Origin of the sequence: Psychrobacter sp. JCM 18903, assembly GCF_000586475.1 — a bacterium.
Lineage (GTDB): Bacteria > Pseudomonadota > Gammaproteobacteria > Pseudomonadales > Moraxellaceae > Psychrobacter.
On the sequence record NZ_BAWJ01000004.1, the window covers coordinates 115,344 to 173,014 of the forward strand.

Annotated in this window: 40 protein-coding genes and 19 pseudogenes (2 of these 59 cut by a window edge); 34 read left to right on the forward strand and 25 right to left on the reverse strand. The window is 43.1% G+C overall.

Features of this window, described 5'->3' with window-relative positions:
- The 6 genes and pseudogenes from gluQRS to TT12_RS04170 all read right to left on the reverse strand — a co-directional run.
- Positions 1-272, reverse strand: a pseudogene (gene gluQRS, locus TT12_RS04145) (tRNA glutamyl-Q(34) synthetase GluQRS) (it extends 668 nt beyond the left edge of the window).
- 247 nt (positions 273-519) lie between these two features.
- Positions 520-956: pseudogene (dksA, locus tag TT12_RS04150) on the reverse strand (RNA polymerase-binding protein DksA).
- A gap of 493 nt (positions 957-1,449) precedes the next feature.
- On the reverse strand, positions 1,450-2,295 hold the full coding sequence (locus TT12_RS04155) for a metallophosphoesterase (protein WP_045452417.1): 846 nt from the start codon (positions 2,293-2,295) through the stop codon (positions 1,450-1,452).
- A 249-nt stretch (positions 2,296-2,544) separates the two neighbouring features.
- Positions 2,545-3,362: pseudogene (locus tag TT12_RS04160) on the reverse strand (metal ABC transporter permease).
- A 106-nt stretch (positions 3,363-3,468) separates the two neighbouring features.
- A pseudogene (locus tag TT12_RS04165) lies at positions 3,469-4,205 on the reverse strand (metal ABC transporter ATP-binding protein).
- A 140-nt stretch (positions 4,206-4,345) separates the two neighbouring features.
- Positions 4,346-4,939, reverse strand: coding sequence for a Fur family transcriptional regulator (locus TT12_RS04170; RefSeq protein ID WP_045452418.1), 594 nt, complete (start codon positions 4,937-4,939; stop codon positions 4,346-4,348).
- A 196-nt stretch (positions 4,940-5,135) separates the two neighbouring features.
- On the opposite strand from TT12_RS04170, the gene TT12_RS16555 reads away from it, so the two are divergent.
- From TT12_RS16555 to TT12_RS04235, 14 genes and pseudogenes are all read left to right on the forward strand, one after another.
- Positions 5,136-5,372: a hypothetical protein gene (locus tag TT12_RS16555; protein WP_243443358.1), complete on the forward strand. Its 237-nt coding sequence runs from the start codon at positions 5,136-5,138 to the stop codon at positions 5,370-5,372.
- A complete protein-coding gene (locus tag TT12_RS04175; RefSeq protein ID WP_243443359.1) occupies positions 5,347-6,024 on the forward strand; it encodes a metal ABC transporter solute-binding protein, Zn/Mn family in 678 nt (225 codons plus the stop codon). The genes TT12_RS16555 and TT12_RS04175 overlap by 26 nt, the downstream gene beginning before the upstream one ends.
- Before the next feature lie 291 nt (positions 6,025-6,315).
- The gene (locus TT12_RS04180; protein WP_045452420.1) at positions 6,316-6,714 is read left to right on the forward strand and encodes an ATP synthase subunit I; all 399 of its coding nucleotides are present in this window, start codon (positions 6,316-6,318) and stop codon (positions 6,712-6,714) included.
- Between the two features lie 684 nt (positions 6,715-7,398).
- A complete protein-coding gene (gene atpB / locus TT12_RS04185) occupies positions 7,399-8,268 on the forward strand; it encodes a F0F1 ATP synthase subunit A (RefSeq protein ID WP_045452422.1) in 870 nt (289 codons plus the stop codon).
- 29 nt (positions 8,269-8,297) lie between these two features.
- Positions 8,298-8,546: a F0F1 ATP synthase subunit C gene (gene atpE, locus TT12_RS04190; protein ID WP_010197960.1), complete on the forward strand. Its 249-nt coding sequence runs from the start codon at positions 8,298-8,300 to the stop codon at positions 8,544-8,546.
- A gap of 117 nt (positions 8,547-8,663) precedes the next feature.
- A complete protein-coding gene (locus TT12_RS04195; RefSeq protein ID WP_045452424.1) occupies positions 8,664-9,134 on the forward strand; it encodes a F0F1 ATP synthase subunit B in 471 nt (156 codons plus the stop codon).
- Positions 9,135-9,147: 13 nt separating this feature from the next.
- Positions 9,148-9,770 (forward strand): annotated as a pseudogene (locus TT12_RS04200) (F0F1 ATP synthase subunit delta).
- A gap of 93 nt (positions 9,771-9,863) precedes the next feature.
- A complete protein-coding gene (gene atpA / locus TT12_RS04205) occupies positions 9,864-11,408 on the forward strand; it encodes a F0F1 ATP synthase subunit alpha (protein WP_045452425.1) in 1,545 nt (514 codons plus the stop codon).
- A 226-nt stretch (positions 11,409-11,634) separates the two neighbouring features.
- A complete protein-coding gene (gene atpG, locus TT12_RS04210; protein ID WP_045445883.1) occupies positions 11,635-12,516 on the forward strand; it encodes a F0F1 ATP synthase subunit gamma in 882 nt (293 codons plus the stop codon).
- 50 nt (positions 12,517-12,566) lie between these two features.
- A complete protein-coding gene (gene atpD, locus TT12_RS04215; protein ID WP_045452427.1) occupies positions 12,567-14,000 on the forward strand; it encodes a F0F1 ATP synthase subunit beta in 1,434 nt (477 codons plus the stop codon).
- Positions 14,001-14,104: 104 nt separating this feature from the next.
- Positions 14,105-14,521, forward strand: coding sequence for a F0F1 ATP synthase subunit epsilon (locus TT12_RS04220; protein WP_021812807.1), 417 nt, complete (start codon positions 14,105-14,107; stop codon positions 14,519-14,521).
- Between the two features lie 668 nt (positions 14,522-15,189).
- On the forward strand, positions 15,190-15,906 hold the full coding sequence (locus tag TT12_RS04225; protein WP_045445894.1) for a response regulator: 717 nt from the start codon (positions 15,190-15,192) through the stop codon (positions 15,904-15,906).
- Positions 15,907-16,220: 314 nt separating this feature from the next.
- Positions 16,221-17,908, forward strand: a pseudogene (locus TT12_RS04230) (ATP-binding protein).
- Between the two features lie 202 nt (positions 17,909-18,110).
- Complete coding sequence (locus tag TT12_RS04235; RefSeq protein WP_045452429.1) at positions 18,111-18,290, forward strand: hypothetical protein; 180 nt, start codon at positions 18,111-18,113, stop codon at positions 18,288-18,290.
- Positions 18,291-18,366: 76 nt separating this feature from the next.
- Here TT12_RS04235 and TT12_RS04240 read toward each other — a convergent pair.
- Positions 18,367-19,844: pseudogene (locus tag TT12_RS04240) on the reverse strand (ATP-binding protein).
- 493 nt (positions 19,845-20,337) lie between these two features.
- On the opposite strand from TT12_RS04240, the gene rpsP reads away from it, so the two are divergent.
- The 4 genes and pseudogenes from rpsP (at position 20,338) to rplS (ending at position 22,758) form a co-directional block, all read left to right on the forward strand.
- Entirely contained in the window at positions 20,338-20,607 is a 270-nt protein-coding gene (gene rpsP / locus TT12_RS04245) for a 30S ribosomal protein S16 (protein ID WP_045452431.1), read from the forward strand.
- Positions 20,608-20,792: 185 nt separating this feature from the next.
- Complete coding sequence (gene rimM, locus TT12_RS04250; protein ID WP_045445903.1) at positions 20,793-21,326, forward strand: ribosome maturation factor RimM; 534 nt, start codon at positions 20,793-20,795, stop codon at positions 21,324-21,326.
- A gap of 87 nt (positions 21,327-21,413) precedes the next feature.
- Positions 21,414-22,183 (forward strand): annotated as a pseudogene (trmD, locus tag TT12_RS04255) (tRNA (guanosine(37)-N1)-methyltransferase TrmD).
- Between the two features lie 182 nt (positions 22,184-22,365).
- Entirely contained in the window at positions 22,366-22,758 is a 393-nt protein-coding gene (gene rplS / locus TT12_RS04260) for a 50S ribosomal protein L19 (protein ID WP_045445905.1), read from the forward strand.
- A 275-nt stretch (positions 22,759-23,033) separates the two neighbouring features.
- On the opposite strand, the gene TT12_RS04265 is transcribed toward rplS, so the two are convergent.
- Positions 23,034-23,591: a DUF4442 domain-containing protein gene (locus tag TT12_RS04265; RefSeq protein ID WP_198330012.1), complete on the reverse strand. Its 558-nt coding sequence runs from the start codon at positions 23,589-23,591 to the stop codon at positions 23,034-23,036.
- Between the two features lie 515 nt (positions 23,592-24,106).
- On the opposite strand from TT12_RS04265, the gene TT12_RS04270 reads away from it, so the two are divergent.
- Together TT12_RS04270 and uvrC are read left to right on the forward strand one after the other, a co-directional pair.
- Complete coding sequence (locus TT12_RS04270; RefSeq protein ID WP_045452432.1) at positions 24,107-25,633, forward strand: DUF3360 family protein; 1,527 nt, start codon at positions 24,107-24,109, stop codon at positions 25,631-25,633.
- 150 nt (positions 25,634-25,783) lie between these two features.
- Positions 25,784-27,626 (forward strand): annotated as a pseudogene (uvrC, locus tag TT12_RS04275) (excinuclease ABC subunit UvrC).
- A gap of 61 nt (positions 27,627-27,687) precedes the next feature.
- On the opposite strand, the gene TT12_RS04280 reads toward uvrC, so the two are convergent.
- The 4 genes and pseudogenes from TT12_RS04280 to lgt form a co-directional block, all read right to left on the reverse strand.
- Positions 27,688-28,041: an energy transducer TonB gene (locus TT12_RS04280; RefSeq protein WP_045452434.1), complete on the reverse strand. Its 354-nt coding sequence runs from the start codon at positions 28,039-28,041 to the stop codon at positions 27,688-27,690.
- 11 nt (positions 28,042-28,052) lie between these two features.
- Positions 28,053-28,620: pseudogene (locus tag TT12_RS04285) on the reverse strand (dihydrofolate reductase).
- A gap of 76 nt (positions 28,621-28,696) precedes the next feature.
- The gene (locus tag TT12_RS04290) at positions 28,697-29,587 is read right to left on the reverse strand and encodes a thymidylate synthase (protein WP_045452435.1); all 891 of its coding nucleotides are present in this window, start codon (positions 29,585-29,587) and stop codon (positions 28,697-28,699) included.
- Positions 29,588-29,661: 74 nt separating this feature from the next.
- Positions 29,662-30,545 (reverse strand): annotated as a pseudogene (gene lgt, locus TT12_RS04295) (prolipoprotein diacylglyceryl transferase).
- A 277-nt stretch (positions 30,546-30,822) separates the two neighbouring features.
- Between lgt and TT12_RS04300 the strand changes: the two are divergent.
- From TT12_RS04300 to TT12_RS16575, 4 genes and pseudogenes are all read left to right on the forward strand, one after another.
- Positions 30,823-32,454 carry a DUF4139 domain-containing protein gene (locus tag TT12_RS04300; protein ID WP_045452437.1) on the forward strand — a complete coding sequence of 544 codons (1,632 nt, stop codon included), beginning with the start codon at positions 30,823-30,825 and terminating at the stop codon, positions 32,452-32,454.
- Positions 32,455-32,531: 77 nt separating this feature from the next.
- A pseudogene (locus tag TT12_RS19275) lies at positions 32,532-33,415 on the forward strand (NRDE family protein).
- A 232-nt stretch (positions 33,416-33,647) separates the two neighbouring features.
- Positions 33,648-34,274 (forward strand): alcohol dehydrogenase catalytic domain-containing protein, encoded by a 627-nt coding sequence (locus tag TT12_RS16570; RefSeq protein ID WP_243443362.1) that lies wholly within the window; start codon positions 33,648-33,650, stop codon positions 34,272-34,274.
- A gap of 35 nt (positions 34,275-34,309) precedes the next feature.
- Positions 34,310-34,741: a zinc-binding dehydrogenase gene (locus TT12_RS16575; RefSeq protein ID WP_243443363.1), complete on the forward strand. Its 432-nt coding sequence runs from the start codon at positions 34,310-34,312 to the stop codon at positions 34,739-34,741.
- A 96-nt stretch (positions 34,742-34,837) separates the two neighbouring features.
- On the opposite strand, the gene TT12_RS04315 is transcribed toward TT12_RS16575, so the two are convergent.
- Positions 34,838-35,359, reverse strand: a complete 522-nt coding sequence (locus TT12_RS04315; RefSeq protein ID WP_045452438.1) for an RNA pyrophosphohydrolase — start codon at positions 35,357-35,359, stop codon at positions 34,838-34,840.
- A 519-nt stretch (positions 35,360-35,878) separates the two neighbouring features.
- Between TT12_RS04315 and TT12_RS04320 the strand changes: the two are divergent.
- Positions 35,879-36,291: pseudogene (locus tag TT12_RS04320) on the forward strand (OsmC family protein).
- Positions 36,292-36,305: 14 nt separating this feature from the next.
- Positions 36,306-36,730, forward strand: a pseudogene (locus TT12_RS04325) (MAPEG family protein).
- A 42-nt stretch (positions 36,731-36,772) separates the two neighbouring features.
- On the opposite strand, the gene TT12_RS04330 reads toward TT12_RS04325, so the two are convergent.
- The 7 genes and pseudogenes from TT12_RS04330 to TT12_RS04360 all read right to left on the reverse strand — a co-directional run bounded on the left by TT12_RS04330 (position 36,773) and on the right by TT12_RS04360 (position 43,084).
- Positions 36,773-37,798: a tRNA dihydrouridine synthase gene (locus tag TT12_RS04330; protein WP_045452440.1), complete on the reverse strand. Its 1,026-nt coding sequence runs from the start codon at positions 37,796-37,798 to the stop codon at positions 36,773-36,775.
- 104 nt (positions 37,799-37,902) lie between these two features.
- Positions 37,903-39,400 (reverse strand): annotated as a pseudogene (locus tag TT12_RS04335) (UvrD-helicase domain-containing protein).
- Between the two features lie 218 nt (positions 39,401-39,618).
- Positions 39,619-40,502 (reverse strand): annotated as a pseudogene (gene tatC, locus TT12_RS04340) (twin-arginine translocase subunit TatC).
- Positions 40,503-40,750: 248 nt separating this feature from the next.
- Entirely contained in the window at positions 40,751-41,194 is a 444-nt protein-coding gene (gene tatB / locus TT12_RS19280) for a Sec-independent protein translocase protein TatB (RefSeq protein ID WP_502685163.1), read from the reverse strand.
- Positions 41,195-41,235: 41 nt separating this feature from the next.
- Positions 41,236-41,478, reverse strand: a complete 243-nt coding sequence (gene tatA / locus TT12_RS04350) for a Sec-independent protein translocase subunit TatA (protein ID WP_045445916.1) — start codon at positions 41,476-41,478, stop codon at positions 41,236-41,238.
- Between the two features lie 188 nt (positions 41,479-41,666).
- Entirely contained in the window at positions 41,667-42,527 is an 861-nt protein-coding gene (hisIE, locus tag TT12_RS04355) for a bifunctional phosphoribosyl-AMP cyclohydrolase/phosphoribosyl-ATP diphosphatase HisIE (protein WP_045452441.1), read from the reverse strand.
- 113 nt (positions 42,528-42,640) lie between these two features.
- Positions 42,641-43,084 (reverse strand): acyl-CoA thioesterase, encoded by a 444-nt coding sequence (locus TT12_RS04360; RefSeq protein WP_045445921.1) that lies wholly within the window; start codon positions 43,082-43,084, stop codon positions 42,641-42,643.
- Between the two features lie 598 nt (positions 43,085-43,682).
- Here TT12_RS04360 and rpmI point away from each other — a divergent pair.
- The 5 genes from rpmI to TT12_RS04385 all read left to right on the forward strand — a co-directional run bounded on the left by rpmI (position 43,683) and on the right by TT12_RS04385 (position 48,820).
- Positions 43,683-43,880, forward strand: coding sequence for a 50S ribosomal protein L35 (gene rpmI / locus TT12_RS04365; protein ID WP_010197866.1), 198 nt, complete (start codon positions 43,683-43,685; stop codon positions 43,878-43,880).
- Between the two features lie 150 nt (positions 43,881-44,030).
- Positions 44,031-44,387, forward strand: a complete 357-nt coding sequence (gene rplT / locus TT12_RS04370) for a 50S ribosomal protein L20 (protein WP_025651520.1) — start codon at positions 44,031-44,033, stop codon at positions 44,385-44,387.
- 344 nt (positions 44,388-44,731) lie between these two features.
- The gene (gene pheS, locus TT12_RS04375; RefSeq protein WP_045452443.1) at positions 44,732-45,787 is read left to right on the forward strand and encodes a phenylalanine--tRNA ligase subunit alpha; all 1,056 of its coding nucleotides are present in this window, start codon (positions 44,732-44,734) and stop codon (positions 45,785-45,787) included.
- 71 nt (positions 45,788-45,858) lie between these two features.
- Positions 45,859-48,273 (forward strand): phenylalanine--tRNA ligase subunit beta, encoded by a 2,415-nt coding sequence (gene pheT, locus TT12_RS04380; protein WP_045452445.1) that lies wholly within the window; start codon positions 45,859-45,861, stop codon positions 48,271-48,273.
- Positions 48,274-48,520: 247 nt separating this feature from the next.
- Positions 48,521-48,820, forward strand: coding sequence for an integration host factor subunit alpha (locus tag TT12_RS04385; protein WP_045445928.1), 300 nt, complete (start codon positions 48,521-48,523; stop codon positions 48,818-48,820).
- Between the two features lie 231 nt (positions 48,821-49,051).
- Here the strand turns inward: TT12_RS04385 and TT12_RS04390 are convergent, their stop codons facing one another.
- Positions 49,052-49,408 carry a hypothetical protein gene (locus TT12_RS04390; protein WP_045452446.1) on the reverse strand — a complete coding sequence of 119 codons (357 nt, stop codon included), beginning with the start codon at positions 49,406-49,408 and terminating at the stop codon, positions 49,052-49,054.
- A 520-nt stretch (positions 49,409-49,928) separates the two neighbouring features.
- Between TT12_RS04390 and ypfJ the strand changes: the two genes are divergently transcribed.
- Positions 49,929-50,819 carry a KPN_02809 family neutral zinc metallopeptidase gene (gene ypfJ / locus TT12_RS04395; RefSeq protein WP_045452448.1) on the forward strand — a complete coding sequence of 297 codons (891 nt, stop codon included), beginning with the start codon at positions 49,929-49,931 and terminating at the stop codon, positions 50,817-50,819.
- A gap of 187 nt (positions 50,820-51,006) precedes the next feature.
- Here ypfJ and TT12_RS16580 read toward each other — a convergent pair whose 3' ends face one another.
- From TT12_RS16580 to trxA, 3 genes and pseudogenes are all read right to left on the reverse strand, one after another.
- Positions 51,007-51,156, reverse strand: coding sequence for a hypothetical protein (locus TT12_RS16580; RefSeq protein WP_243443364.1), 150 nt, complete (start codon positions 51,154-51,156; stop codon positions 51,007-51,009).
- 669 nt (positions 51,157-51,825) lie between these two features.
- Positions 51,826-53,090: pseudogene (rho, locus tag TT12_RS04405) on the reverse strand (transcription termination factor Rho).
- A gap of 526 nt (positions 53,091-53,616) precedes the next feature.
- Positions 53,617-53,943: a thioredoxin gene (gene trxA / locus TT12_RS04410; protein WP_045452450.1), complete on the reverse strand. Its 327-nt coding sequence runs from the start codon at positions 53,941-53,943 to the stop codon at positions 53,617-53,619.
- Positions 53,944-54,312: 369 nt separating this feature from the next.
- On the opposite strand from trxA, the gene TT12_RS04415 reads away from it, so the two are divergent.
- On the forward strand, positions 54,313-55,026 hold the full coding sequence (locus tag TT12_RS04415; RefSeq protein ID WP_045452451.1) for an RluA family pseudouridine synthase: 714 nt from the start codon (positions 54,313-54,315) through the stop codon (positions 55,024-55,026).
- Between the two features lie 62 nt (positions 55,027-55,088).
- Positions 55,089-56,704: pseudogene (locus TT12_RS04420) on the forward strand (flavin-containing monooxygenase).
- A 34-nt stretch (positions 56,705-56,738) separates the two neighbouring features.
- On the opposite strand, the pseudogene TT12_RS04425 reads toward TT12_RS04420, so the two are convergent.
- Positions 56,739-57,671 (reverse strand): annotated as a pseudogene (locus TT12_RS04425) (D-2-hydroxyacid dehydrogenase); it runs 8 nt beyond the window's last position.

Below are 57,671 nucleotides of genomic sequence, written 5' to 3' on the forward strand. Positions count from 1 at the left end.
TCATTATAAATATCAATACGCTCAGATTGATAAATGATATCACCGTCCCAGTACAATCCAAGCGCTTCCAAATCAATCAAGATTTGCTCAGTAAATTGCTGATCACAGCGTTCGGTATCAGTGTCTTCAATACGCAGTAGCCATTTACCACCAATGGATTTTATATGGCAAAAGCTGGCAAGCGCAGTCGTCAATGAGCCAAGATGCAGTTCACCAGTCGGTGAGGGAGCAAAACGACCAATCGGCTGTACTGGTATGATTGGAGTGGGCATAGGAATAAGGTTAGTTTTCAAAGTAGGAAATTATCGGTAAAAAAGGTAGAAGATAGAATAATAAATATATCCGTAAAAAGATATTTGTGAAATGAGTCTGTTTTGTTAGCAAATCAATATAAGCAAGCTTAAAGCTCTGTATCAGCCATGATTTATTGACTAAAAACCAGCCAGCTAAAACGCAATAAGCGACCATGTTATGGTCGCTTATGCTTACATTCTACTATTGAGATGAATCGTAATTCGCTTAAGCGCCTTGATTTTGGCGTTCTTTAATCTCAGACAGGGTTTTACAATCGATACACTGGGTAGCCGTTGGGCGCGCTTCGAGACGACGCAGACCAATCTCTACGCCGCAAGTTTCACAAAATCCATAATCATCATTTCAATTTCTGACATAGATTTATCAATTTTGCGAATGAGCTTACGTTCACGGTCACGCGTACGCAATGCGAGGGCAAACTCTTCTTCTTGGGTGGCGCGATCATTGATATCTGGCATAGCACTGGACTCGTCTTGGATATAAGTCTTGGTGCGATCCGCTTCGCCAATCAGTTGGCTCTTCCAATCCAATAATATAGCCTTAAAGTGCTCTAACTGCGCATCAGACATGTACTCTTCGTCTTTGGCAGGCACATAAGGAGTAAACTTAGCTTCACTTGGATTCGTGGTCAGGGTGCTCATATGGGTATCCTACTTTTTTCAAATTAATTCAATAAAACGACGTATCAAAAGACAAGACGCTATCAATGTCATAAACGCTATAATTTGTCCCTTTATAAAACGTTTTACCACTTGGTAACACAAGTAACACAGCGGATCTAATAGTACAGTTATCTTGATATGCTTAAAGCAATCTATCAATGGTCAGGTATATGGTTATGCATATTTTTATTTAAATAGCGTTGTCTTAATAATGCGACAAATCACTGACTGTGAAGACTTAGCTGTGATCGATTTAGCCATCCTAGCTATTATAATTCTACCTAATACCAGATACTAGGCAGTCCTCATTTCGTTTTATACGTTGTATCATTGTTTCTGACAATAATGAAGTCATTTTTCATCATCATGTCGTTTTTACCGTGCCAGTCATTGTATTCTGAACTCAGAAATATCAGTCAATAGCTTGGGATGTAAGGGCTTACATCAGTATGGCTGCCAATAAATCTGGGCGTCAAGTATCCAGTCTTTCTACCCAGCTTGCAACCTTTCCATTGTTGGCTAATTGCAACCAACGGTAACCGGGCGCGACGCTTTTATCATAGGAGAAATCATTTTCATAAGGCTTGAACTGGTAGCAAGTAGAAGGCGTACTATAGACCGTGACTCCTTGACGATGGCGAACCTGCTCTTGGTGCGTATGACCACTGATAATGACCTTGAGATGGTCAAATCCTAACAGATGCTGCCAAAAGGCTTCACTATTCTCCGCCATATGCGTGTCAATCCAGTCAGAGTCTACGGGAATGACATGATGATGTAGAGCAATCAGCGCAGGCTTATCACAGGCATCAAGTCTCTCGCATAACCAGTCAATATCGGTAGGCGTTATCTCGCCCGCGACTTTGCCCGTGATGGATGAGTCTAATAATAGCAGCTGCCAACGATCAGTCTCAATGACATGCCGGCTTAGCAAGCGCGGGTCGGCAGGTTGAGCAATCAGTTCGCGCTCAAAGAACGGCAAGTCACTGCCTATCTCATCCGTCACATCATGATTGCCTGCGATGCAAGCAAAAGGAATATTGGTCGCTTGCAATACCTCAAAAATATGATCGTAAATAGCGGGTTTGACTTCATTGACTAAGTCGCCAGTCACGATAATCAAATCGCAGCGAATGTCGCTACTCAATGCTTGCTGTAGTACTGTTTCAAAGCACTGCTGACAGACAGAGGCTTCGCTATTATTAGTATCGCCATCAACACTAGAAGAAACGGGCGTTGATAAATGCAAATCTGTGATTTGTAGTATGTTTACCTGTTCATCTGGTGTGCTAATGTTATTAACAGGATAGCTTAGCATTGGGTCAGTCCCTCATCGAATCGAAACAAGTGATGCTGTTAAAACGAATGATAGATAAATAGATGTCATGCATCGAGTAGACTAATGAATTTTGGTCTGACCAATATGTTTTTTGGCTTGACGCCGCTAGTATGTCGATGGTATTAGGGCAAGTTATAACATAAAGTCAATGAAAGCTCTATCATATTGATGAAATAAAGTTGGATAAGAGGATAAAAAACCAGCGGCTTTATGTGAACCATAATGTGTCTAACGGCGCGCTGACCAAATTTTTGCAGTGCTGAGCTTTGAGAAAATCAGCGCGATAAAAAATAAAATGGCTAATATTAATACGATAGCAAGTCCTGTCTGAATATCTAGCCAGATGCTTCCCCAAACGCCTAGTGTCACGCCAAGCTGTGCGATCAGTAGCGATATAACGACCATTTGTTTTGGCGATGATGACCACAAACGTGCCGTTAATGCTGGTAATACCAATAAACCGCTGATTAGTAAACTACCAACCGCTTGCAGGGCAATCGCACAAAATCCCGCCAATACGCCCATGAAGAACAGCCGCTGGCGTGTCGGATTAACACCTTGAATACGCGCCAGTGCTTCATGAGTGGCAAGCTTAATTTGTGCAGGCCATATATACATGAGTAGACCGAGTCCTACCAGCACGCTACCAGCAAGTAAGGGCAAGTCTGCCCAATCAAGCTCTAGCAAATTACCAAACAAAAACCCCAGTACGTTTGCTTGTTGGTCAGTCAACTGGGTCAAAGCCAATAAACCTAAGCATAACAATGACACCGCCACAACCGCCAAAACCGCATCGACAGGCAGGCGCTCATCATCGATTAATACCAGCCTAGCACTACCATGACGCTGACCAAGGCAATGCCAATGCCCATAGGTAATTGCCACCATACTGCTAAAGCCACGCCAAGCAAGGTACCATGTGCTAAAGCATCAGCAAAAAAGGCCATGCGTCGCCACAAGACTAAGCAACCTAAAGGCGCTGATAATAGCGCTAAAATACTGCCAGCGATCCAAGCGGGGGCAATGATGGCTAACCAAGCAGTCATAATAAATATCCGTAAAAGTTTTTATAAAGCTCAACGCTCGATATGTGTTTGATGTATTAAGCTTCGATATATTTTATATTTGTGAATGTTCAACGCGCCTTAATGATTATAGTTCGCTTGGGGCGTGATGCTCACAGGCATGTGTTGATGCACATAAGGCTGCTCATAATGATGCCCAAATAGCTTTTGAAACTCACTACTAACGGCAAGCTCGCTTGGTTGTCCCTCACAGCAAATATGCTTGTTAAGACAAATCACGCGTCGACTGCCTTTCATGACCCAATGCAGATCATGCGATACCACCAGCATGGCACAACGCAAAAACTCCGGCAGCTCATCAATAAACTGATAGAGCCAAACCTCAGTATCAGGGTCCAGTCCTTGCATCGGCTCATCTAAAATCAATAAGTTGGGTTTGTCTAACAATGCGCGCGCGAGCAAGACCCTTTGTGTCTCACCACCCGACAGGTGCAGCATTTGTCGCGATAGTAAGTGCGTCAATGACAAGTTATCAAAAATAAATTGACGCTGCTCAGACGTTAAGCGCCTTTTATCCGCTTGTGCCAATAAATCGCAGACTCGTAATGGCAATATCGGCGGTACAGCAAAGCGCTGCGGCACATAGCCAAGCTGTAACTTTTGATGAGAGTTAATATGCCCTTTGGTTGGCTCAATCAATCCCAAAATAAGTTTAACCAACGTTGACTTACCAGCGCCATTGGGTCCAATAAGACTGACTGTTTCATTAACCGCAATGTCAATATCAATATGTGAGAGTAAGCGTTGATGCCCAATGTCGTAGCTGACATCGCTTAGGCTCAGCAGTTTACTCGCAGTGTTAATGGTATTACCATCAACAGTGGAAAAGTTCGGTTGATTAGACGGTGAGGTAGACAGGCTCATAGTATGGCAACCAATAAGTGAATGAGTAATACAAATAAAAAACGGAGGACAATGACTTAGGCTTCAGTGGTTAGGGTGTGTTACTGGCACGCTTGGCAACGACCACTCAGCTCAATCACACTGCGTTCCACGATAAAGCCAACGTCTTGCTCAGCAAAACTCATCATTTCCTGTACGGGCACACTGCTACATTCTTGTACACGCTGACATTGACCACAGATTAAAAATGCTGCGGTATGCTGGGCGCGTGGGTGACAGCAGGGCACATAAGCATTGATAGAGGTCAATTGATGTATCAAGCCTTCACTCAATAAAAACTCAAGACTACGATAAACAGTGGGTGGCGCGACATTTTTTGGCGCTTGTTTTTTAGAGCTAATTTCTTTAGATGCCGCTTTCATTGGGTGCTGTTGCGAGTTAAACGCTTCGCTGCTGTCATCATTGTTATTAGGCTCTGATAAGCGCATTTGCTGCAATTGCGTGATCAAATCATATGCACCGATAGGCTTATTGGCTGCCAATACCAATTGATATATTTGCTGGCGCAATGGGGTAAAGCGTGAACCGTTCAGGCGACATTGTTCTTTTGCTGCCATTAGGCGCTCGATCACGTCATGCGGTGTAAAGTCCTGCACATCATGTAAATGTTCGCAGACTGATAAACTGGTGGACATGGTGCAAGCTCCTACGAAATAAAATGGCACTGTTATTATAGTAATTTATAATGTTATAGTATAACATACTAAAAATAAGAGCAGATAAGTGATCTTGGCTTATTTATTGATACCTTAATGATCACTCAGATACAACGGCGATAACGTCTAAATGTTTCCACTTATATTTTATCTTTCATACATTAAAGAATCTATTATGAACTCAGTTCTCAAATATTTTTTAAGCTCAACCATTATACTACAGCGATGGTTCATTACGGGCATAGTTGCATCAGGCGTCTTTACTGTGAGTGCACAAGCGGCAACAGTCAGCGTGAGTAATTATCCATTGTTTTTATTGAGTCAAGCAGTGACTGAAGGTTCACCGCCCGCCAAGCAGTTATTGCAGGCAGGGGAGGTAGGTCATCATGCAGTATCAGCCAGGCGATATTAAAGCCATTCAGGACAGTAAATTTGTCGTGTGGTTTGGTGAGCCATTAGAAAATAACTTGGCGGCAAGCCTTAATACCGCCCCCAATGCGATTGCCTTATTTGAATTTGATGCCTTTAATCGTCATCCGCTACGTGACGTCCAAGGCAAGCCTATTGCTGGCACCTTGGATCCACATATATGGTTAGATCCTGAAAATGCCAAAGCCATGACTCGTGCCCTTGCCGTGATTCATAGCCATGCTAATCCGCAATATAAAGCACTTTATCACGCCAATGCACAAAAATTTGCTCAGCGAATGGATAGGGGAGTGGCATCTTTCGTAAAACAAGCTAAAGGCAAGCAGCAAACCCAGCCTTATTGGGCCTATCATGATGCTTATCAATACATTGAATCCAGTACAAACCTAAAGCTTGTTGGCAGTTTAAGCACTGATCACCATCTAGCACCACGAGCAAGCCAAATACGCTGGCTAAATGAGAAGCGTCCAGCCAAGCAAATGTGTCTGGTTAGCCCAAGTCAACCAGCCAAAGGTCTACTCGCTAAGTTACAGTCCGTAAAAACCACTGTGCAACCTGAAGATATGAGCAATAGTAAAGACTTTGTGAGTGGTTGGCAGACGATGGCACAGCAAATCTATCAATGTATATCGTAGGATAACTGATTAACCATAGTGGCTTGCAACGCTTGAGAAGCCATTATGTAGTAATACTTTGGGTGTTATCCATTGGTCAGTAACTATGACGTCTATGAGTGATTCAGCTAGGTCACTGATAAAAGGTATATTTTTCTTGCTTAACGGTGGTATGCCCCTTATAATAAGTGGCGTTTTATTTTGGTTAAAAGGTAACACCTGTAGAGTGAGCCGTTCACGGATAAAAGTGTCGCGACGATGTTATATTGCCACCTTATCCCAATGCTGTAAGGCTATAGGATTACATTACCGATGACCAAGCCTGCCAAACGCACACAAAAAGATAAAATTGGCATCTATATCAAACGCCAAGCGTGGATATTATTTATCCTTATTATTATTGCTTGGGCTTTAGATACCAGTTGGCTACATAGTGAGCTTACTGTCGCAAAAAGCGCCGCTATTGGTGCGCTACTCAGCTTTGCTACCCAAGCTGTATTTGCTTTTTTTATCTTTTGGTACACTGGATATCGCGCGCGCCAACATATTGTTAGCCAGCTATATCGAGGTCAAATGGCCAAATGGCTATTGACTGTGTTTGGTTTCGCACTAATTTTTATTACCGTACAACCCCTATCTGCGCCTGCGCTGTTTATCGGTTTTATGGTAATGCAAATTAGTCACAGTTGGATGTTGTGGCATATACGCTAGCATTAATAGACGATGACTATATCAATAGTTGAGTGCTTAATAGTGCTAGGCAAGTCACCCTGCCGTCCAGCTTCTCTATGACTGATTTCATAAGAAAGTCAAAACATACAAAACTGTCTAAAGACAGCGCCAATGATCATAAAGACTGTGATATGAGCGTTTAAATGAGTATAGCGTGTGATAATGGAGTCGATAGCCAATTATTAGCTATCAGTATTGCCTCTAATTAAATTCTTACAATTTAATTAATCACGCAAAGCTATGTTAGTAAACGTTAATAGTAGCTAACTTATTCATACAGTGCATAAAAAAGTCATAATTGACTTTACACGAATACAACGCTGCATTAATATAGGCAGCTAAATATTTTGCTTATGAACGCTGTATTAAGCGTCGATCGTGGAAACGCGTCAGTAAGTAAACACAGATATAATAATTTCGCGTACATATACAAGGGCTATTACTGAATCATCATAAGCCCTTTTTTGATAGCTAAAATTTATCTTAAGTTATCAAATTGCGCACTAGTAATAGAACTATGGGTTGGATGTTATTGATTACATGAGCGCTTTAGCATGGTTCATCGGCTTGCTAGCAGGTCAAATAGGATCGTTAAAACCTCATCAGATGACAACCATATTTTTGGTAGTTGATTAAATCGTTGATTAATAAGAAGCTGACATTATGGCAGGCGAGCAAACAACAACAGACTATATCTCTCACCACTTAACGAACTGGACGTACGGCTATCTGCCGGGCGAAGGCTGGAAAGTTGCCTATACTGCTGAAGAAGCTAGTGCAATGGGCTTTAAAGCCATCCACCTTGATTCTATGCTTTGGTCAATTGGTCTAGGCATTGTTTTCTGCGCCATCTTCTGGATGGTCGCTAGAAAAGTCACTTCAGGCGTGCCGGGTAAAACTCAGGCTGCGGTTGAGATGATCGTTGAGTTCGTTGATAACAACGTTCGTGATTCGTATAGTGGTACCTCAAAGCTGATTGCGCCTTTGGCGTTGACTATCTTTGTATGGATATTCTTAATGAACTTGATGGATTTACTACCCGTCGATTTTATTCCTATGATTGCTGGCCAAATCGGCGCAATGATGGGACATGATCCACATCATGTGTTCTTTAAGATCGTTCCAACGACGGATCCTAATATTACGCTTGGCATGTCTTTTTCTGTCTTTATACTGATTCTGTTCTATAGTATCAAAGAAAAAGGTTTGGGCGGCTTTGTTGGCGAGCTAACACTGCATCCGTTTAGTGCCAAAAACCCTATCGTACAAATTATTTTAATACCCATCAACTTTATCTTAGAGTTTGTTACTTTGATAGCGAAACCTATCTCTTTAGGTCTGCGTCTATTCGGTAACATGTATGCTGGTGAGTTGATTTTCATACTGATTGCTCTAATGCCGTTTTGGATTCAATGGGCGTTATCAGTACCGTGGGCTATTTTCCACATCTTAATTATTACACTTCAAGCGTTCGTATTTATGATGCTGACGATAGTTATATGTCACTTGCATCATCAACTGAACATTAATTAGACATTCAATAGGTAAATGAGGATACATCCATGGATCCAGTATTAGGTGGTTACACAGTTATCGCAGTAGCACTACTTATCGGTTTAGGTGCACTAGGTACAGGTATTGGTTTTGCTATTCTAGGTGGTAAATTCCTAGAAGGCGTTGCGCGTCAGCCAGAACTTGGTTCACAGCTGCAAACTCGTATGTTCATCGTAGCAGGTCTTCTTGATGCTATTCCGATGATCGGTGTTGGTATTGCTATGCTATTGTTGTTCGCTAACCCTCTAGCAGGTTAATCAGAAAGCTCAGTTGTAAATGTTTGGTAGTCAAAGTTTGTATCTTAACCATAGCCAAAGTTTGGCTATCAAATATGATCAATGAAACTGATTTTTCATTAACAAAGAGGTGATCACGTGAATATCAATTCTACCCTCATCGGTCAAGCCATTGCTTTTGCAATCTTTGTGATGTTCTGCATGAAATTCGTGTGGCCACCACTTATTGGTGCCATCAATGAGCGTCAGCGTAAAATTGCTGAAGGCCTGAATGCCGCAGAAAAAGCAAAAGCAGATCTGGCGACCGCTGAGCAAGACGTCCAGCAGGAGCTTGATCTTGCAAAGACCAAAGCTGCTGCTTTAATCGAGCAAGCGAACAAGAGTGCCAACCAGCTTGTCGAAGATGCAAAAATGCAGGCCCAAGTGGAAGGCGAGCGCATTCGTCAACAAGCGCAAGCGTCTATCGACCAAGAAATCAATCAAGCGCGTGAATCATTACGTGCCCAAGTTGCTGAACTGGCTGTACTTGGTGCAGAAAAGATTTTGCAAGACAAAGTCGATGTGCAAAAACATGCCAGTATGTTAGACCAACTGGCGGCAAAGCTGTAACTGTGAGGATATAATGGCTGACTTATCAACCTTAGCACGACCCTACGCTAAAGCCGCGTTTGACTATGCCAACGAAAACGGGGCCGTAAACGAGTGGGAAAATTTCTTGTTTGTCGCCAGTGCAATTGTCAATGACAAAGCGTTCCGTACATGGCTAGAAAATCCAGCCGTTACGGCTGAGCATAAGTCAGCTGCTTTGGTTGATCTTTATGACTCACAAGTGGCTGGTGATAGCGACTCTGCTTTTAAACAGCTACTAGGCGAGAGCAAAGGCTCTCGTTATGGTAATAGTATTAGCTATCCTAAAGTGTCACCAGCGCTCAATAATTTTATTAAGCAGTTGGCGCAGCAAGAGCGTCTGGCGCTGCTTCCTGAAGTTTATGAGCATTATCGCCGCCACAAGGCAATAAGCTTAAAGCAGCTTGATGCTTACGTGACCTCTGCCTATCCATTGACTGACGCTCAGCGTGAAATGCTTCAAACGCGCCTTGCTGCATCGTTAAATGCTAGTGTGGTGATTCATGAGTCGGTCGATCCAAGTCTATTGCAGGCGCTACCATCAAAGTCGGTGACAAAATCATTGATGATTCGATGCGCGGCAAGTTACAACAGTTAAAAACACAGCTAACTGCCTAATGCCATTTACCAGCGCAGTCATCTATGATTTGCGTGAAAGTAAGAGCATTTAAGTCAGTGGGCGGGTTATCATAAATTAAAGGAAACAAGGCAATGCAACAATTGAATCCAGCGGAAATCAGTAACCTGATTAAGCAGCGTATTCAAGACCTTGATGCGGGTGCAACTGCAAAGAATGAAGGCACGATTGTCAAAGTATCTGACGGTATCGTGCAGATTCATGGTCTTGAAGATGCCATGTACGGCGAAATGATTGAGTTTGAAGGCGAAATCTATGGAATGGCGCTTAACTTAGAGCGTGATTCTGTCGGCGCGGTAGTACTTGGTGATTACCTAAAGCTGCAAGAAGGTCAAAAAGCCTATTGTACTGGTCGTATTCTTGAAGTACCAGTAGGTCCTGAGCTGCTAGGCCGTGTTGTTGACGCCTTGGGAAATCCTATTGATGGCAAAGGTCCTATCGATGCCAAAATGACTGATAAAGTCGAAAAAATCGCCCCAGGCGTTATTGATCGTCAATCAGTAGATCAACCAGTAATGACGGGTTATAAAGCCGTTGATACTATGATTCCAATTGGTCGTGGTCAGCGTGAGCTTATCATTGGTGACCGTCAGACGGGTAAAACCGCGATGGCTATCGATGCGATCATCGCGCAGAAATCATCTGGTATCAAGTGTGTATACGTCGCAATCGGTCAGAAACGTTCTACCATTGCAAACGTCGTACGCAAGCTTGAGCAAACTGGTGCATTAGCATATACCACGGTTGTGGTTGCATCAGCATCAGAGCCTGCCGCACTACAGTATATCGCACCGTATTCAGGTTGTACGATGGGCGAATACTTCCGTGACCGCGGTGAAGATGCACTGATTGTATTTGATGACTTATCAAAACAAGCCGTTGCTTATCGTCAAATTTCACTATTGCTACGTCGTCCGCCAGGTCGTGAAGCGTATCCTGGTGATGTATTCTATTTACATTCACGTTTACTTGAGCGTGCATCACGCGTAAACGCGGCGTACGTAGAAAAGTTCACTAATGGTGAAGTAGTTGGTAAAACCGGTTCTTTAACCGCACTGCCAATTATTGAAACCCAAGCTGGTGACGTATCTGCATTCGTACCGACTAACGTGATTTCAATCACCGATGGTCAGATTTTCTTAGAATCAAGCCTATTCAACTCAGGTATCCGTCCAGCAGTTAACGCTGGTATCTCGGTATCTCGTGTGGGCGGGGCAGCTCAGACTAAGATCATCAAGAAGCTATCTGGTGGTATCCGTACTGCACTAGCTCAGTATCGTGAATTGGCCGCCTTTGCTCAGTTTGCCTCAGATCTTGATGACGCGACTCGCGAACAGCTTGATCATGGTGAGCGTGTGACTGAATTGATGAAGCAGAAGCAGTATCAGCCAATGTCAATCTCTGAGCAAGCTGCAGTTATCTATGCATCGAATGAAGGCTTTTTAGCGGACGTTCCTGTCGAAAAAATCGGTTCTTTTGAAGAAGCTTACTTACGCTATATGCATGATGAGCAAACTGAATTGATGCGTGAGATTGATGATACTGCGAATTATAATGATGATATCGCAGGTCGTTTGAAGTCATCTTTAGAGACCTTTAAACAAAATCACAGTTATTAATTTAACGGGTTAAGCCGAATTGGTTATGGCTGTCTTTGATGGCTAATAAAGTGGCGCATTGTCTTGTATTTTTTTATTAAGACAGTAGCGCCACTGTTCTAACCATTGACGGTATTAGATCGCGTCATGCACAAAATATATAACATTAATCTGTTAGATTGATGTTATATACTAAATAATTGTCGCATGCGCCAATGCTTTTTAACCCTCTTATATTGGAATCATTATGGCAAGCTTAAAAGAGATACGTGCCAAAGTCACCAGTATTAAAAGCACCCAAAAAATTACTCGTGCTATGCAAATGGTTGCGGCAAGTAAAATGCGCCGTGCCCAAGAGCGCATGGAAGTGGGTCGCCCGTATGCTGATAGTATGCGCCGGGTTATTTCACATTTGGTGCATGCCTCATCAGACTATAAACATCCGTATATGGTCTCGCGCCCAGTCAATAAGGTTGGCTATATTGTCATTACCTCTGATCGCGGTCTGGCGGGTGGTTTGAATATTAACTTATTCAAAGCTTTATCTAAGAGTATCCAGCAGTATCAAGATCAATCTGTACAAACTGAGTTTGCAGTCATTGGCGCTAAAGGTGTGAGTTTTTTCAAAAACTTTGGTGGTAAAGTGACCTCGGCAGTAACCGATTATGGTGATAAGCCAACGTTTGAGCAGATAAACGCACCAGTTCAAGCCATGCTTGACGATTATACTAACGGTAAAATAGACCGCATCTATGTGGTTTATAATAAGTTTGTTAATGCAATGACCCAAAAGCCGACTGTCAATCAGTTGGTACCTTTACCAGACAGTGCGTTTGGTGAAGAAGAGAGCGGCATTCAAACAGAACTGAGCTGGGATTATATCTACGAGCCTGATATCAAAACATTGATTGATGAGTTGCTTGGCCGCTATATTGAGTCGATTGTGTATCAAGCGGTAATGGAAAACATTGCCTCTGAGCAGTCCTCACGTATGGTTGCGATGAAAGCGGCGACAGATAATGCTGGTGACCTAATTAACGATTTACAGTTGGTTTATAACAAGCTGCGTCAAGCGGCGATTACCCGAGAAATCTCGGAAATCGTTGGCGGTGCTGCTGCTGTTTCATAATTGAAACCCCTTATGAAACCCACTATATACAGAAGTTCAAGGAGAACGCAATGAGTAGCGGTCGTATTGTACAGATTATTGGCGCGGTTCTTGACGTTGAGTTCAACCGTAGTGAAGTTCCTCAGATTTATGATGCCTTGCAAGTAGATGGTACCGAAACCACCCTAGAAGTACAGCAACAACTAGGTGATGGCATCGTCCGTACTATCGCAATGGGTTCAACTGAAGGCCTAAAGCGTAACTTAACAGTCACTAACACTGGTGCACCTATTGCTGTGCCTGTTGGTATTGGTACGCTTGGCCGTATCATGGATGTTCTTGGTCGTCCTATCGATGAAGAAGGTCCTGTAGAGGCTGATGAAAAATGGTCTATCCACCGTGAAGCGCCAAGCTACGCGGATCAGTCAAACAGCACTGAGCTGCTAGAAACTGGTATTAAAGTTATCGATCTACTTTGCCCGTTTGCGAAAGGTGGTAAAGTTGGTCTGTTTGGTGGTGCTGGTGTTGGTAAAACCGTTAACATGATGGAGCTGATCAATAACATCGCTCTAAAACATGAAGGTTTGTCAGTATTTGCTGGTGTCGGTGAGCGTACTCGTGAAGGTAACGATTTCTATCACGAAATGCAAGAAGCTGGCGTTGTAAACACTGAAGACTTTAGCAAATCTAAAGTTGCGATGGTATACGGCCAGATGAATGAGCCACCGGGTAACCGCTTGCGTGTTGCGTTGTCTGGTTTGACTATGGCTGAATACTTCCGTGATACGAAAGATCCTGCCACTGGCAAAGGTCGTGACGTATTGCTGTTTGTTGATAACATCTACCGTTATACACTAGCCGGTACTGAAGTATCAGCACTACTTGGTCGTATGCCATCTGCGGTTGGTTATCAGCCAACACTAGCTGAAGAGATGGGTATGCTACAAGAGCGTATCACCTCAACTCAGTCTGGCTCTATCACCTCAGTTCAAGCAGTATATGTTCCTGCGGATGATTTGACGGATCCATCACCAGCAACGACGTTTGCGCATTTGGATGCAACGGTTGTATTGAGTCGTGATATTGCTTCACAAGGTATCTATCCTGCGGTTGATCCGCTAGATTCAACCTCGCGTCAGCTAGATCCATTAGTCATTGGCGAAGAGCATTATAACGTTGCTCGTGGCGTGCAAGAGATTTTGCAGCGCTATCGTGAACTAAAAGACATCATTGCTATCTTGGGTATGGATGAGTTGTCAGAAGAAGATAAACTAGTCGTTTATCGTTCGCGTAAGATTCAGCGCTTCTTATCACAGCCATTCCACGTAGCGGAAGTCTTTACTGGCGCACCTGGTAAATATGTACCACTACGCGATACCATTGCTAGCTTTAAAGCAATCATCGCGGGTGAATACGATGACCTACCAGAGCAAGCGTTCTATATGGCTGGTGGCATCGACGAAGTTGTTGCTAAAGCAGAAAAAATGAAATCTACTGCAGCGTAAGTTGTGTTAGCATTTGCTAAAGGGCAGATAGACCATAAAAAGTCTATTTGCCAGTTAGTAACGCCTCGCAGTTTTGATTGTGTTTTGATCGTAAGGAGTTAAGTATGGCAACGTTACAATGTCGCGTCGTAAGTGCTCGTGAAGAGTTGTATTCAGGCGAAATTAGCATGTTAATAGCTACTGGTACCGAAGGCGAGATTGGTGTATTGCCAGGTCACACACCGCTTATTACTTTGTTAAAACCGGGTGCGATGCGAGTGCAAACACCAAACGGTGAAGAAGAAGTGATTTATGTATCAGGCGGTGTTTTAGAAGTACAGCCGAAGATGGTTACCGTATTGGCTGATACAGCGATGCGTGCACATAACCTTGATGAAAGCAAAATTGTCGAAGCACGTAAAAAGGCTGAGCAGATGCTGGTTAATCAATCGGATACTGTACAAACTAATGCAGCTTTAGCATCATTAGCAGAGTCTGTGGCACAGCTACAGACTATCCGTAAGTACAAAAACCGCGCTTAATTTTTTGTGGAAAATTTTAGAGTTTCTTTTTGACTCTTACCACAGATAAAAAACAGTCCATCATGGGCTGTTTTTTTATGTTTATTATTTAATATTCTATACTTGTTGATCGAGGATAAATACACGATTTATGATGCAATTTCGATCTCGACAGCCAGTTTTTTAAATATGAGTGTTAACTAACTATGCATACATGAACTATGCATTTACTAAACATGTATCTACTAATTATGTATCGAAGGATAATAGGCAGTACTGGGATAATAGATGAAAAAGTCACTGGCAGCAAAGGTGATATGTCGCTATATTAGACGTAACAGGAATACAAGTATCGGTATCAATCAAGTATCCTATCGCTGTGCGCTGCATTAAGATTGGCTACTTATAGAAATTCAGGTGAGGAAAGGGTCGTAAAAAAACATTTCACTTGCTATTATTTGTATAAAGCTCATAATTTTTGGACGTAAACTAAAGTTTTAATGGGTGTAGTTTATAGGTTTTGTTAACGACTATAAGCTATAGTATAGGAAGCTGTATGTTTAATAGTATACTGTGCTACCAAGTTTGTAACAGCTATACCAACATCAATTGTGCCACTTAATGGTGCTATTAATTTTACCGCTCTTACTTTTACTGCTTTTAAATGAGATGTATTAGAGGATATAACAATGACAACGAATGAAGAAGACAACACCCCCCGAATTTTGATTGTTGAGGATGATGAGCGTCTGGCCATGTTGACTCAAGATTACTTGGTCAAAAATGGTTTAGAAGTCGCTATCGAAACCGATGGTAATCGTGCTATTCGTCGCATCGTCAGTGAACAACCAGATTTGGTCGTACTTGATGTCATGCTTCCTGGTAGCGATGGACTGACGGTATGTCGTGAAGTACGCCCGCATTATCAGAATCCTATTTTGATGCTGACTGCGCGTACTGAAGATATGGATCAGGTACTGGGTCTTGAGATGGGTGCTGATGATTATGTCGCTAAACCTGCTCAGCCACGTGTCTTGTTAGCACGTATTCGTGCGTTATTACGTCGCTCAGAAAATGCCCCATCAGAAGATGTACCACAGCGCCTAGAATTTGGTGAACTGGTCATTGACAATGGCGGTCGTTCTGTGAATTTAGGTGATGAGTTGGTTGATTTCACCAGTGCTGAATATGACTTATTATGGTTGCTTGCTTCTAATGCGGGTCGAATTCTTTCGCGTGAAGATATCTTTGAGCGTCTACGTGGTATTGAATATGACGGTCAAGATCGCTCAATTGACGTTCGTATCTCACGCATTCGTCCAAAAATCGGTGATGATCCAGAAAATCCAAAACGTATCAAAACCGTTCGTAGTAAAGGGTATTTATTCGTTAAAGAAGGCAACTAAGTCAATTTTGCTCCGGCAACGGCTCATTGCTCATTAGCGTGACCAAAGAAACCAGCAACTAGGCTGGTTTTTTTGTGGCTAAATTTTAATTTTTGAACTTAAATACAGCGTTATGTGGTTTAATTAAGCAATTATTATGGGTGCTGCCTAAATATACATGAGGTAAATGGATTTTAGGTGATGCTCAGTTATAAATTAAAATACAGCAGCCAGAATGGTTTTTTATTCAACAGTGTTTGATATCATTTATCACGCAGCGCTTGTTTGCTGAATGATGTCGGCAGTTTTTATTCATTAAGTTGGTTACGGCACGTATGTCATTAGTCTCTTCTTTAAAACACAGTATCTTTGTTCGTATTTATGCTGGGCTACTCATAGTCTGTTTGTGTGTGGCATTGTTTGCTCAACTGTTGATGGATACCATCAACAAAGAGCGCGTCCAATCCTACCGTGAAAACATGGCAACAGGGGCTTTTCATCTGGTGAGTGAAGGTATCGCTCATCAGGAAAGTGAAGAGCAGCGTGAATATTGGTTGTCTGATGCCAGTAGTTTATTTGGCTCAGAATTCAAAGTTTTGCCTATTGATGAAGTGGACTTTAATGCCAGTGAACTGCGGCGTTTTGAAAATGGCAATACGGTCGTTCGTTATACCGAGCAACCTGTCTATGCCGATGTGTATTATCGTCTACCGGACAATCAAAGCGTTTTGACCGCTAGAATATCGCAAGTGACTGAGCAGCAAGTACGGGCAATCGCTGTGTTTTTATTAGATGATTTGTCTTACTATGTGACGTTATCTGACAAGCGTGCCCGTTTGGCTGAACTGGAAAAAAAGTTTTCCTTTCCTTTAGAGTTTAAAGCCGTCAATACACTGGATTTGGATACCGATCAGCTTGCACGATTACGCCGAGATGAAGTGGTTATTTCCTTACAAGATACCAATAGCAGTAAAAGTAATTCGGCTATTAGAGTAGTGGTACCTTCTGAAATCAATGACATGGCGATATTGATTGGTCCGGTGCCATTATTCAATTGGTTCCCACTTAATCTGATTATTAGTATGATTCTTATCAGCATGTTTTTAATCAGCTTAGGCGTGTATGCGTTGATTTTTCCACTTGAGCGTAAATTGCAGTTGATTCAGGTTGGCGTCAATGAGGTGAGTAAAGGTAATCTTGAAAGTCAAGTTCAAGTCATTGGGCAGGATGAAATTGCCCGTTTAGCCGCGACTTTTAATGCCATGACCTCGCATATCAAGCGCCTTATTGAGTCGCAGCGAGAATTAACGCGAGCGGTATCACATGAGCTGCGTACACCGGTGCTCGTATTCGTTTTGCCGTTGATATGTTGGCTGATACGGATGACGAAGACTCACGTTTTATGCAGCGTGATTTTATTGATGAAGATATCGAAGCGCTTAATGGCTTGATTGATGAGATTTTGACTTACGCCAAGCTCGAAGAAGGCTCACCAAAGCTGGATTTAGAACCAGTCAATCTTAGAGAGTTATTGGAGCAGATTGAGCGTGAAACCAATGCCTTGGGTAAGCCTATCAAAATAGTGACCAAGCTGCCGAATGCTAAAGTAACCGCTGTCGCAGATAGGCGTTATTTACACCGTGTGATTCAAAATCTGGCGGGCAATGCCTTACGTTATGCAGAAACCACGATTATCATTAGTGCTGGCGTCAGAAAGGGCAATGCTTTTGTTAGTGTTGAGGATGATGGTCATGGTATTCCAGAAGCAGATCGCGAAAAGGTCTTTATTCCATTTTCACGTTTAGATGACAGTCGCACACGCGCCTCAGGCGGCTATGGTTTAGGCTTGTCTATTGTATCGCGCATTGCCTTTTGGTTTAATGGTAGTATGAAAGTCGATGAGAGCCGAGAGCTTGGCGGTGCACGATTTGTCATGACGTGGCCTATCAAGCCACTGACACAAATTTTGGCTGCTGATGAACTGACGCAAGAAAAAAGCGAGCGTGGTTTTGAAGATAAATAATGCCACTGCACAGGATTGTCGTTATTTTTTAGTATAAAAATAGCGGCATCAATTAAGCAGTGTGTGACAAATAAACTTGCTCAATTTCTAAGCAGTGTTCTCAATCTCATCTTTAGAATGAATACACACCTTAGATAGAATTGTCGGTTAATTTTTATTATTAACGGTTTAAAGATAGCTTTAAATCAGAGGAGGGCAAAGGATGCCATATTTATTTGGTGGTTTGGTGGTACTAAATGCAATAACGTTGGGCTACTATTTATTCTTGCAGCAGCCATCGACGACGCAAACGTTAACGGCAGCACAAGAAAGTATTACGCAGCCATTAGCGTTTACGAATAGCGCCAAATATATTCCACCTATTATTGGAAACAAAGACTAGGTGTTATACAACTAAATAGTCGCAGCGAATTGTTTTGAGCATTTATTAGTTTTAGTGATGAACAATTCAACTGCTATCAGTCTTCTTTGTTCCAAATCTTATCATTAAAGACAGGCATTTTTTCTGTATCGTTTGCCATGGTTGTATCTCCAGCAACCTTGGAAAGCAGAGGAATACGCACACAAACTTGCAAACCTCCGTCGGGATGGTTAATGGCTTCTACCGTCCATGATGCAATCTGGCAATACGATCGACAATCGCTAGACCTAAACCACTGCCTTGTGTGGTACGTGCTGTCTCTCCGCGTTCAAAAGGCTGCATAATACGTTCTAACTGATCTTCTGCAACACCATCACCACAGTCACGCACACATATCAGCAATTGTTCTTGCGCCTCTCTATTGACGACATTTTCACTGACGACATCGCTATCTTCCTCTTCAATGGTTTCTATAAAAGTTGGCACAACAGTCGCTGACAGGTAAATGGGCGGTTTGCCATAACGCTTGGCATTATTGACCAGGTTGATCACAAGGCGTTTGATAGACATGGGGCGCACAGGAACCATTTTGTGACACTCTGATTGATAGATGAACTCCATTGGTGCAAATTGCACCATAATCTCATTAAAGATGGTATCCAAATTGGTTAGGCTGACTGGCTCATCGGAGCCATCTTTCATAAACGAGATAAACTGCTCTAAAATGGCATCCATGTCTTCAATATCATAAATCAATCCCTCTCGGAAAAAGTCATCAGGTAGCATCTCAGCAGTCAAACGCATACGAGTTAAGGGCGTTCGCAGATCATGCGAGATACCAGCGAGCATAATCGTACGCTCTTTTTGTGCTTGATTTAACGTCGTGAATAGACGATTGAATGCCATGTTGACCTGACGTATCTCCGTAGGCCCTTTTTGTGTTGGCAACGTAGTGGCATGACCGAGGCGAATATAGTTGGTCGCAGCACGCTGTAAATATCGTAGCGGACGATTTAATTGCCGCGCCAGTAGAATAATGGTCAGCAGCGATAAAATAGGCAATCCAATAAGAAACAGCACCAACAGTGCTGGACTATATTGCGAGTAATAAACCACGGGTTCACGAATCCAAAAGCTGTCATCACGGCTGTCTTGCACCCAAAGCTGCGGTGTCGGTTTGAATTTAAAATAAACCTCGACAGGTCGACCCAATTGCGCACCGATTTCGCGTTGTAAGACATCAGTGAACACGCCGACAAATGCCTTATCAGACACTGCTGGAAAGTCATTAGGGTTATTCACTACCACGACATGCGAGTGTTGATAAATCCATTGGCGTACTTCAGGACGATTTTTCCAGTCTTTGTTGACACTATTCATCAACTGCAGCTCGCTCGTCAAGTAACGCGCATGGTTTTTAAGCTCGGGTAAATATAGACTGCGCCAAAAAAACAGAATCGACAAGCTGACACTGATCAGAACAATGAAAGAGACCATCAAGGTTGTCAGCCAAGTGTTGGAGTAAGAGCGCGTAAACCGCCCTTTGCGACGTGGTTGCGATTTTGGTGTGGTCATATGGATCCAACATATTAAAAGATGCTTTATTGAGTTTAGTGTAAAAATGGTGCTTTTTATGTCGTTCAAGAATAACGTGCGATATTTATGAATAGCATAATGGTTGCGATTCTTGAGAAATTGAGCAATTCGTTAGGCGATAGCATCATTCACTCGCTGACTATGTCATAGAGTAGCATAATCAATGAATGGCACGGATAGCTTTAAAACAGTAGGCAACAATTGAATACTCAAATTTGGACTAATATAGTACTGAGTAATATAGCACCGAATAACACAGCGCTGAATAATACAGCAACGAGCCACTTGGACATGATGTAGAGGCAGTATATTCAGTTAAAAATTAGTGGTGATGATCAATTGTATTTTACATCGACGGGCATTTAAGCTATTGTTAATAAATAATTAAATAAGCGCAGTTTATGTTTTCAATAAATCAAGACTGTGATATAATTATGCCCTTTTTGGTATACCTGCGAAAGAGAGAATTCACATGGTTGTTATTCGTTTAGCACGGGGCGGTGCCAAGAAACGCCCATTTTATCAAGTAGTTGTTGCTGATCAACGCCGCGCGCGTGACGGTCGCTACATTGAAAACATCGGCTTTTTTAACCCACTCGCTAAAGAGTCTGAAGAAGCAGTACGCCTAAATATGGAAGCGTACAATGCGTGGATCGCAAAAGGTGCACAACCTTCAGATCGCGTTGCTTCATTGGTAAAAGCTTTCAACAAGTCTGTCGCGCAAACTGAAGCAACTGCTTAAGTTTTGTGGTCACTGAGACGCTGATAGCTCGTCTATAAGCAGTCTCGATAGACTTTAGTAAAAAACATAGCGTAACTGGTCTAACTAGGTACGCCATTAACTTTTTATCGCTTTTAACTGCGTTTATCGTTTTTAATTGCTTTTTATTTATCTTCGCTGTGTTCATCATTGTTAGGTTAGCCGTTATGTCCTCTGCTCCAAACGCTAGTGCCCTTATGAAAATTGGTCAGCTCAAAAAGCCTTATGGCATCAAAGGTTGGCTTTGGGTATTTAGTGAGACAGATGATCGTACGGCGATATTTGACATTAAACCTTGGTGGATGAAAACCGCTACCGGCATGAAACCTTTAACCGTTAAGGCTTGGCGTGAGCAAGGCACAGGAATTGTGGCTCAGTTTGAGCAGATTCCTGATCGCAATGTTGCTGAGACTATGAACGGGGTAACTCTTTGGGTCGAGCAAGACATCTTGCCAGAACCCGCTGAAGATGAATATTACTGGTCGGATTTGGTCAGCCTGCGCGTTGTAAATGAGCAGGATGAGTATCTAGGCGACATTACTGAGATGTTTGAGACTGGCGCTCACGCTATTATGCGGGTTGCGGCAAATTCAGACAGCTTAGATGCCGATGAGCGCCTGATTCCATGGCACAAGCAAACTGTAGTACAGGTCAGTCTGACTGAAAAAACAGTGCTGGTGGCATGGCCGAGTGATTATTGATAATTATTTTAACTTTGCGGTTAAGCTTTATCAGTAATAACACCGATTTATTTAGCCAATATTAGCCACTGCGCAAGTAGATACCTAATGTATTTTGCCGTTATTAGTATTTTCCCTGAGATGTTTGCCACGATTCGTGAGTTTGGAATTACGGGTCGAGCAGTCACTCAGAAACAAGTGACGATTGAATGCATTAATCCGCGTGATTTTACCAGTGATAATTATCGCCGTATTGATGAACGTCCGTATGGTGGCGGTCCTGGCATGGTGATGATGCTGAGCCATTATCCCAAGCGATTGAGGATGCGCGCCTGCGAGCAAGTCAGTATGGCTGCCGTGTCGACAAAGCGCACTGTCCGGTGATTTATATGTCGCCACAAGGACAGACGCTGAGTGAGAGTAGTGTGGTCGATATGACTGAGTATGACGGCATGATTATATTATGTGGTCGTTACGAAGGTATTGATGAGCGTCTACTGTCGCAATATGTTGACATGGAAATATCGCTTGGTGATTACGTACTTACCGGTGGTGAGCTGCCAGCAATGGTGCTGATGGATAGTGTGATACGTCGTCTGCCTGATATTATGGGTGATGATAAGTCAGCTGAGCAAGACTCGTTCGTCGATGGCTTGCTTGATTGTCCACATTATACTAAGCCGCATGAGTTTGCGGGTATGGCAGTGCCTGAAGTGTTACTTTCAGGTCACCATGCCAATATCGCGAAGTGGCGCTTTAGTCAGCAAGTCGAACGTACGCAAGCGCGTCGTCCAGACTTATGGCAAGTGTTTACGCCAACGGTAGAGCAAGCAAAGTGGCTAAAAGCATTGGCGAAAGCAGATAAAAAACAGCGTTGATAGCGGCTAAAAAGATAAACAGTTAAGCAACAGAATTTTGAGCAACAACAAAACGAGTCATAGCATAATGGCCGTTTGTCATAACCCACTTACGTTGTGTCTCATTAAAAAGATACGATCCATTATTACAAACAGGTGATATGCGTCAAGCCTCTATTATCTAATGTGAGGAGATAACTCTCATGAGCAACAAGCATCCATTGGTTCAGGTCATCGAAAATGCTCAATTGATTGAGCGCCCAAGCTTTGCACCCGGCGATACCGTTGTGGTTCAAGTAAAAGTACGTGAAGGTGAGCGTGAGCGTTTACAGGCTTTTGAAGGCGTTGTAATTGCTAAACGTAACCGCGGTTTAAACTCAGCGTTTACCGTACGTAAAATCTCAAGCGGTGTTGGCGTTGAGCGTGCATTCCAATTGCATTCACCAATCATCGATAGCATCGAAGTGAAACGCCGTGGCGCTGTTCGCCGTGCGAAACTATACTACTTACGTGAGCGCTCTGGTAAATCAGCACGTATCCGCGAGAAGCTTGCTCCGCGTGCACCTAAAGCTGTTAAGCCAAAAGCTAACGCTTAGATTATATCCAGTATCTGCTTTTAAGCATTGTGCTTAATATTGCTTTATTGCTGAACCGTCTATTATGCGATTCGGCAATAGCGAAAAGCCAGATACAAGCCCTTATTCATAGGTTTATCATATAAATAAGCGGGTAGTACCAAAAAAGACAAAACCCCAATCTGTGCGTATGCCAGATTGGGGTTTTTGTTTCTGTTGTTTTAATTAATGCGCTTTAATTAATATGCTTTAAATCACAAATCTAGAGAAACGTTTTAAAAATTGCCTTTAAAGTTCTAACCATCGAGATTTTCGATACGGCTATTTTGGTCTTTAGATTTGCTGTACTTACGCAAGCGTATATAGAGTGTCTTAGTGACGGTAGCGATAATTTTTTGTTGATCATCGACGATATCTGCTTGGTATTCCCGAAATACTGGCTCGCCGTCTTTTGCTAATTCCTGAATCGTGGTGATTTCATTGCTAGGAATTTTTAGGCGCGCAGTGACTTTGCTATTACCAGGGGCAATAAACTCAATATGTGAGCTTTTGTCCCAGACCACGTAACTGCTGCCCAGTTGGTGCATCAGCATTATCATATAGAATGGATCTACCATCGAATACAGGCTGCCGCCAAACTGAGTGCCCACGATGTTTTTGTTCAGCGTATTCAGCCCCATACTTACCACACACAAACCTTGATCGAGATTGAGGTGATCGATTCTGATACCAGCGCCTACGTACGGTGCATAAGTGTTGATACGCAGCTTCAGTAGGTGGGGTGTCAATAACGGCATGATACTTTGTTTGGCTCTGCGTTTTAGCGTCTCAAAATTGGTAGGTAGCAAACTCATAAATTCGTCCTATTGCTTCTTTTATATTTTTTAGTGATACCGTTTGAGTCAAATTTTTTAGTGTACTTCTATCAAAGAGCAGTCACGAAAGGGCATTTATCATAAGTAAAAAATATAAAAACCGCTAGGCTTAAAGCGTAACTGACATGGATTTTCTATAGTTACTTAAAAGTTATAATAAACTATTTATTATAGCTATCTTTAATATTTAGTTATGTGATAACAAATATCTAGATACAGATAATTATTAAGAAAAAGGTCGTTTATTCTAATTTAAAGCCTATATTAAGTGTGTTTTTTCCTCATGGTTTTCTATTAAGTTCAATTTTGTATTAAGTGGAAACTTTAATTTATATATTATAATAGTGTATGGACTTTTTGAGTGGTTCTAAGTTCGCATTTCGAGTTCTTATGTCATACAATGGCTTGCAATTTTTAATGGACGCTTTAGTCACATTAAATTTCACTATCAAATTATCAGTTAAATAAAGCCTCAGTCGACATAAGGAAATGTGATGAGTAACACTCAGATCCCTTCTTCAGGGTCTAATCAGCAGTCATCAAATCCATCTAATTACGACAGCGAGCCATCAGGTAGCTACCTTGATTTACACAAACCAAGCGCAAGCTTTGACAGTCGTGACGCTTATCTAAATCATGAACTACAAATCATGCAGCCAAAACGTTGGCGTCCCAATTTGCCGTTTCGTGATTATCGCTTTGAGTATGAAGATACGATTCCTGCAATGGCGGCGACGATTGGTAAAGTGGTTATGGTGGGTGCTATTGCGGCAACATTTGCAGGTCCACTTGGTTTGGGCGATGCGTTTGTTTTAGAAAACGTTCGTTATGAGCTATTAATCGTTTCATTTTTTATCATCTTATTTTCAGGATTTCTACTCCCGACAGCCAACCTTGCAGGTACTCACGGCCCCCTTATTCCGCTTATTCCTATTGTCGTGGCCGCTGGCGGCCATCCCATGGCCTTTGGTCTGCTCATCGGTGCCTTCGGCTTGCTATTGGCAATCAGTAAAGGGGGCAGTCTGCTGGCAAACTTGACCAGTAAAGGCGTGTGCGGTGGCCTCTTGATTTACTTAGGGTTTATCGGTACCACCTCACAGGTCAAAAACCTCTTTGCTTGGGCAGAAGGTATTGGCATGTCGCATATTGCCTTTTTCATTATTTTGGCTACTATCCTGTTATATGCATTACTTGAGCATTGGCAAAAACGCTGGCTTGCGGTTCCGCTAAGCTGTGTCTTAGGTGGTGGTCTCGCTTTTGCATTGGGTGCGCCCTTCGAGTTCAAAACTGCACCAGGCTTACCAAATATGAATCCAATGTATTGGTGGGGAGAAAACACAGGTTGGATGTTAGGATTACCGACGGTTGAAAGCTTCATTGTCGTACTGCCGTTTGCTATTCTGGCGGTTGCGATGTGGTCACCAGATTTTTTAGGCCATCAGGTCTTTCAAAAAATCAGCTATCCTAAACGTACTGAAAAGGTACTCATGGATATCGATGACACAATGACCAGCGCTTCGTTTCGTCAGGTCGTCGGCTCTGTATTGGGCGGTGCTAACTTTGCGTCATCGTGGGGCACTTATATTGTTCCAGCAGCGATTGCCAAACGTCCAATTCCTGCCGGTGCCTTATTGACGGCTCTATTCTGTATTATCGCAGGGGTTTGGGGTTATCCAATGGATTTGGCTATCTGGCAGCCAGTGATGTGTGTGGCATTGATCGTTGGTGTTTTCATTCCACTGCTTGAAGCTGGTATGGAAATGACGCGCGAAGGAAAAACCACTCAGTCTGCTGCGATTGTAGTCTTTGCTTCTGCATTGGTGAATCCTGCCTTTGGTTGGTCACTCACGTTGTTGCTCGATAACTTGGGCTTGATTGGCTCGAAAGAACGCAGTGCCAATTTGACTAAAATGAGCCGCTGGATCATACCGGGTATTATGTTTGTGGTGTTGACAGGTGTGATGGCTATTGTTGGTATGCTACCGGGCATCCCAGCTTTAATGGCTAACTTCCGTCATTAGTATGTTGCTGAATAAGCGATAATAGAACAAACTAAGTCAGCGAAAGCTGGCTTTTTTATGGGTGATGCTATGATAATAATTGGCTTGTAAAACAATGACTCCCGCCCCATAACTAGCAGTATTATAAGACTTTTAAGAGCAATAAATTCTATGGTCAATGTCTCAGAATCGAGCCCTATCGATGACAAGAAAGCCCGTCTTAAGCATTTAATTCAGCGCCTGCCAAATTTGCCAGGGGTCTATAAAATGCTGGGTAAAAATGGCGATATCTTATATGTCGGTAAAGCCAAGTCACTCAAGAGCCGTGTGAACAGCTACTTTGCTAAAACCATTGACCATCCAAAAACACGGGCGCTAGTGGCACGGATACATAATATTGAAACCATTATTACCCGTAGTGAGACCGAAGCGTTATTGCTCGAGCAAAACTTGATTAAAGAATATCGTCCGCCTTATAACGTGCTATTGCGTGATGACAAATCTTATCTTTATGTGTTTATTTCAGCGGATAAGCCTTACCCGCGATTGGCTTATGGTCGCGGTAAAGGCAATCACCAGAAGGGCGCTTTTTCGGTCCTTTCCCCTCTGCTCATGCCGCCAAAGAGACACTGGTGCTGATGCAGAAAATGTTTCAAATGCGCCAATGTACCAATACCTTTTTTAAGCAACGTAAGCGTCCTTGTCTTGAGTATCAGATTAAGCGCTGCCGTGCGCCCTGTGTGGCTTGGTATCGCCTGAAGAATATATGGAAGACGTCAATAATACCATTCGTTTCCTAAAAGGCGACTCTAGCGATATTCATAGCGCTTTGATTGAAAAAATGGAAGCTTCTGCTGAAGAATTAGACTTTGAAAAGGCCGTGTTTTATCGCGATCAGCTGTCTATGCTGCGTGAAGTACAAGCTAAGCAAGCCGTTTATACCGTACAAGGTGAGGCGGATGTGATTGCTATCGCTAGTCAGGCAGGCATGACATGCGTCAACGTACTGACCGTACGTGGTGGTCGTGTACTGGGTGGTAAAAACTACTTCCCTGATGTTGATAGCAGCGAGCCACTTGCTGATAATTTATCTGCCTTTATTACTTCATTTTATTTTCAGGTAACGGATGACTTGCCACCCGAAATCATGTTGAGTCATGAATTACCGGATCAGGTGGCGGTCAGTGAAGCGCTAGCGAGCCATTTTGGCAGTAAAGTCGTGATCAAAACCAGTGTCCGTGAGCACCGTGCCGAATGGTTGGATTTAGCCAAACTCAATACCAATAATGCGCTAAAAACCAAGCTGGGTGATTATTTAGAGTTGCATGCGCGCTTTGGTGCCTTAAAAGACGTCTTAGCGGACGTCACTGATAGAACCATTGATCGCATAGAGTGTTTTGATATCTCCCATACGATGGGCGAGGCGACCATTGGTAGCTGCGTAGTCTTTGACCAAGGTGGCTCGCGTCGCCGTGATTATCGCCAATATGCGATTCATGACATTGTCGGTGGCGATGATTATGCCGCAATGAAACAAGTGCTGACACGGCGCTATAAAAAGCAGCCATTGCCTGATTTGTTGCTGATTGATGGTGGTAAAGGGCAGCTTGGCATCGCCAAAGAAGTACTGACCGAGTTAGGTATTCTTGGTGACACTTTGCTGATTAGCGTGGCAAAAGGTGAAGGACGTAAGGCTGGGCTTGAAGTGCTGCATTTTATCGATCATGAGCCGTTAGATTTACCGATGGATAGCAAGGCGCTGCATTTACTGATGCATATTCGCGATGAGGCACATCGTTTTGCGATTACGGCGCACCGTAAGAAGCGCGATAAGCGCCGTTCATCGTCAGTATTAGAGGTGATTCCGGGGCTGGGTGAAAAGCGCCGTCGTGATTTACTCAATCATTTTGGCGGATTGCAACAATTGCTCGGTGCATCGCAGCAAGAATTGGCAGGCGTGCAAGGGATTGGGCCAGTACTTGCAAAAACGGTTTATAAAGTATTGCACGAGTAGGCATTTACATTCTACCTACCTGTCTATCTGTCTAAATTTTTAGTAGTAGGGTAAACAGTTTCTAATGTATTACATAGGTAATGGGTACAGTAACTTTTGTTGTAATAAACTCATTATCCTTAGTACCGGCTTTGAATATCATTTTTCTAGCATCACGCAGAGCTCTTAGGTCTAATGACACGACGCCTGATGACTCAGTAACAGAAATGGAACTAATTTGACCGGATTTATCAATCAATATGCTCAGGACAACTTCATATTCCTCACCAGCTTTCAAACGTCTAGCTGCTCTGTGTGGAACTGTGAACTGAGGTTGACGCAATATTTCAGCAGGCTTAATAACAGGCTCTCTTGTCGCTAGACTCTGACAGCCCGATAGTAATATGCCAGTAAAGATAAAGGGTAGTAGTTTCATAACCAGCTGACCTAGTCTGCTTTTATTTTATAAGTCACAAATTTAAAGTCTAAGTCACTTTTTTCATCATACATTTGCTCAGATTCTTCTGCCACTTCAAACTCATTTGGCAATTCAGGATAAAAGGCATCGCCATCAGTGATTTCAGTATCGACATGAGTCAGTTCAATACGGTCGGTATACATTAAGCGTCGCTAAAAACGCGCTCGCCACCAATCACCCAAATAGTATCCAGATGCGCACCATGTGCCAGACTTGCCGCTTGCGTTAATGCATCATCTAAATTATGCACCACGTAAGCATTGCTTTTGCCAACCAAACCTTTTTGTTCAGCATAATCCAATTGGCTACTGATAATGAAGCTCACGCGTTTTGGCAAAGGCTTGCTGCCCATTGATTCAAACGTCTTACGACCCATAATGACGATACCTTGTATACCACCGTCATTTTGTTTGGTCGTCATGCTTTTAAAATGCTGCAAATCTGCTGAGATATGCACGGTAGCTCATTATCTTTGCCGATACAGCGGTTGCTACTGATAGCTGCGATTTGGGCAACTTCGGTGTGGGCATAACTCATAACGTATCCTTTTTATTGTCTTTAATATGCTACTTGCATTTGCTGCATTTATTTAAAACTTTCAATCAAACTAAGGCTAGACTGCAACCTTTGCCTTAATCGCAGGATGCGACTCGTAACCATCAACGCTAATGTCTTCGTATTTGAAAGCAAAGATATCTTTCACATCAGAATTAAGCGTCAGCGTTGGTAGCTTATAAAGCTCACGCGTCAACTGTAATTCAACTTGCTCGCGGTGGTTTTGATAAATATGACAATCGCCACCCGTCCAGATAAATTCGCCCACTTCTAATCCGCATACTTGCGCGACCATATGGGTCAGCAAGGCATAACTGGCAATATTAAATGGCACACCTAGGAATAAATCTGCTGAACGCTGATAGAGCTGGCATGACAGTTTATTATCCGCCACAAAGAACTGAAATAGCGTATGACAAGGCGGCAGCGCAACTTGATCTGCTTCACCGGGATTCCAACCAGACACAATCAAACGTCTTGAATTGGGATTGGTTTTTATTTGCTCAATGACTTGGGTGATTTGATCGACACCATCATTATTGTAGCTTCCATCTTCACGCTGGCTTGCGCCATAATTGCGCCACTGATGACCATAGACAGGGCCTAAATCACCAGCAGGGCGGTTAAAGCGCGCTGTCTGTTCAGCCGTAGACCACTCATTCCAAATACGTACGCCATTGGCTTGTAGATAATCAACATGCGTACTGCCACTTAAAAACCAAAATAGCTCATAGACGATAGATTTAAAGTGGACTTTTTTGGTGGTTAATAAGGGGAAACCATCAGCTAAATTAAAACGTAGCTGCGCGCCAAAGTGGCTCAGCGTACCAGTGCCAGTACGGTCGCCTTTTTCAGTGCCTTCAGTGAGGACAAGATGCAGCAAATCTAGATAGGCTTGCTCGTTTTTACGCTGCTTGTTGTTACTAATAATGGAGTTGCTCATGGTCATAAAATTGCTCTTCTACGCTATTAAAACGCATAGTTGTATTGTTTTTTAACAGGCTACTTAATGTGAATTAGTGCTTAATAAGCCGACTGCTTACCCCAGTCATAGATACCGCGTTTGTAAGCGTATACCAGCATGATGAAACCAATAATAATCATGGGAGCGCTGAGTATCTGCCTTTGGTCATCCAACCTAGTAATACAAATCCTTGGTCCGCATCGGGTTGGCGGAAAAACTCAATGATGAAGCGGCTGATGCCATAGCCCAATAAAAATACTGCCGATGCTGCCATACGTGGGCGCGGTTTTGATGAATACCACCATAGGAATAGGAATAATAATAAACCTTCGGCAAGTGCCTCATACAGCTGTGAGGGATGACGAGGTAGCAAATACTGCCCATTTACTTCAAGCATCAACTCTTGTAGCTCAGGGTTGGTTTGCAATTGCTGCATATCAGTAGCAGCCGCTTGCGGGAAGTAGGTAAGCCAGTTGTAGCCACCGTTAGAGACGCGGCCCCATAGCTCGCCATTGATATAATTGCCAATACGACCAAATAATAAGCCTGTTGGCACGCAAGGAACGATAAAGTCCAGCACCTGAAACGGGGTCTTTTTATACTTACGGGCAAAATATAACATGCCCAGTAAGACACCAATCATGCCGCCATGGAAAGACATGCCGCCTTCCCAGACTTTGAAAAGGTAAGCGGGGTTTTGTAAAAATTCACCGAATTGATAAAACAATACATAGCCGACACGACCGCCCAAAATGACGCCAAGTGCGCCAAAAAATACCAAGTCGGACACCATGTCAGTGTTCCAATTGTCACGTTTGGTGCTGCGATACCAAGCCAGACCAAAGGCGGCGGCAAATGCCAACAAATACATTAGGCCATACCAGTGCACTTCTACTGGACCCAAAGACAGCGCTACAGGATCGTACTGAGGATGTATCATCATAAGGGCATCATAAATTTGGTAATAGAATGCTGCTCATAATAGCAAAAATAGCCAGTGAGGCATACCAAATTACGGTGAGGCTCATCTCATGGTAACAACTTATCTGCTACGGGTAACATCTAGAAAGAAAGCCAGAAAACCGCTAAGATATAAAAAAGCTGCTGAAAATAAATGCCATCATAAATATTGCCTCATTATATTTAATGAAGCGTTAGATACTGCGCGCTTGCGCTAATGCACCGTATTAATGGATTAACCGTATTTTTAAGGAATGATTATGCAAGCTAAGTTATCAAAAGTAGCAATATTACCTAAGTTTTTAACCTCTAAAAAACAGTTGATGCCACTGGGTTTATTTAGCGTAGCGGCTTTAGCTTTGACTCCTGCTCAGGCAGCGAACAGTAGTATTGAACAAGTGACCATTTATCAGGGCTTAGCTAGCGTGACTCGTGCGTTACCAATCAATGGTAGCGGTGAGCAGACGCTGGTTTTTTCTTGTCTGTCCCCTTATATCGATAAAGACAGTGTGAGCGTACAAGCAGCAAATGGTATTAATATTGGTGAAGTCAGTATCGAGACTTTAAGCGATGAGCAAGCAGCGCAGTGTCAGTATCAAGGTGAGGCGAGAGTGCAAACACAGCAAGATAATTTGGCAGTTATCAATGCTGAGTTAGAAGCGGCACGCTTAGCAAAAGCTTACTTGCAGAATTTAACCAAGGTCACGCAAATCAGTACAGATGGCACGCTTGCCAATAATGCGCGCGATCTAGAAACCCAAGCGGTCAGTATCAATAAACGCATACTAGAAATTCAGCACCGCCAAGCCAGTGCGCAAGATGCGCTCAACCAACTAATGGCGGGCAGCGCGACTTCCACTCAAAATAGTGTGACTCAAGTGAGTGTACGTACTGCCAGTCGAGTACCAAACAGTGTGAAACTGCACTATCAAGTACGCGGCGCGGGTTGGGAGCCAACGTATCAAGCAAGGCTGAATACTGAAACTAAGCAATTAAATATCATTGCCTCTGCGGTTATTGCTCAGCAGACAGGAGAAAACTGGCTCAATGTCCCTTTGATGCTAAGCTCTGTCAATCCCAATCAAAACACGACCAGCCAATTGCCACGAGTTGAGCATTTTTCTTTATATGAAGAAGATAGAGAAAACCGGACTATATCTGTACCACCTATGGCGGAAAACATGCCTGTTGTGGTATCTGCAAGAGACAGCTATGACGGTGCCTCGACACCTAACATGGCGCCGCTGCCAAGCTTTACCGTTAGCAGTCAGAATAAAAACGGCATTACCGAATACCGCTTGCCGCAGCGTATTAGTATTCCAAGCGATGGCAGGCGCGTACGGACAGTCATTGATGAGCAGTCGGGCAGTAGCAAGCTATGGATTCGTAGCACGCCGAGTGTGGATGCAGCTGGCTATTGGTATGCATCCGCACCGTTCTTGACACCAGCTTGGGTAGATGGTTCGCTACAGTTATACCGTGATGATAATTATGTCGGGCAGGCGCGCTATAATTATCAAGCGCTCAAAGAGCAAGGTATCGGTTTTGGTATTGACCCTAATATTATCGTAAAGCAGATAGCTGATGAAGATAAGCAGGGTGATAAAGGCGCGTTTAATCGCACGCAAACTTTAACTAAAACACAAGCGTATCAATTTACCAATCAGCACAACCGACCTATGCATTTACAAGTATTAGGCAGTGAGCCTATTAGCCGCGACGATAGTCTTAAAGTAACCATCACTCATACACCGCCAGTGAATGAGCGTGACTGGAATGATAATAAAGGCATGGTTGCGTGGGAGTTCGATTTACCAAGCAAACAATCAAAAGTCATACAGTCGACCTCTCAGATTAGTTATCCTGCTAGCAAAAACTTATCAGTAAACTAATCTGTCAGTGAACTAAGTTAAACTGAAATCAAGCTTGGCTGTTTGCTAAGCACATTTTTAGTAAAATTAGGAGTCTTATGTGTATTGTCGCCATTGCTTGGCAACTCTTTGATGAGCTGCCTTTGGTGTTATTGTCCAATCGCGATGAGTTTTTGCAGCGTCCGACAGAGCTGCTACATCAATGGGAAGATAAGCCTGTTTTTGCAGGACGCGATGTACAAAGTGGCGGTACTTGGCTGGGTATTCATCAACAGCCCCATCAAGCCAATCATCAGGACGGTCATCAAGCGCCTCAAGAATGTTATCAGCAAAACGGACGTTGGGCTGCGGTATTGAATTTTCGCGATGGCGTGCAGGCAAGCTCTGATGAGCGCTCACGCGGGGCGCTAGTCACGGATTTCTTAACCAGTGATATCAGCCCGATGGAGTTTGCACGGCAGATTAGTTTGCAAAACTATGCTGGGTTCAATCTCATTATTGGTGATAGCAAGCAAGCCGTTATTGTCAATAATCGTGGTCATGCTCCTATGCCACTATATGCAGGACTGCATGTCATTTCCAATGGTCAGCCTGAGGACAGCTGGTTTAAAACTGAAAAACTGCGAGGTAGCTGCGCCAAGAAGTATTGCCACTAATCGCTGAGAATAGCGAACCTAAGTACTGGCAAGAAGCGGCCTTTGCGGTATTGTCTGACAATACGCAAGCGCCAGTGGATAAGCTGCCGGAGACTGGAGTGGCTGTTGAGATTGAGCAGATTCTGTCTTCTATTTATATAGAGCCTGTCACTTTTAATCATACGCAAAATAATTTGCCCACTTATGCGACACGTACCCAAAGCATTTTAACCCTGAAATGTCATTCTCAGTTGGCAGATTCAGCAGTGGATGAGATTGCTAGATTAGTAAGCCGAGAGTGTCAGCATGACAGTTATAAAGAATGTCGACATGATAGTCATAAGTAGCCTATAGATTTTTCATCTATTAGCTTTTTCATCTACTCTTAATAAGGCTCACGTACAATTTTCATGAGAAGTTTGATACTACAGTTTTAATATCGAACAAGAGAAAATCACCAATCCCTTTATTAAAGAATGGATTTCACTTTAAATTACTATTTATATGGCGTAAGATAAATATAGATGTCACTAAAGTTCATACCAGTTGAGTAAATGTTTATAAAACAAGGAGTGTGAAATGAGCATGATGAAGTCACTGATATTTATTGAACCAGGCAAAATTGAAATTGTAGATAAAAAAATCCCTGATGTAGGCCCTAATGATGCCTTGATAAAAATTACGACCACGACCATTTGTGGTACTGACATCCATATCTTTAAAGGTGAGTATGCCGTTGCAAAAGGCTTAACCATTGGTCACGAGCCAGTAGGTATCATTGAAAAGCTTGGTAGCGCAGTCATGGGCTATGAAGAAGGGCAGCGAGTCATTGCTGGCGCCATTTGCCCAACGTTTACCTCCTATGCCAGTCAAGATGGTTTCCCTTCACAAGACGGTGGCTATCTTGATGCAGATGGTAGATGTTCTTGTCACGGTTATAAAGCCACAGGCGGCTGGCGTTTTGGTAATCACATTGACGGTACGCAAGCAGAGTATGTGCTAGTGCCAGATGCGCAGGCCAATCTATGTCCAGTGCCAGATGGACTGACGGATGAGCAAGTGCTGATGTGCCCTGACATTATGTCGACAGGCTTCAAAGGCGCAGAAAACGCCAATATTCAGATTGGTGATGTGGTTGCTATATTTGCACAAGGCCCTATCGGTTTATGCGCTACTGCTGGAGCAAGGATTAAAGCGCGTCACTGATTATCGCTGTCGATGGCAATAATGAACGTTTGGCCATGGCAAAGAAACTGGGAGCAGATATTACTCTAAACTTTACAGAAGTTGACGTGGTTGATGAGATCATGAAAATCACTGGTGGTCGTGGGGTGGATAGCAGTATCGAGGGGTTAGGTTTACAGTCTACGTTTGAGCAATGTCTCAAAATATTAAAACCAGGCGGTACACTCTCAAGTTTGGGTGTGTATTCTGAAGATTTAGTCATTCCAATGGCTCATTTCGCCTCTGGTCTTGGCGATCATACGATAAGAACGGCTCTCTGCCCAGGAGGTAAAGAGCGTATGCGCCGATTGATGAATGTCATCGAGTCGGGTCGAGTAGATTTATCAGAGATGGTGACGCATACCTATGCCTTGGATGATATTGTAGAGGCCTATGACTTGTTCATGCATCAGCGTGACGGCGTACTAAAAATTGCTATCAAGCCATAATTATTCCGCAAGATATAATCGCTATATAATAGAAAAGCCTGCATCTAAAGGATACAGGCTCTTCTATTACGTGTTACTTTTAATCAAAATGTCAGTTCATCCTATCAACAAGTGATTGTCTTGTTCAGGAATAATCAGCTCTTGTCTTAGAGGTAGCTCAGGCACTAGCTCTTGCAAGGCACGGCGATAAACGCCTCGTTTAAAATGAATTACTTGTCCAAGTGGATACCAGTAACTGACCCATTGCCAATGATCAAATTCTGGTTTGCCCTCATCAAAGCGGATATGTTGAGTGTTCGTCTCATCTAAGCGTAGCAAAAACCATTTCTGTTTTTGCCCAATACATAAAGGGTGCTGTCCATGCCGCACATAGCGTTTTGGCAGACGATAACGCAACCAATCTTGCGTCACTGCCAATAAGTCTACATGACGCGGATGCAGGCCGACCTCTTCCCAGAGCTCGCGATACATCGCATCCATCGGCGTCTCCCCACGGTCGATACCGCCTTGTGGGAACTGCCAAGCGTTGTGACCAATACGTTTTGCCCACAGAACCTGCCCTTGTGTATTTGCCAAGATGATGCCGACATTGGCGCGAAAGCCGTCTGCATCTATCATGATTAAACCTTTTTAATTTATTTAAAATAGCCTATTTTGAGCTAGAACCGTGACAGCAATCATAATTATTATAAGGTGATGGTTGTCGATATTAGGTCAAAATAAGATTCATTACCGTTATTAAACCAAGAAACAAGCAAAATGTGTAACAGTATTTTGCTATAAAATGTTTCACGAGCTTAACTGTTTAAAATCAACCAGTTATAATTAAACTTTTGTAATGTTTTTTTGGGAATCTTACTACAAAGATAGGTTCTAACAATAAGAGGATAGGTTTGAATAATAAGCAGTAGGCGCTATATGAATGTTAATTCACTGCTAAGAAGATTTTAGTAAAAAGGTTTAATTAAAAATAAGGCTGCAAAAGACAAATAGGTGAGCTATTTATAATAATAATGATTTTGGATGATAAGGGCTCAATAAAATGTGCCATTGGCTTATGCTACACTAGCTAAGTAAAACATATTGTCAGAAAATAAAAATCGGGCAACGAGCTAATTAAAATAAGGAATGGTCAAGATGTCAGAGTCAAAAGCAAGTGTAACGTGGCAAGAAAACAAAGCATTTATGGGTGTGTCACCATCAGGCATAATGTACAGATCGATGCCGATAAAGAAAAAGGCGCAAGTCCGATGGAGCTGATTCTATTGGGGCTTGGTGGTTGTGCTAGCTACGATGTGGTAGCGATTTTACAAAAATCGCGCCAAGAGGTGACAGACGTACGTTGCGAGTTGACCGCTCAGCGTGCTGAAACTGTACCAGCTGTCTATACTGACATTCACATGCATTTTGTGGTGACAGGTCAAGATGTCAAAGAAAGCCAAGTAGAGAAGGCCATAAAACTGTCTGCAGAAAAATATTGCTCAGCCAGTAGAATGTTGGTACAAGGTGGGGTGAACGTCACCCATGATTTCGAAGTGATTGCAGGGTAGGGGCAAGTATAATAATGAATGCACTTCTGGAATTAGTCTCTAATACCGCAGCGTCCGCCATTTGGGCGATGGTCGTAGCAAGTTTACTACCGCTTGCCATGCATTGACAGCGAAAGCTATTGGCGGCTTTAATTTGGCTGACAATGCCCATCCACGTGATTTTTTACAAGGTACGACGGGCGCGGCCGCACGTGCTAACGCGGCCCAGCAAAACAGCTATGAGACGTTGCCAATATTTTTGGCAGCAGTACTGACGGCAATGCTGTTCTTTGTCCCACAATCGATTATCAATATACTGGCTTGGTTGTACGTGCTGATTCGTATCGGTTTTTGCGTGGCTTATATTACTAATTTGGCGACGTTTCGCTCCATACTTTGGGTGTTATCGATTGCCTGTTGTTTGATGTTATTCTATTTAGCGATTAGAGTGAGTATTTAATCTTATTCGTTAGACAGATTGGCTTTAAGATAAAAGCAGCTATTATTGGCGCACACTGGCTTGCAGTGCACTAATGATAGCTGCTTTATTTTTTTCTCTTTTAATACTGTCCCATAAAACTTTTGCTTCGCTATAGCCTTTGATGAGCATTGCTAACCACTGCTTGTAACGACCAACCAAGATAACTTCAGTTTTAGCCTGGCCTTCCAAAAATCTTATCTGATGGGTGACCATCGCTTCCCACGACAACGTTGCTGCATTTAGCATGGCATCATCTGAACCGCAATCCACGCGAGCAACCAAATCGGGACGGGTAACCGCGCCGCGACCCAACATCAAATGCTCTGTACCAGCTTGAGTCATACAGTTTTTCGCGTGTTCTGCATTCCATATTTCACCGTTGGCAATGACTGGAATATCTAGCGTGTTAAAGCTTTGGATTTTGTCCCAATAGGCTGGTGGTTTATAGCCTTGGGTTTTGGTTCGTGCGTGAATGGTTAGCCAATCAGCACCACTGTCGCTAATCGCAGCTTTGATATCATCCATGCGGCTGGTATCGGTATAACCTAAACGAATTTTAGCTGAGACTGGAATATGAACGCGAACCGCTTGCCGCACCGCGCTGATAATCTGATACATGGTTTCGGGTTCATCCAATAATACCGAACCACCACGGTGGCTATTGACCGTCTTGGCAGGGCAACCAAAGTTGATATCAATTGCTGGTGCACCAAGCGCGGCAGCATAAGCAGCATTTTCTGCCATGAGTTGCGCTTCACTACCAAGCAACTGGACATGAATAGGCGTGCCAGAGGCAGTTTTAGCATCCTGACGCAGTTCTGGAACGTATTTATAAAATACATGCGCAGGCAATACGTGTTGAGTCACACGGATAAATTCGCTAACCGACCAATCATAAGGGCGACCCAAGTCTGAGGCAATTTGCGTGAGGATTTGCCGCATTAATGGATCGGTCAAACCTTCCATTGGAGCGAGCAGGCGGACGGGATTGGCGAATAACTGACGGATGGTATTTTGACGTATTTGAAGTTGCTGATTAGTATTCATGCTTGTTGTTCACTGCTAAAAGGGTACTATTAAAGGATTGCCATAAAGACAGGTAGGCTAGAGGTTTAGAGTGGCAAATACAGAGAGTGACTAACTGAGGAAAATTAAGTATTACCAAAAATCACTTTTTTGCCTGTCTGTAATCCCGATATCAAGTCTTTAATATTATGGATGTCCAAATTGCTCTGGGCACGTGTGCAAGCGACGTAGAGCAAACGCAACTCTTCAGGGCTTATTTTGACCGCATTGGTGGTCACATCATAATAGAAATCATCGTCCAGCTGTACCTTTCCCCATTCGAGCCCTTTCGCTTTATGGGCAGTGGAGATAACATAATCAGCATTTTCGATACTGGTGAGACTATTGACCGCTTGGCTCAGGACATTGGTGCCATGATCATCGACGAGTTTCACCAGTGTTTTTAGATCACTGCCTTCATTGGTTTCAGAATACTCTTGCACATCACCCCAATTATAAAAATACGCCAGTTCAGGTACACCGTACGCCGACTTACCGTTTTTCAAGTTTTCGGCTGCCTGACAAAATTTAAGCATACGATCGGTATCGGCTTGTAGCGCCACGCGGTGTCCCAATTTTAATCCAGTCAATAATTGCGACATTGCGGCGGCATTAGTGCGGCAAAGGATGGCATCTTTTTTACTATGTACCATACCCTTATCAGTAGAAGATTGCTTATTAGGATTGCCTTTTAACGGGACGTCTTCTTGCAATGCTTTGAGCAAAGTATTGGCAATCTCAGCAATCGGTTCGCCAAAACGAAACGACTGGGTCAATAAGGTTTGTGGTAAGGGCAGTTTTTTCATCGCATTGACTGCGCCGCGCCATTCATAAATTTGCTGATGAGCGTCACCCACATAAATCACTTGCCGTGGCTGCTGGGTTAAAATTCCCATCATCAAGGATCGGCATCTTGAGCTTCATCAAACAAAATAAAATCAGCGGGAATACTGGGTTTAGACAGTGCCCAAAGTTTCAGATAAATATCATGCCCGATACCAGCTGGATGGCGCGCATCAATCGACTGTAGCCAACGCTGCTCGACGGCTGGATAGAGCATTTCACGCAGCTGCTCAGCATCAGAATCATCGAGCCAACTTGGAAATAGTATATGTCTAGGTGCAGGATAACTGGCATGGGTACTACAAAAATTGCTGACAGCATCACTAACAAAGCGCGACAGTCGGGCTGGAGTGAGGGTAATATATTTGTTTATACCATCCATTTGCCGACGTACTTGGACGGGCTGCAAACCCAAATCATCACCCAAACGCTTGGGTGAAAACCGCGGCAACGACAGCTTAGCAGTGATATCACGGGCGACATGCCGATAAGCAAGCGAATGAAAGGTGCGACATTCCACATGCGGTGGAAACTTTGAGCGAGCATCATTGGCAATCGTCTTGTTGAAGCTAAGTATAAGCCACGTCCACGCAAACGCTCACCAATCAGTTTTAAGGTCGTCGTTTTACCAGCACCCGCATAAGCCACCACTTTAAATGACTTGTGATCCATCGCCATGTTGAGCGCGCTCAGCTGCTCATCAGTGGGATCGCTCATATAAGCTGGCATAGATGCGGACATAAAAAATTACCTAAAAGAGTAAAACGGATCAAAAATGACGGGGGTAAAAAAAGCCACTGCATAGACAATGGCTGACTCATCATGTGCACTTGCAAAATGCTTGCAAGCGCATATGACAATAATACAAAAACTCATAGAAAATAAAGGTAGAAATAAGCAGGTTATAGTAACAGATTAGCGCGTTGGCTGTTTTTGAAATAAGTGTCTGACAAGTGATGTTATTCTTTATTTAACCCTGTATCGCTTGCTAAAGTAGGACTGTGCTCTTCTTTAATTAATACTTTCGCTAAAAATAATCCTAGCTCAAACAATAACCACATCGGAATGGCGAGCATCAACATCGACACCCCATCAGGCGGTGTCACGACCGCAGCAACGGCGAAACAGCCGACGATAATATAACGGCGTTTATCTTCTAAGCTCTGAATGGAGACGACGCCCGTCAATATCAATAGCAAGGTGACGACTGGAATCTCAAAGGTTAAACCAAATACCATAAAGAGTTTGAGTGCAAAACTTAAATAACTGTCGATGTCGGTCATTGGCAATACGTTCTGCGGCGCGAACATAATAAAGAATTTGAGAACGCCTTTGAGTACAATAAAATAAGAGAAAGCCACACCCGCATAAAATAAAAATATAGAGGACATTAAAACGGGAATAGCGATTTTTTTCTCTTTTTTATAGAGACCAGGAGCGACAAACGACCAGATTTGATACAAGATGTAGGGCATTGCAAAGAATGCAGCGACAAAAACAGTCAGGCGTATCGGTGCCATAAAGTTAGAGGTGATATCCGTCGCGATCATCGTTGAGTTGGCAGGCAACTGGGCAACCAATGGGTTGGACAAAAAATCATAGAGCTCGCGTGAAAATCCGACCAAAGCCAAGAATATGACCAGTACGGCAACACATATCTTAATCAAATGATGACGCAGTTCAATCAAATGTTCGGTAATCGCATATCGCCAAGTGAGCTTAGGATATCGCCAGAGTCCTCAGTATTGCTGTCGACATTACCATCTATGGTAGCTGTTGAGGTCTCGATATCTGAATCCGCGACTTTTTCTTGACGGCTTTTTTTACGTTTAAATAAGCCCACTAATGACTCTCCTGCTCATGAACAGAAGCCTGTTAGGTAAAGGACTGTCTATATGGCTGTTTAGTAAGATATCGGCTTTATAATTTGGTAAGTAGGGCGGTTGCGGCAAACGACGCGCTTTATCATAAGCTCCAAGACGAAACCACATATTTTCCCACGGTCTAGTTGTGATGGTTTGAGACACTGGATTGACGTTATCGCTACAGTCAGTTTTTAGACTATCATTATCGCCTTGTGCCGATGACTGCTCAGGCTTTCTGGTTTCTCAGCCTGTCTATTACTGTCATAGGCGTAGTCAAACGCTTTTGGCTGCACTGGTCGATTATCATCATTCTCACTACTGGCTTGACTACTTTGGCTAGGCGTATTGTCATTGCTGGATCACGCGATGCTTTTAAATGCTGGTTTTGCGAGGATTCAAACTCTTGCATACTGCCGCGCATTTCCGCCATCTCGCGCCTCATATCTGCTTCAGTCTGGCGAATTTTGGCCAGCTCTTTTTGCATAAGCTGGCGGGTCTCTGCCAAATCAAGTTCAGCTTCGATTTCAGATTGCAGGGTGGATACCGTGCGGCGAATTTTGGCATACCACTGCCCAGCGGTACGCGCTGCCTGTGGCAGTTTTTCTGGGCCCAAGACGATTAGGGCGATAACACCAAAGAGAAGTAGTTCAGAAAAGCCGATATCAAACATAATGTTCCGATGTCATTGTCTAAAAGGTCACTGTCTAGAGGCTATACATTATGTGTGTCATCAACCTTGGTGGTGGTTGGGCGCTCTTCAGTGTGTGCATTGCCATCATGATCGAGCACCACATGCTTTTTAGCATGCTCAGTATTTTCATCTTTGACCGCTTCTTTGAAGCCTTTGACTGCGCCGCCCAAATCTTTGCCAGCATTTCTAAGCTTCGAGGTGCCAAATACGACCACCACTACCACCAATAAAATCAGCCAATGCGTAATAGAAAAACTACCCATAAAGGTATCCTTGTGTCTTGGTTTTCAGTCTTTGTATGCCTACTTTGGGTGTATCGAATATCGTTATATTCAATAAACAGCCTCGACATACAATGCGAAGTAAAACAGAGCTATATTATAACCTGCACTTGTGACAAAAAGGTGAAATCAACAATAATCAAACAGGGCAACGGCCAAGCTTATAGAAACTATCGCGCCGCCTTTTCGTCGATACCTGATAGACCAAAACGTCGACCTAGCTCGTTTAATACCGCATCCGACTCAATATCGAACCACGCCAGTCCTACTAATGTATGAAACCAGACATCGGCAACCTCATAGATGAGCTCGTGACGAGCGTCATCATATTGCGCTTTATTGCTATTTTCGTCGCAATTGGCAAAATCTTTGGCGGCAATGATACTTTCAGTACTTTCTTCGCCAACTTTCTCTAGGATTTTATTTAAACCCTTTGCGTATAAGCTTGCTACGTACGAGCTATCAGCATCCGCTTGTTTACGCTCTGCCAATACACCGTCAAGCTGCTGCAAAATAGAGCGATTGGTAGTGTCGTTGTCATGGTGACTGTGACTGTGGTTGGCATCTGAAGGGATTACATCGTGAGCCTGCGTCTCGTTACTTTTAGGAATGGATTTTGCTGCATCGCTTGAATGATAAATATCAGCAGGGTCTTTTAATACCTTATCGACGGTTTGCCATTCCGGCGTTTGGCCCGACAAATCTAAACGCTGATAGAAGCAAGACTCGCGACCAGTATGGCAAGCGATACCGCCAGCCTGAGTGACACTAAGGACAATCACGTCTGCATCACAGTCCAAGCGAATATCATGTACGGTCTGAGTATGACCCGATGACTCGCCCTTATGCCACAATTTGGCACGTGAGCGCGAAAAATAAACCGCTGTCTGCGTTTGCGCGGTTAACTGTAGTGCTTCGGCATTCATCCAAGCCATCATCAAAACACGCCCAGACTTATGATCTTGAGCAATTGCAGGAATCAAACCATCAGTATTAAATTTTATGGCAGCCAGCCAAGCAGGTAAAGTCATAATATATCTGTCTTCTTATTTATATAGAAATCAAAGGGGAATAAATGAATCGTAACGGATTCTATTTATGGTCTGAATAAAAAAGCGGTTAGCATTAGGGCATGTCCTCAATATCAAATCCTGTAGAGATGTGGGTACAGCGCTTCTTTCATAATTTTATCAAGCGCAATCGACTTATTGAGGCGAAAGTCATAATTGACAAAATGCTGCCGCGCCTTGGCTACTGTTTCTCCAGTATGCATACGGGTAATTTTTATCACTATAGTGCCACCATTATCGTATAACGGCTCAACGCCTACTTCAAATAATAGCTCTTCACGCGCCCGTATGCGACTGACAATACTTAGCTGTAACTCATCGATAATTAAACCGTGATAATCTGCATCGATCTCTTTAATACCTTTAGAGTAAAAAAATCTCTGCCGCGCCTCACATAGCAATGCCGTCAATGATTCGAGCGTCAGGTACTGAGCCATATCAAGTTCAATATGACGCACACGCATCACTGTTTCAAAGACAAATATGTCGTTATCAAAGTCTAATTCTTGTTTTGACACGTTATCTCCTAGATTGATTGCAGGCTATGAGTGCTGCTAATCATGGTGTAGGTTGGTAGCGTCATCATCGTACGATAGACGCTCGATAAGTGTGATAAATAACTTTGTATTATTAGCGCTCAGCTTATACTAAGGTTCAGTCTCTACTTAAGCACAGCTTAAGCTGACATTCAATCTATTTGGCGGTAAATCCGCAGTTTTATGAGTGTTTTGACTAAAATCTTTATAAATGGGCTCATACCCATTATCCACTGTCATGCCTACTAGGGCGTGTCCTCATTTTAAAAATGATGATAAGAATGATATAAATTGCCGTCAAACAAGGAAAATAGCGCAAATAATATCGAGATATTGATGAGCTATTTGGCGTAGCTTGGCAGAATTTAACCGTTTTCAGTCCATTTATTTGCTTTCGTTCAGATTGAGGACACGCCCTAGGCGAGGCGTAAAAGTTTCCTTGGCAAAACAGTGCATTATCTGCTAAAATACCGCCTCCCACCTCGAGGCAAATAGAGGTTTAGTGGGTGTTTTTACAGCCACTATTCGTTATGTACTATTTGACGACCAGGTTCTATCAAAGACAAAGAGGCAAATCATCATGAAAGTTAAGATGAAAACCAGAAGCGGTGCAGCTAAACGCTTCAAAAAAACAGCGAACGGCTTCAAGCGTAAGCAAGCAAACAAAAGCCATATCTTGACCAAGAAATCAGCTAAGCGTATTCGCCAGTTGCGCGGTCTAAAGATGGTGGACAAGTCTGACGAAGCAGCAGTTCGTCGCATGTGCCCATACATCTAGTAGGCTATCGTCATTTAGCTTTAATTAAGCGCTGTTTAATTTATGGCGACTGGATTAAAAATATCTGACTTTGCAATCTGATAGCGATGTCTACTATTCGATGACATCGTGATTCGTTTAATAATGATTAAAGAAATCTTGGAGTAATTTATGGCCCGTGTAAAACGTGGTGTACAGGCGAATCGTCGTCACAAAAAAATCCTAAAACGCGCAAAAGGCTACTACGGTGCCCGTTCACGTGTTTACCGCGTAGCGGTACAAGCAGTGACCAAAGCTGGTCAATATGCTTATCGTGACCGTCGCAACAAAAAACGTACTTTCCGTCGTCTTTGGATTGCACGTATCAATGCTGGTGCACGCTTAAACGGTTTAAGCTACAGCCGCTTTATCAATGGCATGAAATTGGCTAACATCACTGTCGATCGTCGCGTACTTGCTGACATCGCTATGCATGATGCAGCGACTTTCACAGCGTTGGTTGAAAAAGCAAAAGCGGCATTAGCATAAATATTAACCTTCCTTTAGGGTTGCTGCTTGTTTAGTCAGAATTTACAAGTAGTTATCTATATGGACAGGGATAATATTGATTAATAGTATGATATTAATAAAAGCTACCGCTGGTCGGTGGCTTTTTTTATATCACATCATCTAATGTTACCGCATTTTTTGAGCACTAGTGCTAAATATGCTTTGTTGAGATAGCTTTTATCATCGTCTAAATATTCAAGCCATTCATATCACTGGTATTACTTTTGAATAACTGGGTAAATGGTTTGCAATATTTGGTCAAATCCCTACAATTACCAATCACTATTATTAATAGTCCGTTTAAATCAGGAAGAATGCATCTTATGACTACCCCTGCTGCTACCACCGATTTGTCGGCGCTACCGACCTTGTCCACAGAGCTAAGCGAGCTTAATGAAGCTCAGCTAAATGAGTTGGCCAGTGCCGCTGAAGCCTTGGTTCTACAAGTAACCGATGTGCGTGCGTTGCAGGATTTGCGTGTGCAATTGACCGGTAAAAAGAGCCCATTAACTGGCTGGTCAAAGCAGATGGGTAAACTCAGCAGCGACGATAAAAAGACCTACGGCGGCTGGTTACATCAAGTCCGTAGCCGTATTCAAGAGGCGTTGACAGAGCAGCAGCAGCAGCTAGAAGTGGCTGCACTAAATGCTAAGCTTGCAAGCGAAAGTATTGATATCACCTTGCCTGCTCGCGGTGGTCAAAAAGGTCATTTGCATCCAGTGACCATGATTACCCAGCGTATGCAGCAGTATTTTATCCAAGCAGGTTTTAACGTTGCTACTGGTCCTGAAGTCGAAAGCGACTATTATAACTTTGAGGCGCTTAATATTCCGTCGCATCATCCAGCACGCGCAATGCACGATACCTTCTATTTTGATGCGCATTATCTACTGCGTACGCATACCAGTCCTGTGCAGATTCGCACCATGGAAAAGAATGAACCGCCTATTCGCATTATTTGCCCAGGTCGTGTTTATCGCAATGACTCGGATCAAACGCATTCGCCGATGTTCCATCAGCTAGAAGGTTTAATGGTCACTGAGTCGAGCACTTTTGCTGAGCTAAAGGGTCTGATTAGTGAGTTCTTGGAAGCATTTTTTGCCAAAGAGCTGACTGTACGTTTCCGCCCATCATTTTTCCCATTTACTGAGCCGTCAGCTGAAGTGGATATCCTCGATGATAATGGTAAATGGCTTGAGGTTATGGGCTGCGGTATGGTACATCCACAGGTGCTTACCAACTGCGGTATCGATGCTGAAAAATATACTGGCTTTGCTTTTGGGATGGGGATTGAGCGCTTCGCGATGTTATATTACGGCATCGATGATTTGCGCTTGTTTTTCCAAAATGACGTACGCTTTTTAAAGCAGTTTGGCTAGATTTTATTATTCAATAATACCTCTACCTTTACTCCAAAACCTTTATTATAAAATTCTGATCTGAGATATTTATGAAAATTAGCGAACAGTGGCTACGTCAATGGGTAAACCCCAACAATAGCAGTGAGCAATTGGCCGAACAACTCACGATGGCAGGACTTGAGATTGATGATCGCTATGCGGTTGCCCGTGCCTTCAGTGGTGTGGTCGTCGGTGAAGTCATCAGCGTCGAGCAGCATCCAGATGCCGATAAACTGCGCGTTACGCAGGTTAATATTGGTGCAGCTGAACCGTTACAAATCGTCTGCGGCGCACCCAATGTCACCGTTGGTATGAAAGCACCCGTTGCGACCGTTGGTGCCATTTTGCCTTCTGATAATGGTGCAGGTTTTGAAATTAGAAACGGTAACCTACGCGGTGTCGACTCTAACGGTATGCTTTGCGGCGCGTCTGAAATTGATTTAACCGATAGCATCGATGGTCTGCTTGAATTGCCAGCTGATGCACCGATTGGTATGGATATTCGTGAGTATTTAGGTTTAGACAATCAGATATTAGATATCTCTATCACCCCAAATCGCGGTGACTGTTTTAGTGTACGCGGTATTGCACGCGAAATATCAGTTATCAATGATTTGCCAATGCAGCTGCCTGATATTCCTGCCAACGTAGCAGCTACTGAAAACGCTGCTGGTACTGCTACGCCAGCGGTAACGGTTAGTGCAATTGAAGCGTGCCCGCGCTATTTACTACAGTCAATCAGCAATATTGATCGTAGCATCGACACCCCAAAGTGGATGCAAGATGCGCTGGTTCAGTCAGGACTACGCTCGCACAACTTTTTGGTTGATGTGACCAACTATGTATTGATGGAGTTGGGTCAACCGCTACATGCTTTTGATGCCGATACTATCGAGGGCGATATCGTGGTGCGTTTGGCACAGCCTGAAGAAACGATTGTCTTATTAAATGAGCAAACCATTACTCTAACGGGTGATGAATTAGTCATTGCTGATGATAAAGGCGCACTTGCGCTCGCGGGTATCATGGGCGGTCAACGCAGTAGCGTTACTGATAGCACCACCAATATCGTCTTAGAAAGTGCTTTCTTTAACCAGCTTGCTATTGCTGCACGTGCACGCCGTTTTGGTCTGCATACTGATGCCTCACAACGCTTTGAGCGTGGGGTAGACTTTGAGTTACCAGAGCTAGCATTGGCACGCGCTGTTGATTTGATTAGTAGCGTTACTGGTGGGCAAGCCGGACAAATAGTAAAAGCAGAAAGCAGTGAGCATTTACCAGCTCGCGCACCGATTACTTTACCAATTGCTAAAGTTCGTGATGTCATCGGTATTGAGATTGAGCCAGCAGTCATGGTTCGTATCTTAACCCAATTGGGCTTTGAGGTAGCGCAGCAAGCCGATAGCCTGATTTGCACGCCGCCATCGTATCGCTTTGACATGAGTATTAAAGAAGACCTCATTGAAGAAATTGCGCGTATCTATGGTTATGACAATATTCCAAGCGTGTTGCCGCATTTGCAAGTGAGCATGGATTATGACGATACCGCAGATTTAACCCATGAGATGAAGCTGGCATTGGTCGATAATGGCTATATGGAAGCGATCAGCTTTAGCTTTAGCGATGCCAAAATAGAAGCATTGCTCGATGATAAAGCCCTAGGAGAAGTGTTGGCACTGGCCAATCCTATCTCTAGTGACTTAGCCGTGATGCGCCGTACCTTACTATCTAGCTTATTGCCTTGCGTGCAGTACAATCTCAATCGTCAGCAGCCACGCGTTCGTTTCTTTGAAACAGGGCTTAGCTTTGTTGGTCAAAGTATTAGTGAGTTGGTGCAGACACCAAGTATTGCGTTAGTAGCAGTTGGCGATGTCTGGGACGAGCAAGCGTATCAAAACCGTGCGTTAGACTTTTATGATCTTAAGCATGATATTGAGCAGTTATTACCTGCACAAATGGATAGCGCCCGTATTCGCTATGAGCGCAGTGAGCTTGCTTTCTTGCATCCAGGTCAAAGTGCCAAGCTCTATATTGATGATGAATATGTCGGTTGGTTGGGTCAATTGCATCCTAACACGGCTAAGCAGTTAGATTTGCCAGCTACGTGGGTTGCTCAATTATCACTTGCGCCATTACTGACCCTTGCCCGTGAGCAGCATACCATTACCACCCCAAGCAAATTTCCACAAGTACGCCGTGATATTGCCATTTTAGTAGACAGTGATATCAGCTTACAGACATTAGAGTCGACGATACGCGCCGTAGCTGGTGAGCTATTGGCTGATCTGTGGCTGTTTGATGTGTATCAAGGCGACAAAGTGCCAGCTGGTCAGCGCTCATTAGCTTTTGCGCTAATATGGCAAGACAATGCACAAACGCTATCTGATGACGCCATCAAAACCGCGACTGACAAAGTGGTACAAGCACTAACTGAGCAACATGCTGCAAAGTTGCGTGACAGCTAACATATAACTCTTATCATAGACATGCTCTGTAGCCTCACTCTTCAAGAGGCTATAGGGCATTGCTATTTATAAGAATTATGATTTTATAAAATTTTTTTTCATAAAAATAGTTAAGTGGTTATTAATAAAGGATTTTAAAGCAGTCTTTGTTAAAAAGAGGTTAGAAAACCTTTATAATAACTAGCATTAACCCTCATACCGCTAAACCATGATATTCGACATCACGACATAGCATAGGAGTCGTACTGTGAGCACCTTAACCAAATCTGACATGATTGAGCATTTGATGAGTCATCTTGACCTAACACGCCAAGAAGGCCGCTGTTTAGTAGAGAATTTCTTTGATGAATTGTCAGAGAGTTTAATTGATGGCAAAGAGGTCAAGCTTTCAGGCTTTGGCAACTTCGAGCTTAAAGATAAAAATAGCCGTCCAGGTCGCAACCCTAAGACAGGGGAGCCAGTCGCCGTATCAGCACGCCGTGTGGTGACTTTCAAAACAGGGCAAAAATTCCGTCAACAAGTTGATGAGCGTCTATTTGACGAGTAGCAGTAACTGTCAATCATATAAAACTGAATATATAAATATATAATGACTTCATGATGGTTGTTAAAGTTGCGCTTTATTATTAATGTGAGATGGTTGATCTACATCTGATCAGAGACATTAAATATCATATATAACTATGAATAACCATGAACGATGGTAAATGACACGCACAAAAAAGAGAGCTTAGGCTCTCTTTTTTACTACAGTATTTCTATCATATAAACGATAAAATTACTGAGCTGGTTCTTCAATAACTACAACTTCGTCAGCTGCGTCTACAGCTGGAGTTTCGCTAGCTACGTCAACGCTAGTAGTAGTACCGTCTACAGGTACTTCAGCATCGATTTCGTCAGTAGCAGTAGCAACTTGAGCATCAGCGATGTCAGCTTCAGCTTCAGCAACAGCAGCGTCAGCATCAGCAGTTACTTCGCCTTCAGCAGCAGCTTCGTTTAGCTCTTCTGATGCATCTTGCACTTCTTCTTGTGCGTCAGATAAATCTTCAGCAGCGTTTTCTTTGTTGCTGTCACAGGCAGTAAGGCCCATAGTTGCAGTCATGATACCAGCTAGAGCAAGTAATTTTAAGTTCATAAGGTTTTCTCCGGGAAAATGAAATGATCAGTAGCAGCAAAAAAGGTTGAAAGCTGAGATTTCTCAGAATTCAACTAGTCTTAGTTACAGCTACTCAGCTTTCACGCATTCTATAGGATTTCTATATAAATAGAAATAGGCTGTACAATTAAGTAACAATAAAATTGTAAATAGTGTTTTACATCACTTATTCGTTATAATTTTTAATACAACGAGCCAAATTAATACACGTATAATCAATGACATCAACCTATTCTGATGACTTTTTCGATGTCTTGATTTCTACTATGCTTTTTAAGCATCTATTGTATCTATTAGGGGTTTAATAGTCATTAAGTGTTTTGATTAGTGCAATATCAAGAGCCTAGTAAAGTAGCATTTGTCAAAAATACTTTGGCACTACTTACGTATCAGAAATCGGATTTGATCAAAAAAATAAAGAATTGAGTCAAAATCACACTATATAAAAAAATCATCAATACGAGTAGCAATATATATCGTATATTTGAGGAATGAAACAATGAAATGGCAAGGTAGACGCGGCAGTTCCAATGTGCGCACCAGCAGTGGTGGCGGCAAAATGATAGGCGGTGGTATCGGTGGTATTATTATTGCTGGCATTTTATGGCTGGTATTTGGGGTAAATCCAATGACCGCTTTACAGACGGGTCAAGTAGTAGCAGGTGGTGGCAATAGCAGTGCCGCTACCGAACCTGCGACAAGTAACGATCGAGATACGCAGTTTGTCAAAGTAGTATTGGCTGATACTGAAGAAGTTTGGCATCAGATATTCAAAGAAGCAGGCAGCACCTATCAGGAGCCATCATTGATTCTCTTCAATGGTCAAGTTAGCTCAGCATGCGGCAGTGCTAGCTCCGCGACGGGCCCTTTTTATTGCCCAGGCGATCAGACTGTTTATCTAGACAAATCTTTCTTTGTAGAAATGCGCCAAAATCTCGGTATAACGGGTGATAAGCAAGGCTCTGGCGACCAAGATAATCAAGGTAAAGCGGGTGATTTTGCACAAGCTTATGTTATTGCACATGAAGTTGGTCACCACGTACAGACGTTGTTAGGCATCAGCCAGCAAGTTAATGAGGCCAGCCGTCAAGTCACTCGTGCACAAGCCAATAAGCTATCCGTACTACAAGAACTGCAAGCTGATTGTTTTGCTGGGGTTTGGGCACAACGTAATCAAGAGCGTGTACAGTTTTTGGAGGCAGGTGATATCGATGAGGCCATCAATGCCGCTGGTCAAATCGGTGATGATCGTTTAGCGCGTGCTAGCGGTGGAGCAGTCGTACCTGATAACTTTACCCATGGCACCAGTCAGCAGCGTGTTCAGTGGTTCACTCGTGGTTTGGAAAGTGGCAACGTGCAGTCTTGTGATACTTTTAGCGGGGCATTATAGTCAGTATCGCTATAATGTTTTAGCGTAATAACTATCGCCTAAAAAAGGCGATCCAACAAAAAGCCTGCAATATCGATTGCAGGCTTTTTGTATTTTAGAGCGTTTTAGACATATTCAATAGATTTAAAATACACACAGTTGAAATGCTTAAAAACGGTCTTGATAGCACCAAATAATCATTTAGCGATTATCTGCTGTTATTAAGAATGTAAGCACCAGCGCCACCTACTGCAGCACCACCTAGTGCGCCACGAGCGATGTCTTTGCTATCGCCGCCACTTCTAATAAGTGCACCAGCAGCAGCGCCGGCAGCAGCACCCTTAGCGGTATTGCTCAAGCCACTATTGTATCCATTAGTTGCACAGCCACCCATGATAAGGCAGAGCTAGTAAGAGCAGTCATTGCGATAGTTTTAGCAAATTTCATAGTATCACCTGTTAGGTTATCAAGTTAGTTTATCAAAATCAAAATACGATATTTTTATTACCACTAATTTTAATACCGATAGTAAGCTGTATTAAAATATTTGGGCAAGTATCTTAGAATAATCTATTGTGCTACCGCAAGACATACAAAGGTCTGCATTAGTAAGGATTACATCAAGGATGTTAAATATCTCGAAAATTATACCGCTATCAACACGTGATAGCAGAGTATATCTATACTGGCTCCTATACTAACCCATATAATAATTTCTAGGCGTAGTAAAAGCGCTAAGCTTTGCAAATAGCCTGTAAAGGATGTTTCTCCACTGTATCGTTGGTAGGGGTTTTGCTTAGGGTTATTGTATTTATATTGATAGTAAGCTAACTGTTTTTAAAAATAGTACTTTTGGCGTCTAATAGTGAGGTATTAAGGTATGTTCTCATTTTTATTGCCATTTTTAAATTCAGGACATGCCTGAATATATAAAAAATGAATATAAAACGAAAAGACCGCACGAATGCGGTCTTTTCTACTTAAGTTACTTATCTATTGAGCATGGGAAAGCAGTACGGATCTATCATTAGTTCTGTGATTTACGTTTCATCTGCTCAAAGAATTCGTCATTGGTTTTCGCTTCTTTTAAGCGATCCAATAAGAATTCAGTCGCTTGTACGCCATCCATCGGCTGAAGCAGCTTACGTAAAATCCAAACCTTGCGCAGTTTATCTTCATCAAGCAGACGCTCTTCACGGCGTGTACCAGATTTTTTGATATTAATCGCAGGGAAGACACGTTTTTCAGCCAGATCGCGCTCAAGCGTAATCTCTTGGTTACCAGTACCTTTGAATTCTTCAAAGATAACGCTGTCCATTTTACTACCCGTATCGATAAGGCACTGGCAATAATGGTCAAACTACCACCTTCTTCAACATTACGAGCAGCACCGAAGAAGCGTTTTGGGCGCTCTAACGCATTGGCGTCTAGACCACCGGTTAACACTTTACCTGACGACGGAATAACTGTGTTATAAGCACGTGCCAAACGAGTAATCGAATCCAGTAAAATAACCACGTCTTGTTTGTGCTCGACAAACGTTTGGCTTTTTCGATAACCATTTCAGCGACTTGTACATGACGCTGTGGTGGCTCGTCAAAGGTAGAGGCAACCACTTCACCGCGTACCGTACGTACCATTTCGGTGACTTCTTCTGGACGCTCATCAATCAATAGGACGATTAAGTAGCATTCAGGGTTATTACGAGTAATCGACTGAGCAATGGTTTGTAGCAGCATCGTTTTACCCGCTTTTGGCGGTGCGACGATGATAGAACGCTGACCTTTACCAATCGGCGCGATTAGTCGATGATACGACCCGTCAAATCTTCAGTGGTACCGTTACCAAGCTCGAGTTTCAAATGCTCAGTTGGGAATAGGGGTGTCAGGTTTTCAAAGATAAGCTTATGACGTGAGCGATCTGGGGTATCAAAGTTGATTTCGCCAACTTTTAATAACGCAAAATAACGTTCAGAATCTTTTGGTGGACGAATCGTACCAGCGATACTATCACCCGTCTTCAGACTAAAGCGGCGAATTTGGCTAGGGCTGACATAAATGTCATCAGGACCGGCTAAGTATGAGCTTCTGATGAGCGTAAAAAGCCAAAACCATCCGGAAGAACCTCAAGTACGCCGTCACCATAAATGGCTTCACCGTTCCGCGCATGGGTTTTTAGGATAGCAAAGATAATGTCTTGCTTACGGCTACGCGCCATATTATCAAGACCCATTTCTTTGGCGATAGCCAATAGCTCAGCGATTGATTTTTTCTTTAATTCAGTAAGATTCATAGATAGGTCATTAGCAATTGATCAGATGAGAGATGCCATTAGCAGCACAAGTCACGACAGTGATTAAAACAACGATAGTATGGTGATAGAGGGTGCGTGCACAGAGCTGGATTTATGTAGTTTGGATATTACGTGTCAGCTTATATACGAATTGCAATCGTTTATGCAAGGTAATAAGAAATAAGGATAAAGAAGTCTACATAAGAGTCTGCGTCAAAAACTCAATATCAGTAATTGTGTTTAGTCATTTCGTTCAGCAATGGTGTTTATAACGACGATTGTGTTTTTGTTGATAAACACGAGGAGAATAGCGATAAGACAGTTAGGAAAACCGTTAGTTTTCTGTTGTCAGCAGACTATACGGTCTTCACAATAGTATTGTCAATAAATTTTGCCAAAAAAGTCGTCTAATTGAGTTTTTTGCATAAAAAACAAGCAAAAAAGCCATTATCTACGTTAGATAATGGCTTTTTCGACGGTGTTGCTGTCTCTTTAGAATGCTTATGCAAAACGAGCAAGTCTCGACTTAGAGATGCTTGTCTAACACTTTTGCCAATTCAGCTTTTGGCTGTAGACCCATCACTGAGTCAACTTTTTCGCCATCTTTAAAGACAAATAGTGTTGGGATATTACGGATACCAAAACGGCTGGCCGCTTGTGGGTTGCTATCCACATCAACTTTGACAATTTTAACTTTGCCTTGGTACTCAGTGGCTAGATCTTCTAAAATAGGGGCAATTGCTTTACAAGGACCACACCATGCTGCCCAGAAGTCTACCAATACTGGCATATCTGATTGCAATACGTCTTTGTCAAAGTCGGCATCGGTAGTATGTAAAATAAGGTCTGACATAATTTATCTCTCTTGTTTTATTATTTCTATCGCCATCCATCAACTAATATATTTGTTGCATAATAGAATGATGAGTGACCAAAGAAGCGTTTAGAAGTGGTTAAAATGTGCCATTATATTAACATGTTTGCTCGGGGTTAACAGATGCAGGCTGGTTAAATTGTTTAACAATTACGATTAGCACAATAAATCGACACATAACGACACAGGCATGGTTTTATCTGTCACTTGATAATACTGTCTGTGTCTTTTGCTCAAAAATAAGCGGTTTATCACACTATATCTATACTCTAATATCTACCACTTAAGACAGCTTTCATATGCAAGCTCATTAATCATTCAAGCCCATTTATATAAGTGCCTATTTTTATGCCTTTTACTGCTGAAGAAGTCAACGCCCTCAATGCTCAAGAAAACGCCTATCCGCTTGAGTTTTTTCAAGCATTTGCGCAACAGATTACTGTCTACGAAGATGATGATATTTGGGTGGTTGATAAGCCTGTAGGTCTGTTGAGTGTCAATGGCAAAACGCTCAAGGTCAGTTTGCTGGCAAGACTTGAGCGTGCCAATCCCGCAGTCAAGCTGATTCATCGTCTGGATATGGATACCTCAGGGCTGCTCATTTTTGCCAAGAATGCTGCCGCGCAAACCCATATTAGTAAGCAATTCATTGAACGTTTGCCACAAAAAAAATATCAGGCACGCGTCTTTGGAGAGTGGGAGCGTGTCGGCGCAACGGGTGAAATATCCGTACCAGTGCGCTATGAGCCAGAGACGAAACCGCGCCATATCGTCGATCCTAGCTGGTCAAAGCATGCCTTAACTTTATATGAAGTCATCAGCCATGAGCAATGCAACGGTCAGACAGTCACGCGCGTAATGCTAAAGCCGGTCACCGGTCGTAGTCATCAGCTGCGCGTCCATATGGTGCATGTTGGTCATGTGATGATTGGCGATCCCATTTATGCAGAAGGTACAGCTTTAGCGATTGCGCCAAGGCTTAATCTCCATGCTCAGCAATTGCGTCTCAAGCATCCTACGCTTGGGGCGTGGATGGATTGGGAAAGCCCAAGCCCTTTTTAAATGGATTTATGTAAAATTTTTTAAACCCATCATGCAAAAACAAGGAACGTATTATGCTTGATATGACGGCAGCCAAACAGGCAGTTAAGAAACGCTTCAAAGCTAAAAAGGCGCGCTTAGACACACCAGTGGATTATGAAGTACTGATTATCGGTGCAGGAATTGCTGGTATTGGTATGGCGTGCCGATTGCAGCAGCAAAAACACAAAGGACTGTTTGGTTATAAAAATCCAAGTAAGCAGAAACGCAAATCATCAAAGCAACAGCAGAAAAGTGCACAGCGGTTTTTGGTGTTAGAAAAACGAGCAGATTTGGGTGGTACATGGGATTTATTCACCTATCCTGGCATCCGCTCTGACTCTGATGCCTTGACGTTTGGCTACAGTTTCAGACCATGGCTAAATCACAGGATTTTGGCAAAAGGCGGTGATATTAAAGCTATATTGCTGATACGGCGCGTGAGTGTGGTATCAGCGAACATATTCGCTATCAACACGAGGTAAAGCAGCTATCGTGGTCAAGTAGCCATCAACAATGGACGGCGATGGTAAAAAATCATGCTAGCGGTGAGGTGTTTAAGATAACGGCAAAGTTCGTCGTTGGCGCCACGGGTTACTATGATTATGAACAAGGTTATCGTCCCTCTTTTAATAAAGAAGCAGATTTTCAAGGTGAAATCATTCATCCGCAGCATTGGCAAAATGTGGATTATGACGATAAGAAGGTAGTCATTATCGGTAGCGGTGCCACAGCGATGACATTGCTGCCAGCTTTGGTGGATGAAAAAGGTGGACAATGCGCGCGTCACGTCACTATGCTACAGCGTTCTCCCACGTATGTGGCAAGTGTACCGGGCGATGATTATACGCTTGATTGGCTAGCAGGCAAATTTTCACCGTTGTCAAAAGAGCAGGCTTATACGCTGCTGCGTACTCGTAATGTATTGATTCAACAAGGTACTTATCGAGCGGCTATATTGGCACCCAAGCTTATGAAAGCGTTATTAAAACGCGGTGTCAAAACAGAGCTAAATGGTAGCGGTATCGATGTGGCGCATTTTGTACCGGACTATAATCCTTGGGATCAGCGGATATGTGCGGTGCCAGACAGTGATTTATTCAAAGCATTGCATGGCAAACGCGCCAGCGTCGTCACCGATCAAATCAGTCATTTTACCAAGACAGGCATTATGCTTGATTCTGGCAAGCATCTCGATGCTGATATCATCGTCACAGCGACAGGACTAAAGCTACAAATGCTCGGTGGTGCCAAAGTATATATTGATGGGCAGGCGATAGATATTGGTTCGCGCATGACTTATAAAGCGGTTATGATTGAAGATATACCAAATATGGTGGCACTATTTGGCTATACCAATGCCTCATGGACGCTAAAAATCGATTTGGCGTGTCAGTATGTAATGCGGCTGCTGGGTTATATGCATCAGCATCGCTATCAAGTGGTATTGCCACAAGCGCAGACTAAAGATGCTAAAGCGCTTACGCAGACAGATACGGTGATGGGCGCGCTGTCCTCAGGATATGTCAAGCGCGCTCAACACGAGCTACCCAAGCAAGGCGATATATATCCTTGGCGGGTGACAAATAATTACCTAAGCGACCGCATCATGCTCAAACATCGAAAAATAAAAGATGATTGGTTACGCTTTAGTCGTTAAAGTCGCTTGGTTACAGTCGTTTGCTAAATGTTTTTTAATGGCTATTAATAAAATCAGTAACTTGTTTGCTTAAGATCTGCCACAAAGTTTCTTGTGCACTTTTGCTGCTCCACGCATTATGCGGGCTAAATATAACGCGGGGATGCTTGGCAATGGTTAATAAAGGGTCGTCAGCAGTGATGGGCTCTTGCTCAAACACATCGCTGGCGTAGCCGATGATTTGCTCATTGTTAATGGCATCAGTCAGCGCTTGGCTATCGACAATACCGCCACGAGCGACATTGACGATGAGCGGCTGTTTGACCATTTTTGCTAAAGTATCTGCATTAATCAGGTGCTGAGTTTTCTCGTTTAATGGGCAATGCAGCTCAGTACATCAGACTGTGCCAGTACGTCGTCAAACGCGGTATAGTCATCATTGCGCGGTGCGCGTCCTTGCTGCTCCGCCCACAATACTGTCATTCCAAAGGCACGAGCAACGTCGGTCACGCGTTTGCCAATAGTGCCAACGCCAATAATACCTAGTGTTTTATTTTCCAAATCTATTAGCGGAATATCCAGTAGGCAAAAATTACCGTTTGCCTGCCATGTGCCATCAGCGACTTTTTGATGATAATAAATACCCGCGCGCATGGCGTTGAGCATGAGCATAAAGGTATGTTCGGGAACACTTTTGACTGCATAACCTGCGACATTATAAAGCGCCACATGGTGCTCAACACAAGCGTCTTGATCGACGTTGTTCATACCAGTAGCGGTCAGTTGAATGAGCTTGAGCTTGGGCAATTTGCTTATCACTTCAGCGCTGATTTGCACTTTATTGGTGATAATGATGTCAGCGTCTTTGCAGCGCTCTACGATAACAGCAGCATCTTTTGGGGTGTCATCATAAGTGAGGTAATCGCTGATGCCGTCTGGGGCTGGCAAGTCGATGCCATCAGAAAAGGTGCCTTTATCTAAAAAAACC

What these genes read in the sequence shown, in the direction of transcription:
- atpG (WP_045445883.1), top strand. Translation starts at nt 11,635, where the DNA reads ATGGCAAGCTTAAAAGAGATACGTGCCAAAGTCACCAGTATTAAAAGC.
- tatA (WP_045445916.1), bottom strand. Translation starts at nt 41,478, where the DNA reads ATGGGTAGTTTTTCTATTACGCATTGGCTGATTTTATTGGTGGTAGTG.
- TT12_RS04330 (WP_045452440.1), bottom strand. Translation starts at nt 37,798, where the DNA reads ATGAATACTAATCAGCAACTTCAAATACGTCAAAATACCATCCGTCAG.
- TT12_RS16575 (WP_243443363.1), top strand. Translation starts at nt 34,310, where the DNA reads ATGGCAAAGAAACTGGGAGCAGATATTACTCTAAACTTTACAGAAGTT.
- TT12_RS04170 (WP_045452418.1), bottom strand. Translation starts at nt 4,939, where the DNA reads ATGTCCACCAGTTTATCAGTCTGCGAACATTTACATGATGTGCAGGAC.
- TT12_RS04220 (WP_021812807.1), top strand. Translation starts at nt 14,105, where the DNA reads ATGGCAACGTTACAATGTCGCGTCGTAAGTGCTCGTGAAGAGTTGTAT.
- TT12_RS04390 (WP_045452446.1), bottom strand. Translation starts at nt 49,408, where the DNA reads ATGAACTTAAAATTACTTGCTCTAGCTGGTATCATGACTGCAACTATG.
- TT12_RS04270 (WP_045452432.1), top strand. Translation starts at nt 24,107, where the DNA reads ATGAGTAACACTCAGATCCCTTCTTCAGGGTCTAATCAGCAGTCATCA.
- TT12_RS04290 (WP_045452435.1), bottom strand. Translation starts at nt 29,587, where the DNA reads ATGACCATGAGCAACTCCATTATTAGTAACAACAAGCAGCGTAAAAAC.
- TT12_RS16555 (WP_243443358.1), top strand. Translation starts at nt 5,136, where the DNA reads ATGAACTCAGTTCTCAAATATTTTTTAAGCTCAACCATTATACTACAG.
- TT12_RS04280 (WP_045452434.1), bottom strand. Translation starts at nt 28,041, where the DNA reads ATGAAACTACTACCCTTTATCTTTACTGGCATATTACTATCGGGCTGT.
- TT12_RS04265 (WP_198330012.1), bottom strand. Translation starts at nt 23,591, where the DNA reads ATGAGTTTGCTACCTACCAATTTTGAGACGCTAAAACGCAGAGCCAAA.
- TT12_RS04315 (WP_045452438.1), bottom strand. Translation starts at nt 35,359, where the DNA reads ATGATAGATGCAGACGGCTTTCGCGCCAATGTCGGCATCATCTTGGCA.
- rpsP (WP_045452431.1), top strand. Translation starts at nt 20,338, where the DNA reads ATGGTTGTTATTCGTTTAGCACGGGGCGGTGCCAAGAAACGCCCATTT.
- TT12_RS16570 (WP_243443362.1), top strand. Translation starts at nt 33,648, where the DNA reads ATGAGCATGATGAAGTCACTGATATTTATTGAACCAGGCAAAATTGAA.
- atpE (WP_010197960.1), top strand. Translation starts at nt 8,298, where the DNA reads ATGGATCCAGTATTAGGTGGTTACACAGTTATCGCAGTAGCACTACTT.
- TT12_RS04175 (WP_243443359.1), top strand. Translation starts at nt 5,347, where the DNA reads ATGCAGTATCAGCCAGGCGATATTAAAGCCATTCAGGACAGTAAATTT.
- TT12_RS04180 (WP_045452420.1), top strand. Translation starts at nt 6,316, where the DNA reads ATGACCAAGCCTGCCAAACGCACACAAAAAGATAAAATTGGCATCTAT.
- TT12_RS04155 (WP_045452417.1), bottom strand. Translation starts at nt 2,295, where the DNA reads ATGCTAAGCTATCCTGTTAATAACATTAGCACACCAGATGAACAGGTA.
- rimM (WP_045445903.1), top strand. Translation starts at nt 20,793, where the DNA reads ATGTCCTCTGCTCCAAACGCTAGTGCCCTTATGAAAATTGGTCAGCTC.
- atpD (WP_045452427.1), top strand. Translation starts at nt 12,567, where the DNA reads ATGAGTAGCGGTCGTATTGTACAGATTATTGGCGCGGTTCTTGACGTT.
- trxA (WP_045452450.1), bottom strand. Translation starts at nt 53,943, where the DNA reads ATGTCAGACCTTATTTTACATACTACCGATGCCGACTTTGACAAAGAC.
- TT12_RS04235 (WP_045452429.1), top strand. Translation starts at nt 18,111, where the DNA reads ATGCCATATTTATTTGGTGGTTTGGTGGTACTAAATGCAATAACGTTG.
- pheT (WP_045452445.1), top strand. Translation starts at nt 45,859, where the DNA reads ATGAAAATTAGCGAACAGTGGCTACGTCAATGGGTAAACCCCAACAAT.
- hisIE (WP_045452441.1), bottom strand. Translation starts at nt 42,527, where the DNA reads ATGACTTTACCTGCTTGGCTGGCTGCCATAAAATTTAATACTGATGGT.
- atpB (WP_045452422.1), top strand. Translation starts at nt 7,399, where the DNA reads ATGGCAGGCGAGCAAACAACAACAGACTATATCTCTCACCACTTAACG.
- rplT (WP_025651520.1), top strand. Translation starts at nt 44,031, where the DNA reads ATGGCCCGTGTAAAACGTGGTGTACAGGCGAATCGTCGTCACAAAAAA.
- TT12_RS04225 (WP_045445894.1), top strand. Translation starts at nt 15,190, where the DNA reads ATGACAACGAATGAAGAAGACAACACCCCCCGAATTTTGATTGTTGAG.
- atpA (WP_045452425.1), top strand. Translation starts at nt 9,864, where the DNA reads ATGCAACAATTGAATCCAGCGGAAATCAGTAACCTGATTAAGCAGCGT.
- TT12_RS04300 (WP_045452437.1), top strand. Translation starts at nt 30,823, where the DNA reads ATGCAAGCTAAGTTATCAAAAGTAGCAATATTACCTAAGTTTTTAACC.
- rpmI (WP_010197866.1), top strand. Translation starts at nt 43,683, where the DNA reads ATGAAAGTTAAGATGAAAACCAGAAGCGGTGCAGCTAAACGCTTCAAA.
- pheS (WP_045452443.1), top strand. Translation starts at nt 44,732, where the DNA reads ATGACTACCCCTGCTGCTACCACCGATTTGTCGGCGCTACCGACCTTG.
- ypfJ (WP_045452448.1), top strand. Translation starts at nt 49,929, where the DNA reads ATGAAATGGCAAGGTAGACGCGGCAGTTCCAATGTGCGCACCAGCAGT.
- tatB (WP_502685163.1), bottom strand. Translation starts at nt 41,194, where the DNA reads ATGTTTGATATCGGCTTTTCTGAACTACTTCTCTTTGGTGTTATCGCC.
- rplS (WP_045445905.1), top strand. Translation starts at nt 22,366, where the DNA reads ATGAGCAACAAGCATCCATTGGTTCAGGTCATCGAAAATGCTCAATTG.
- TT12_RS04415 (WP_045452451.1), top strand. Translation starts at nt 54,313, where the DNA reads ATGCCTTTTACTGCTGAAGAAGTCAACGCCCTCAATGCTCAAGAAAAC.